47 protein-coding genes (2 of these 47 running past the window's edge) are annotated in these 57,671 nt (G+C 72.8%); 31 read left to right on the top strand and 16 right to left on the bottom strand.

The window, feature by feature from the left end; translation table 11 throughout:
• From HCK04_RS08985 to coaA, 4 genes are all read right to left on the bottom strand, one after another.
• Positions 1–162, bottom strand: partial view of an ABC transporter ATP-binding protein gene (locus tag HCK04_RS08985; protein WP_260617170.1) — the 5' end (the start) only. 792 nt of this gene lie to the left of the window's left edge; only the first 162 of its 954 coding nucleotides appear in the window; the start codon lies at positions 160–162; its stop codon lies off the left edge, out of view.
• Complete coding sequence (locus tag HCK04_RS08980) at positions 159–1,025, bottom strand: ABC transporter permease (RefSeq protein ID WP_142646703.1); 867 nt, start codon at positions 1,023–1,025, stop codon at positions 159–161. Before HCK04_RS08980 ends, HCK04_RS08985 begins: the two co-directional genes overlap by 4 nt.
• Positions 1,022–1,948, bottom strand: coding sequence for an ABC transporter ATP-binding protein (locus HCK04_RS08975; RefSeq protein WP_142646702.1), 927 nt, complete (start codon positions 1,946–1,948; stop codon positions 1,022–1,024). The genes HCK04_RS08980 and HCK04_RS08975 overlap by 4 nt, the downstream gene beginning before the upstream one ends.
• A 120-nt stretch (positions 1,949–2,068) precedes the next feature.
• On the bottom strand, positions 2,069–3,010 hold the full coding sequence (gene coaA / locus HCK04_RS08970) for a type I pantothenate kinase (protein WP_142646701.1): 942 nt from the start codon (positions 3,008–3,010) through the stop codon (positions 2,069–2,071).
• 106 nt (positions 3,011–3,116) lie between these two features.
• On the opposite strand from coaA, the gene HCK04_RS08965 reads away from it, so the two are divergent.
• The 10 genes from HCK04_RS08965 (at position 3,117) to tsaD (ending at position 11,975) form a co-directional block, all read left to right on the top strand.
• Positions 3,117–3,467, top strand: coding sequence for a holo-ACP synthase (locus tag HCK04_RS08965; protein ID WP_142646700.1), 351 nt, complete (start codon positions 3,117–3,119; stop codon positions 3,465–3,467).
• 190 nt (positions 3,468–3,657) lie between these two features.
• A complete protein-coding gene (locus HCK04_RS08960) occupies positions 3,658–5,163 on the top strand; it encodes an NAD(P)H-hydrate dehydratase (protein ID WP_142646699.1) in 1,506 nt (501 codons plus the stop codon).
• Between the two features lie 54 nt (positions 5,164–5,217).
• Complete coding sequence (gene alr / locus HCK04_RS08955) at positions 5,218–6,363, top strand: alanine racemase (protein WP_142646698.1); 1,146 nt, start codon at positions 5,218–5,220, stop codon at positions 6,361–6,363.
• A gap of 24 nt (positions 6,364–6,387) precedes the next feature.
• The gene (locus HCK04_RS08950) at positions 6,388–7,440 is read left to right on the top strand and encodes an alpha/beta hydrolase (protein WP_142646697.1); all 1,053 of its coding nucleotides are present in this window, start codon (positions 6,388–6,390) and stop codon (positions 7,438–7,440) included.
• Complete coding sequence (gene tsaE, locus HCK04_RS08945) at positions 7,437–7,898, top strand: tRNA (adenosine(37)-N6)-threonylcarbamoyltransferase complex ATPase subunit type 1 TsaE (protein ID WP_142646696.1); 462 nt, start codon at positions 7,437–7,439, stop codon at positions 7,896–7,898. The genes HCK04_RS08950 and tsaE overlap by 4 nt, the downstream gene beginning before the upstream one ends.
• A 397-nt stretch (positions 7,899–8,295) precedes the next feature.
• Positions 8,296–8,946 (top strand): hypothetical protein, encoded by a 651-nt coding sequence (locus HCK04_RS08940; protein ID WP_142646695.1) that lies wholly within the window; start codon positions 8,296–8,298, stop codon positions 8,944–8,946.
• A 2-nt stretch (positions 8,947–8,948) separates the two neighbouring features.
• The gene (locus tag HCK04_RS08935) at positions 8,949–9,503 is read left to right on the top strand and encodes a class F sortase (protein WP_142646694.1); all 555 of its coding nucleotides are present in this window, start codon (positions 8,949–8,951) and stop codon (positions 9,501–9,503) included.
• Positions 9,504–9,624: 121 nt separating this feature from the next.
• Positions 9,625–10,347: a tRNA (adenosine(37)-N6)-threonylcarbamoyltransferase complex dimerization subunit type 1 TsaB gene (tsaB, locus tag HCK04_RS08930; RefSeq protein WP_142646693.1), complete on the top strand. Its 723-nt coding sequence runs from the start codon at positions 9,625–9,627 to the stop codon at positions 10,345–10,347.
• A gap of 19 nt (positions 10,348–10,366) precedes the next feature.
• On the top strand, positions 10,367–10,855 hold the full coding sequence (rimI, locus tag HCK04_RS08925) for a ribosomal protein S18-alanine N-acetyltransferase (RefSeq protein WP_261985829.1): 489 nt from the start codon (positions 10,367–10,369) through the stop codon (positions 10,853–10,855).
• 82 nt (positions 10,856–10,937) lie between these two features.
• On the top strand, positions 10,938–11,975 hold the full coding sequence (gene tsaD / locus HCK04_RS08920) for a tRNA (adenosine(37)-N6)-threonylcarbamoyltransferase complex transferase subunit TsaD (protein WP_142646692.1): 1,038 nt from the start codon (positions 10,938–10,940) through the stop codon (positions 11,973–11,975).
• A 212-nt stretch (positions 11,976–12,187) separates the two neighbouring features.
• Here tsaD and HCK04_RS08915 read toward each other — a convergent pair whose 3' ends face one another.
• From HCK04_RS08915 to HCK04_RS08905, 3 genes are all read right to left on the bottom strand, one after another.
• Positions 12,188–13,126, bottom strand: coding sequence for a hypothetical protein (locus HCK04_RS08915; RefSeq protein WP_142646691.1), 939 nt, complete (start codon positions 13,124–13,126; stop codon positions 12,188–12,190).
• 155 nt (positions 13,127–13,281) lie between these two features.
• The gene (locus tag HCK04_RS08910; protein ID WP_142646690.1) at positions 13,282–14,505 is read right to left on the bottom strand and encodes a class I SAM-dependent methyltransferase; all 1,224 of its coding nucleotides are present in this window, start codon (positions 14,503–14,505) and stop codon (positions 13,282–13,284) included.
• A 227-nt stretch (positions 14,506–14,732) separates the two neighbouring features.
• The gene (locus HCK04_RS08905; protein ID WP_142646689.1) at positions 14,733–15,299 is read right to left on the bottom strand and encodes a MarR family transcriptional regulator; all 567 of its coding nucleotides are present in this window, start codon (positions 15,297–15,299) and stop codon (positions 14,733–14,735) included.
• A gap of 139 nt (positions 15,300–15,438) precedes the next feature.
• Between HCK04_RS08905 and HCK04_RS08900 the strand changes: the two genes are divergently transcribed.
• From HCK04_RS08900 to HCK04_RS08880, 5 genes are all read left to right on the top strand, one after another.
• Positions 15,439–16,281, top strand: a complete 843-nt coding sequence (locus HCK04_RS08900; RefSeq protein WP_142646688.1) for an NAD-dependent epimerase/dehydratase family protein — start codon at positions 15,439–15,441, stop codon at positions 16,279–16,281.
• A 480-nt stretch (positions 16,282–16,761) separates the two neighbouring features.
• Entirely contained in the window at positions 16,762–17,076 is a 315-nt protein-coding gene (gene groES / locus HCK04_RS08895; RefSeq protein ID WP_111699864.1) for a co-chaperone GroES, read from the top strand.
• A gap of 67 nt (positions 17,077–17,143) precedes the next feature.
• Complete coding sequence (groL, locus tag HCK04_RS08890; RefSeq protein ID WP_142646687.1) at positions 17,144–18,769, top strand: chaperonin GroEL; 1,626 nt, start codon at positions 17,144–17,146, stop codon at positions 18,767–18,769.
• Between the two features lie 334 nt (positions 18,770–19,103).
• Positions 19,104–19,730 (top strand): sigma-70 family RNA polymerase sigma factor, encoded by a 627-nt coding sequence (locus HCK04_RS08885; protein ID WP_142563086.1) that lies wholly within the window; start codon positions 19,104–19,106, stop codon positions 19,728–19,730.
• Positions 19,727–19,942, top strand: coding sequence for a hypothetical protein (locus HCK04_RS08880; RefSeq protein WP_142646685.1), 216 nt, complete (start codon positions 19,727–19,729; stop codon positions 19,940–19,942). Before HCK04_RS08885 ends, HCK04_RS08880 begins: the two co-directional genes overlap by 4 nt.
• Here HCK04_RS08880 and HCK04_RS08875 read toward each other — a convergent pair.
• Together HCK04_RS08875 and HCK04_RS08870 are read right to left on the bottom strand one after the other, a co-directional pair.
• The gene (locus tag HCK04_RS08875; RefSeq protein WP_030508386.1) at positions 19,903–20,280 is read right to left on the bottom strand and encodes a DUF5319 domain-containing protein; all 378 of its coding nucleotides are present in this window, start codon (positions 20,278–20,280) and stop codon (positions 19,903–19,905) included. The genes HCK04_RS08880 and HCK04_RS08875 overlap by 40 nt on opposite strands.
• Positions 20,281–20,374: 94 nt before the next feature.
• The gene (locus HCK04_RS08870; RefSeq protein WP_142646684.1) at positions 20,375–21,379 is read right to left on the bottom strand and encodes a helix-turn-helix domain-containing protein; all 1,005 of its coding nucleotides are present in this window, start codon (positions 21,377–21,379) and stop codon (positions 20,375–20,377) included.
• 612 nt (positions 21,380–21,991) lie between these two features.
• Between HCK04_RS08870 and guaB the strand changes: the two genes are divergently transcribed.
• Positions 21,992–23,473: an IMP dehydrogenase gene (gene guaB / locus HCK04_RS08865; RefSeq protein WP_142646683.1), complete on the top strand. Its 1,482-nt coding sequence runs from the start codon at positions 21,992–21,994 to the stop codon at positions 23,471–23,473.
• Positions 23,474–23,506: 33 nt separating this feature from the next.
• A complete protein-coding gene (locus HCK04_RS08860) occupies positions 23,507–24,625 on the top strand; it encodes a GuaB3 family IMP dehydrogenase-related protein (RefSeq protein WP_185948944.1) in 1,119 nt (372 codons plus the stop codon).
• A 58-nt stretch (positions 24,626–24,683) separates the two neighbouring features.
• Here HCK04_RS08860 and nagA read toward each other — a convergent pair whose 3' ends face one another.
• The gene (nagA, locus tag HCK04_RS08855; RefSeq protein WP_142646682.1) at positions 24,684–25,829 is read right to left on the bottom strand and encodes an N-acetylglucosamine-6-phosphate deacetylase; all 1,146 of its coding nucleotides are present in this window, start codon (positions 25,827–25,829) and stop codon (positions 24,684–24,686) included.
• A 106-nt stretch (positions 25,830–25,935) separates the two neighbouring features.
• Here nagA and HCK04_RS08850 point away from each other — a divergent pair, with 106 nt between their 5' ends.
• Positions 25,936–26,664, top strand: coding sequence for a class I SAM-dependent methyltransferase (locus HCK04_RS08850; protein ID WP_221889888.1), 729 nt, complete (start codon positions 25,936–25,938; stop codon positions 26,662–26,664).
• A 120-nt stretch (positions 26,665–26,784) separates the two neighbouring features.
• Positions 26,785–28,545 carry a glycerol-3-phosphate dehydrogenase/oxidase gene (locus HCK04_RS08845; RefSeq protein WP_142646681.1) on the top strand — a complete coding sequence of 587 codons (1,761 nt, stop codon included), beginning with the start codon at positions 26,785–26,787 and terminating at the stop codon, positions 28,543–28,545.
• On the opposite strand, the gene HCK04_RS08840 is transcribed toward HCK04_RS08845, so the two are convergent.
• Positions 28,538–30,487: a beta-propeller domain-containing protein gene (locus HCK04_RS08840; protein WP_142646680.1), complete on the bottom strand. Its 1,950-nt coding sequence runs from the start codon at positions 30,485–30,487 to the stop codon at positions 28,538–28,540. The two genes, HCK04_RS08845 and HCK04_RS08840, sit on opposite strands and share 8 nt — an antisense overlap.
• Before the next feature lie 50 nt (positions 30,488–30,537).
• Here HCK04_RS08840 and mtnA point away from each other — a divergent pair, with 50 nt between their 5' ends.
• Positions 30,538–31,554 (top strand): S-methyl-5-thioribose-1-phosphate isomerase, encoded by a 1,017-nt coding sequence (gene mtnA, locus HCK04_RS08835; protein ID WP_142646679.1) that lies wholly within the window; start codon positions 30,538–30,540, stop codon positions 31,552–31,554.
• A 7-nt stretch (positions 31,555–31,561) separates the two neighbouring features.
• On the opposite strand, the gene HCK04_RS08830 is transcribed toward mtnA, so the two are convergent.
• Together HCK04_RS08830 and HCK04_RS08825 are read right to left on the bottom strand one after the other, a co-directional pair.
• Positions 31,562–32,122 (bottom strand): XRE family transcriptional regulator, encoded by a 561-nt coding sequence (locus tag HCK04_RS08830; RefSeq protein ID WP_142646678.1) that lies wholly within the window; start codon positions 32,120–32,122, stop codon positions 31,562–31,564.
• A 6-nt stretch (positions 32,123–32,128) separates the two neighbouring features.
• Entirely contained in the window at positions 32,129–32,647 is a 519-nt protein-coding gene (locus HCK04_RS08825; protein WP_240971185.1) for a YbaK/EbsC family protein, read from the bottom strand.
• Between the two features lie 112 nt (positions 32,648–32,759).
• On the opposite strand from HCK04_RS08825, the gene HCK04_RS08820 reads away from it, so the two are divergent.
• Together HCK04_RS08820 and HCK04_RS08815 are read left to right on the top strand one after the other, a co-directional pair.
• On the top strand, positions 32,760–34,316 hold the full coding sequence (locus HCK04_RS08820; RefSeq protein ID WP_142646677.1) for a succinic semialdehyde dehydrogenase: 1,557 nt from the start codon (positions 32,760–32,762) through the stop codon (positions 34,314–34,316).
• Between the two features lie 16 nt (positions 34,317–34,332).
• Positions 34,333–36,015: a GMC family oxidoreductase gene (locus HCK04_RS08815; protein WP_142646676.1), complete on the top strand. Its 1,683-nt coding sequence runs from the start codon at positions 34,333–34,335 to the stop codon at positions 36,013–36,015.
• A 10-nt stretch (positions 36,016–36,025) separates the two neighbouring features.
• On the opposite strand, the gene HCK04_RS08810 is transcribed toward HCK04_RS08815, so the two are convergent.
• Positions 36,026–38,053: an AAA family ATPase gene (locus tag HCK04_RS08810; RefSeq protein WP_142646675.1), complete on the bottom strand. Its 2,028-nt coding sequence runs from the start codon at positions 38,051–38,053 to the stop codon at positions 36,026–36,028.
• A gap of 103 nt (positions 38,054–38,156) precedes the next feature.
• Here HCK04_RS08810 and HCK04_RS08805 point away from each other — a divergent pair, with 103 nt between their 5' ends.
• From HCK04_RS08805 to HCK04_RS08790, 4 genes are all read left to right on the top strand, one after another.
• A complete protein-coding gene (locus tag HCK04_RS08805) occupies positions 38,157–38,954 on the top strand; it encodes a TetR family transcriptional regulator (protein WP_142646674.1) in 798 nt (265 codons plus the stop codon).
• 48 nt (positions 38,955–39,002) lie between these two features.
• Entirely contained in the window at positions 39,003–39,932 is a 930-nt protein-coding gene (locus tag HCK04_RS08800; protein WP_142646673.1) for an SAM-dependent methyltransferase, read from the top strand.
• Between the two features lie 326 nt (positions 39,933–40,258).
• Positions 40,259–41,806 carry a glutamine-hydrolyzing GMP synthase gene (gene guaA, locus HCK04_RS08795; protein WP_142646672.1) on the top strand — a complete coding sequence of 516 codons (1,548 nt, stop codon included), beginning with the start codon at positions 40,259–40,261 and terminating at the stop codon, positions 41,804–41,806.
• Between the two features lie 133 nt (positions 41,807–41,939).
• Positions 41,940–43,160 carry an acyltransferase gene (locus HCK04_RS08790; protein ID WP_260617169.1) on the top strand — a complete coding sequence of 407 codons (1,221 nt, stop codon included), beginning with the start codon at positions 41,940–41,942 and terminating at the stop codon, positions 43,158–43,160.
• Here HCK04_RS08790 and HCK04_RS08785 read toward each other — a convergent pair.
• Positions 43,099–43,839, bottom strand: coding sequence for a polysaccharide deacetylase family protein (locus HCK04_RS08785; protein ID WP_168065751.1), 741 nt, complete (start codon positions 43,837–43,839; stop codon positions 43,099–43,101). The two genes, HCK04_RS08790 and HCK04_RS08785, sit on opposite strands and share 62 nt — an antisense overlap.
• Before the next feature lie 218 nt (positions 43,840–44,057).
• On the opposite strand from HCK04_RS08785, the gene HCK04_RS08780 reads away from it, so the two are divergent.
• The 5 genes from HCK04_RS08780 (at position 44,058) to HCK04_RS08760 (ending at position 56,136) form a co-directional block, all read left to right on the top strand.
• On the top strand, positions 44,058–46,241 hold the full coding sequence (locus tag HCK04_RS08780) for a glycosyl transferase family 2 (protein WP_168065749.1): 2,184 nt from the start codon (positions 44,058–44,060) through the stop codon (positions 46,239–46,241).
• Entirely contained in the window at positions 46,238–47,839 is a 1,602-nt protein-coding gene (locus tag HCK04_RS08775) for a glycosyltransferase (RefSeq protein ID WP_168065747.1), read from the top strand. The genes HCK04_RS08780 and HCK04_RS08775 overlap by 4 nt, the downstream gene beginning before the upstream one ends.
• 40 nt (positions 47,840–47,879) lie before the next feature.
• Entirely contained in the window at positions 47,880–51,356 is a 3,477-nt protein-coding gene (locus HCK04_RS44110; RefSeq protein ID WP_142646670.1) for a glycosyltransferase, read from the top strand.
• Positions 51,357–51,520: 164 nt separating this feature from the next.
• A complete protein-coding gene (locus HCK04_RS08765; RefSeq protein ID WP_168065745.1) occupies positions 51,521–54,448 on the top strand; it encodes a bifunctional glycosyltransferase family 2 protein/CDP-glycerol:glycerophosphate glycerophosphotransferase in 2,928 nt (975 codons plus the stop codon).
• On the top strand, positions 54,445–56,136 hold the full coding sequence (locus HCK04_RS08760) for a hypothetical protein (protein ID WP_168065743.1): 1,692 nt from the start codon (positions 54,445–54,447) through the stop codon (positions 56,134–56,136). Before HCK04_RS08765 ends, HCK04_RS08760 begins: the two co-directional genes overlap by 4 nt.
• On the opposite strand, the gene HCK04_RS08755 is transcribed toward HCK04_RS08760, so the two are convergent.
• Positions 56,103–57,671, bottom strand: partial view of a stealth family protein gene (locus HCK04_RS08755; protein ID WP_142646668.1) — the 3' portion only. Its footprint extends 6 nt past the window's final position; the window shows 1,569 of its 1,575 coding nt (coding positions 7–1,575); its start codon lies off the right edge, out of view — the gene reads right to left on this strand; its stop codon occupies positions 56,103–56,105. The two genes, HCK04_RS08760 and HCK04_RS08755, sit on opposite strands and share 34 nt — an antisense overlap.

Here is a 57,671-nt window from a genome sequence, read left to right as displayed (position 1 = left end):
CGTCGACTTGCCCGCGCCGTTCGGCCCGAGCAGGCCGGTGACGCCGGGTCCGATGGTCATCGTGACGTCGTTGACCGCCACGACGTTGCCATACCAGCGGGACACCTGGGCGAGTTCGAGCACGCCCTGGCGGGTGGTCACGGGAGAGCTTGTGGTGGTCACGACGCCGCCTTCCGGTAGCGCAGGAGAACGCCCGTCACGGCCACGGCGATCACGGCCAGCAGGATCAGGCACGTCGCGATGCCGGGCGGAGCCGACTCCGTGTTGACGGGCGTGGTGCCGAACAGGGCCGACTGGGCGTAGTCGACGAGGAAGAACGGGTTGAGCAGCAGGGCCCACCCGGCGAGATCGTCGCGTCCCGACGAGATCAGCACGCCGGCGAAGATCCCGGAGACGGCCGCGGTGAACATGTAGAACGCGATCACCGACGCGACGCCGAGACCGCGGCGCGGGGTGAACGACGCCAGGGCGATGCCCACGGACGACAGCAGAACCGCGTGGAGGACCGCGCCGCCCAGCGCGCCGAGATAGTCGGCGGTGTGCGGCGGGCCGGGCATGTCGACCAGGAGCTCGCCGACGAACTCGATCGTCAGCGGCACGGCCAGCAGCCCGAACAGCGCGACCGCCAGCGCGGCCAGCTTCGCCAGCACGTAGTCGGTCACGGTCAGCGGGCGGGACAGATACAGCGGCAGCACGCGGAAGCGCAGGTCCGGCGCGACCAGGTACGGCGACTGCGCGGCCAGGAAGACCGCGATCACCGCCTGCATGAAGACGGCGTAGTTCGGATAGGGCATGACGAACTGCTTGGCGAGCGCCATCACGCCGATCGACACCACGGTCGGCATCAGCATGATCGCGGTCAGCAGCAGCGGCATGATCTTGGCGCGGACCGTGCGGCCGAGCCCGAACACGCCGCGCAGGCTCTGCACGCCGAGGGCGAGCGTCGCCCTGCCACGCCCCAGCCGTACGCCGTCGTAGTGGCGGTATCCGATGTCGTGGATGACCGCGGTCGGCTCTGTCGTCATGCCACCGGCTCCTTGAACACGTCCTCGATGCGGCCCCGGCGCTGCTCCAGCCGCAGGAGGCTGAGGCCGAGGTCGCAGACGGCGTCGCGTACGGCGTCGTAGGTGCGGCCGGGGTCGTCCGCGGAGACCTGGACCGTGATCAGCCTGCCCTGCGTGACGACCGTCTCGCCGCCGGCGGTCAGGCGCTCGGCCAGCCGCTGCTGCCCCTCCTCGACCTCCACCGCGATGGTCTGCTCGGCCCGGGTGAACTCCCGGATCGCCGAGGAGCGCAGCAGCCGCCCGCCGTCGATCACGATGACGTGGTCGCACACCCGCTCAAGCTCGCCGAGCAGATGGGAGGTGACCAGCACGCTGATGCCGAACTCGGTGCCGATGCGCCGGATCAGCGTGAGCATGTCGTCGCGGCCCTGCGGGTCGAGCCCGTTGGTGGGCTCGTCGAGGAAGACCAGCTTCGGGTCGTGGACGAGGGCCTGGGCGAGCTTGACCCGCTGCCGCATGCCTGTGGAGTAGCCGCCCATCGGGCGGTAGCGCTCCTCGTCCAGCCCCACGTGGCGCAGGGTGTCGGCGGCGCGCTCGCGGGCGGCCGTACGCGGCAGCCCGGACATCTGGGCCATGTGCACCACGAACTCGGTCGCGGACATGTCCGGCGGCAGGCAGTCGTGCTCGGGCATGTAGCCGACGGCGCGCCGGATCTCCAGGCCCTGGGTGGCCGTGTCGAAGCCGAGCACCGAGGCACGCCCGGAGGTCGGAGGAAGCAGGCCGAGCAGGATCTTGATCAGCGTCGACTTGCCCGCGCCGTTGGCGCCCACCAGGCCGGTCACGCCGGTGCCGGCGGCGACCGTGAGGTCGTCGAGCGCCGTGACGCGGGGGAAACGCTTGGTCAGCCCCTCGGTCGCGAAGCATGGAGTCGCGCTCGCTGTCATGATCCGACCCTACTGGGCTGGGCGTTCGCCGGGCCTCCGCCTGATGGAGGAACCCGCCTACGTCTCAGGTATGCCTCTCACGCCCTTCCGAAGACCGCCGCCGTACCGGGGGCATCCGGCTCAGGTTCTGCGCAGCCGCACCCGTGTGACGGAGTGGTCGGGGCCCTTGTGCAGGATCAGGCCGGCCCGGCGGCGGGTGGGGGCGATGTTCTCCACCAGGTTGCGTTCGTTGATGTCACGCCACACGTTCTCGGCGAACGTGGTCGCCTCCTCGTACGACAGCGCCGCGATGTGCCGGAAGTAGGACTTCGGGTCGGAGAAGGCCGTGCGGCGCAGCTTGTGGAAGCGCTCCACATACCAGGTGCGGATGTCCTCTATCCGGGCGTCCACGTAGATGGAGAAGTCGAAGTAGTCGTAGACCGCCAGGGCGTCCGGCGGCGCGGGCTGCAGGACGTTGAGGCCCTCGACGATGAGGATGTCCGGCCGGTCCACCGTATGTGCCGCGCCGGGCACGATGTCGTACTCCAGATGGCTGTAGACGGGTGCCTCCACCGCGTGGCGGCCCGCCTTCACGTCGGCCACGAAGCTCACCAGCGCCCGCCGGTCGTAGCTCTCCGGGAAGCCCTTGCGGTGCATGATCCCGCGCTCTTCCAGGACCTTGTTGGGGTAGAGGAAGCTGTCGGTGGTGATCAGGTCGACCCGGGGGTGCTCGGGCCAGCGGGCGAGCAGCGCGTGCAGCAGGCGCGCCGTGGTCGACTTGCCGACCGCGACGCTGCCCGCGATGCCCAGCACGTACGGCGGGGGCGCGTCCTGCTCGCCGAGGAACGCGCCGACGGCCGCGCCGCGCTGCCGCGAACCGGTGAAGTGCAGGTTCAGCAGCCGGGTCAGCGGCAGGTAGATGTCGGTGACCTCGGACAGGTCGATCGGGTCGTGGACGCCGCGCAGTTCTTCCAGCTCCGCCTCTGTGAGCGTGAGCGGTGTGTTCTTACGCAGGTCACGCCACTGCTCCCGGCTCAGCTCGACGTACGCGTCCCCATCTGCCACGACGGCAAGCGTAGCCATGGCCTTCGCCCGCGCCCATCCGGGGTCGTGCACAGCCTGTGGACAGAAATCGATGGATTACTCCGGCGCGCGACGGGGAACAACAACTGGCCCGTACGCTGGCGGTGTGATCGTGGGCATCGGGGTGGACGTGGTCGAGGTGGCGCGCCTGGGCGCGGCCCTGGAGCGCACGCCCGCGCTGCGAAAGCGCCTGTTCACCGATGCCGAGGGCGCGCTGCCGCTGGAGTCGCTGGCCGCGCGGTTCGCCGCGAAGGAGGCCGTGGCCAAGGCCCTCGGGGCGCCGCCGGGCCTGCGGCACCTCGACGCGGAGATCGTGCGCGGCGCGCAGGGCAGGCCGGAGCTGCGGATCACGGGCCGGGCCGCCGAGGTGGCCCGCGACCTCGGCGTAGGCAGATGGCACGTCTCGCTGTCGCACGACGGCGGCATGGCGGTCGCCTACGTCGTCGCCGAGTCCTGAGCGCACGCCTTTCACAGAGTGGCACGCCCGGCCGCCGCGCGTGGCGGCGTCCTGCCGCCTGAGGCACGCCCGGCCACGCCGGGAGGACCCACGCCGGGAGGACCGCTGCCCGCGCCGTGCCGGCGTCCTCCCGCCGACGCCGTACGCCGGGTGATCGCCATCGCGGACCCGGCAGGCTACCGTCGGACGCATGCGGACCGCCTACACCTCCGACCAGATCCGCTCCGCCGAGCGCGCGCTGATGGCGAGGCTCCCCGAGGGAACGCTGATGGGCAGGGCCGCCGCCGGGCTCGCCGCCGTCTGCGCACACTTGCTCGCCGGCTCCTGCGGCCGGGTGTACGGCTCCCGCGTGGCGCTGCTGATCGGCAGCGGCGACAACGGCGGGGACGCCCTGTACGCCGGGGCCAGGCTGGCCCGCCGGGGAGCACGGGTGGAGGCGGTCCTCGCCGGCTCGCGCACCCACGAGGGCGGCCTGGCCGCGTTGCGGCAGGCGGGCGGCCGGGCGCACCCCTACGACGCCGAGCGGGCCCGTGAGCTGCTGGCCCGCGCCGACCTCGTGATGGACGGCCTCGTCGGCATCGGAGGCAGCGGGGCGCTGCGGGAGCCGTACGCCACGCTCGCGGAGCTGACCGGCCGGACCGACGGCCTGGTCGTCGCGGTCGACGTGCCGAGCGGGGTGGACGCGAGCAGCGGGCGGGTCGAGGGACCGGCGGTGCGCGCGCACCTCACGGTCACGTTCGGCGCGTACAAGGCCGGTCTGCTGATCGATCCCGGCGCCGCCCACGCGGGCGCGGTCGAGCTGGTGGACATCGGCCTCGGGCCCTACCTGCCGGATCCCGAGGTGACCGCGCTGACCAGCGACGACGTGGCCGACCTGCTGCCGCGCCCGGGCGCGGAGAGCGACAAATACCGGCGCGGCGTCGTCGGGGTCGCCGCAGGCAGCGACAGGTACACCGGGGCCGCCGTGCTCTCGGTCGGCGGCGCTGTGCGCGCCGGAGCGGGGATGGTCCGCTTCGCGAGCTCGGCCGAGCCGGTGCGGCTGGTGAGGACCCGCTGGCCGGAGGCCGTCACGACCGTGCTCGACCCGTCGCTGGTGCTGAGGAGCTCGCTCGACGAGGTCGGGCGGGTGCAGGCGTGGGTGCTCGGCCCCGGGCTGGGCACGGGCCCGGAGGCGCACGCGGTGGCCCGCGCGGTGCTGTCCACCGGGGTGCCCGTGCTGGTGGACGCCGACGGGCTGACGCTGGTCGCCAAGGACCGCTCGCTGCTGCGCCGGGCCGCCCCGACCGTGCTCACGCCGCACGCGGGAGAGCTGTCGCGGCTGCTCGGCGTGCCGCGCGAGGACATCGAGGCCGAGCGGCTCGAACACGTGCGCAGGGCCGCCACCGAGCTGGGGGCGACGGTGCTGCTCAAGGGCTCGACCACGCTCGTCGCCGAGGAGCACAGACCGGTGCGGGTCAACACCACCGGGACGCCCTGGCTCGCGACGGGCGGCACCGGCGACGTCCTGTCGGGCATCGCGGGCGCCCTGCTGGCCGCCGGGCTGACGGGCTACGACGCGGCCTCGTGCGCGGCGTACGTCCACGGGCTGGCGGCGCGGGTCGCCTCGGGCGGCGGCGTCGCGGCGGGGCCCGGGCAGGCGCCGATCGCCGCGCTCGACGTCGCCGAGGCGCTGCCCGAGGCCCTGCGCACGCTCTGACGTGCGGTGTCAGGGTGGGCGCATTCACCCGGGTCCACCTGACACACTGGAAAAATGAGCTTCTCAACGGTGCACTCCGCCACCCCGGCCGAGGCGCGCGTCGACCTGTCCGCCATCGCGCACAACGTGCGGCTGCTCGCGGAGTCGGCCGCCGGCGCCGAGATGATGGCCGTCGTCAAGGCCGACGCGTACGGTCACGGCGCGGCTCCGGTGGCCAAGGCGTGCCTGGAGGCGGGCGCGAGCCGGCTCGGCACGGCGCTCGTCCGCGAGGCGCTGGCGCTGCGCGAGGCGGGGATCACCGCGCCGATCCTGTCGTGGCTCATCACCCCCGGCGAGCCGCTGGACGCCGCGCTGCTCGCGGACGTCGAGCTGTCGGCCGGGGCGACATGGGTCGTGGACGAGATCGTCGAGGCCGCCCGGCGCACCGGGCGCACCGCCCGGGTGCACCTGAAGGCCGACACCGGCAACTCCCGCGGCGGCGCGACACCGGCGGACTGGTCGTCGCTGGTCGAGCACGCGCTCGCCGCGCGGGCGAGCGGGGCCATCGAGATCGCCGGGCTGTGGTCGCACTTCGCCTGCGCGGACATCCCCGGCCATCCCTCGATCGAGGACCAGCTCGCGACGTTCGAGGAGGCGCTCGCCGTCGCCGACAAGGCGGGGGTGCCGAGCGACGCGATCCGTCACTTCGCCAACTCGGCGGCGACAGTCACACTGCCGCAGGCCAGGTATGACATGGTCCGTACGGGCATCGCCGTCTATGGCCTGAGCCCGATCCCCGAGCTCGGCGACTTCGGGCTGCGCCCGGCCATGACGCTGACGGCCAGGCTCGCGCAGGTGAAGCGGGCCGCCCCGGGCGCGGGCGTGTCGTACGGGCACCTGTACGTCACGGAGCGTGAGACCACGCTTGGCCTCGTTCCTCTCGGGTATGCGGACGGCATCCTGAGAAACGGGACCAACCGGGCGGAGGTGCTGGCAGCGGGCCGGCGGCGGCGTATCGCCGGGCGGGTGTGCATGGACCAGTTCGTCATCGACCTGGGTGACGATCCTGCGGAATCGGGGGACGAGGTGATCCTTTTCGGTCCCGGGGACAATGGTGAGCCAACTTGTCAGGAATGGGCGGATTCCCTGGGCACGATTACCCATGAGATCGTGACGAGGATCGGATCCCGCGTGCCTCGTGTCCATACGGACGGACGCTGAGCCGCGGCTGCGAGGAGGGCAGGCATGAGCACACGTCGCAAGGTCGGGATCGCCGGAGCGGTCTTCGGTGCGGCGTCCGCGGGAGTGGCGGCGGCCACGCTCGCCAAAAGGTACGCCGTGGGCCGCATCCGCCTGCGGCCGGACCTGGAGGCGAGTGAGCCCTTCGGCGAGCTGCACGGACGTTCGGTGACGCTCGAGACCTCGGACGGCGTGCAGATCCATGCCGAGATCGACGGTGTGGAGGACGCGCCGCTGACCGTGGTGCTGTGCCACGGCTACTGCCTGTCGTCGGACTCCTGGCACTACCAGCGGCGCGATCTGCGCGACTTCTACCGGCTCGTGCTGTGGGACCAGCGCTGCCACGGCCACTCCGCGCGCGCGATGGCAAGCGACTGCACGATCGAGCGCCTCGGCGAGGATCTCGCGCTGGTGCTGGAGGAGCTCGTCCCGGGGCCGTGCGTGGTGGTGGGCCACTCCATGGGCGGCATGACGGTCATGGCGCTGGCGGAGCGGCGGCCCGAGCTGTTCGGCGACAAGATCCGCGGCGTCTCGCTGGTGGCGACCTCGGCGGGCAAGCTCGCCGAGATCACCCTGGGCCTGCCCGCCCTGGTCTCCAAGCTCGTCAACCTCGCGGTGCCGTCGGCCGTCTCGATCATGCGCAGGAGCGGCGCGCTGGTCGACCGGGGCCGTGAGGCCGGCACCGACCTGTCCTTCCTGGCGCTGCGCCACCTCGGGTTCGGCGATTCCAAGAACGTCAGCCCCACCGTCGTGGACTTCGTCGAGTCCATGATCAGGGCGACCCCCTCCGAGGTGATCGCCGACTTCTATCCGGCGCTGATGACGCACGACAAGCTCACCTCGCTCGACGTGCTCAACAAGGTGCCGACCGCGATCATCGTGGGCGACCGCGACTGGCTGACGCCGCTCGACCACAGCAAGGCGATCGCGGCGGCCGTGCCGACCGCGCAGCTCACCATCGTGCCGGAGACCTCGCACCTCGTTCAGCTCGAACGGCCCGACGCCGTGAACGAGGCGCTCCGCGAGCTGCTGAAGCGAGCCGAGAGGGGGAACACGTGACCACGGCCGAGTTCCGGGCCACGACCGCCGATGAGACGCGTGAGCTGGGCGCGCGGCTGGCCGGGCTGCTCGCCCCCGGAGACCTGGTCGTGCTGAGCGGCCCGCTGGGCGCGGGGAAGACCACACTGGTGCAGGGCCTCGCGGAGGGCCTGAAGGTGCGCGGGCCGATCACGTCCCCCACGTTCGTGATCGCCCGGGTCCACCCGTCCCTGTCCGACGGGCCCGCGCTCGTGCACGTGGACGCCTACCGGCTGGGCGGCACGCTGGAGGTGGACGACCTCGACCTCGACGCGTCGCTTGAGGAGTCGGTGACCGTGGTCGAGTGGGGCGAGGGCCTGGTCGAGGGCCTGTCCGAGGACCGCCTGGACGTCCAGATCGAGCGGGGCGCCGAGGACGAGGAGCGCCGCGTACGGGTGACCGGCGTGGGCCCGCGCTGGTCGGAGCTCTCCCTGGCCTGAGCATCCGCCGCCTGAGCACCTGCCGCCCTGATCACCGCGCCGTGTGATCTCACCACGCCCGACCATCCCACCGCCTGATCACCGCGTCACCGGATCACCCTGTCGCTTTGATCACACCGTCCCCTGATCGCGCCGCCTGACCGCCCTGGTTCCTCACCGCCTGAGCACCCGCCGCCCTGGGCCGGATAGCCGTATAAAGGCCGCAACTCGGACTCTGACGTGCGACAAGGACCTGCGGGGACAAGCCGGACGTCGTCCGTACGGGTTCCAGACCGGTCGGCCGCACAGTCCTTGACGCCTGTCCGCGTACCTGAGGATCATCGGGGCAAGGAAGATCCCCGGTCATGAGTCGGCAAGGATTTTCTGGGTAAGGGACCGGCGTGGAAGAGGTGTGCCGTTGAGCAGGATCACGCAGGTCGCCGTCGGGGGAGCCTTACTGTTCGCCGCGCTGGGCTGCACCGCGTCGGCCGAGACGGTCTCCACCGACCCCGCGGCGGCGCAGACCCCGGCCCAGTCGACGCCGCTCGTCTCCGTCCCCCGGCAGGACGTGCGGGTGGAGCTCGATCCGAAGCGGATCGTCGGCGGGTCGACCAAGAGCATCCACATCACCGCCAGGTGCCCGCTGCCCCAGGGCGGCACGGCATATCGGGCGACCGCCCGCTCCGACGCCTTCACCGGTCTCGTCACGCTCGTCGCCCCGGCGTCGTCGGAGGCCACTCCGTCCGCCGCCGTGCCGATGGTGCGCGGCAGCGCGACCATCAGGGCCGGAGCCAAGCCGGGCGGCTACCGCGTGCAGGTGCGCTGCGAGGCCACCAACGACATCGGCAGCGCGTCGTTCCGGATCGTCGCGCCGGAGCCGGACCACACCCAGGACCACACCCAGGATCACACGAGGATTCCCACCCGGGCGCCGCACGCGGGCGGCGGCGGCACGGCGGCCGGGGGCCCCAAAGACGAGTCCGGCCTGCCGATGGGCGTGACCGTCGTCGTGCTGCTGGCCGCGCTCGGCGTCGGCATCGGCGTGGTCCGCAGGCGCTCCGGGGCCTGACCTTGGCGCTGTCCACCCGGGGGGTGATCATCGCCGGGGTGGTCACCGGTCTCGCGTTCGCCGCCGTCGCGGGCGGCAGAGGGATGACGGACCAGCCCGCCGCCAGATCCTCCGTCGTACCCAAGCGGATCGACATCCCGGCGCTGCACCTCAAGGCACCCCTGATGAAACTCGGCCTGACCGGCGACGGCGACGTCGAGCTGCCGCCGTTCGACAAGCCGTCCACCGCGGGCTGGTACACGGGAAGCGCCGTGCCGGGTGACCCCGGCGCCTCCGTGATCATCGGTCACGTGGACACCAAGACCGCGCCCGCCGTCTTCTACCGGCTGCGCGACCTGCGCCGGGGAGAAGTCGTGAAGGTGGTGCGCAGCGATGGCAAGACCGCCTCCTATCGGGTCGACTCGGTGGAGCGCGTGCCGAAGGACGACTTCCCCGCCGAGCGCGTCTACACCGAAGACGGCCTGCGCCTGATCACCTGCGGCGGCACATTCGACTGGTCGCGGCACGAATACCGCGACAACGTCATCGTCTACGCCTCGCTGATCCGCGACGCCTGAAGCCCGCCTGAGCCACCCGACGCCCCGGCGCCCGGTCCGTACGGCCGGCGGCGGCCGTACGGGCCGGGACCGGTCCCCGGCGTGGCGGTCCGCCTCCGCACAGCGACTACGCTTGACCTTCGTGCTTGTTCTGGCCTTCGACACCGCCACTCCCGCCGTCACCGCAGCGCTGTACGACGGCGAGCGCGTGGTGGCGGAGTCGACGACGATCGACGCGCGGCGGCACGGGGAGCTCCTCGCACCCGCCGTCGAGCACGTCCTGCGCGAGTCCGGCGCGACGCTCAAGGACGTGACCGCCATCGTCGCCGGGACCGGCCCCGGGCCGTACACCGGCCTGCGGGTCGGCCTGATGACCGCGACGGCGCTGGCCATGACCGCCGGGGTGCCGGCGTTCGGGATGTGCACGCTCGACGCCCTCGCGTACGCCGCGCGGGAGAGCGGTCCGTTCCTCGTCGCGACCGACGCGCGCCGCAAGGAGGTCTTCTGGGCCCGGTACGGCGACTCGCGCACGCGGCTCGACGGGCCGCGCGTGGACCGGCCGCACGACCTGCCCGGGGAACTGCCCGTGATCGGCGCGGGCGGCGCCATGTACGCCGACGTGATCGGCCCCGACCGGGTGCGCGGCCCCGAACACCCCTCGGCGGGCGCGCTCGCGGCCCTGGCGGCCGAGCACCTCGCGACGCTGAGCGAGGAGGCGGCGGCGGAGCTCGCCCGGGTGCCCGAGGGCCGCGTGGACTCGGTCGAGAAGGCGCGGGAGCTGGCCGTGCTCGGCCCGCCCCGGCCCATCTACCTGAGGCGTCCCGACGCGCAGGTGCCCGGGGCGCCGAAGCGGGTGACGGCGTGACCCGCCCCGGAGGCACGTCGTGAGGCAGACCGAAATCGTGCTGCGCCGGATGACCCACGACGATCTGCCCGCCGTGATGGACATCGAACGGACCACGTTCCCCGCGGACGCCTGGAGCGAGGCCATGATGCGCGGCGAGCTCGCCGACCAGCCGCGCACCCGGCACTACGTCGTCGCCGAGCTGGGCGACCGCGTCGTGGGATACGCCGGTCTGGCGGCGGCGGGCGACCAGGCCGACGTCCAGACGATCGCGGTCCTCGCCGATCACCGGCGGGCCGGCGTCGGGACCGCGCTGATGAACGAGCTGCTCACCGAGGCCGCCCGGCGCGGCGCGGTCTCGGTGTTCCTGGAGGTCCGCGCCGACAACCCGCCCGCGCAGGCGATGTACGAGCGGTTCGGTTTCCGGCGGCTGGGCCTGCGACGGCGCTACTACGAAGACGGCACCGACGCGATCACCATGGTGAAGGACCTCGGGCCACGACACGGAGATCCGGGGGATGAGGCATGAGGCGGCGAACATGTGAAGATCGTGCGATTCCCCGCGGCCTCCGGCGCGACGAGACCCCGGGCCGTACAGGTGAGGAGGCGGCATGAGCAGGCATGACGAGCCGATCGTCCTGGGGATCGAGACGTCCTGCGACGAGACGGGCGTCGGCATCGTCCGCGGCCACACGCTGCTGGCCAACACCGTCGCCTCCAGCATGGACGAGCACGCCCGTTTCGGCGGCGTCGTGCCCGAGGTGGCCTCGCGGGCCCACCTGGAGGCCATGACGCCCACGGTCGAAGGCGCGCTGACCGCCGCCGGGCTGCGCTTCTCCGACATCGACGCCGTCGCCGTCACCGCGGGCCCCGGGCTCGCGGGCGCGCTGCTCGTCGGTGTGGCCGCCGCCAAGGCGTACGCGCTGGGGCTCGGCGTCCCGCTCTACGGGGTCAACCACCTCGCCGCGCACGTCGCCGTGGACCAGCTGGAGCACGGCCCGCTGCCCAAGCCTTCGGTCGCGCTGCTGGTCTCGGGAGGGCACTCCTCGCTGCTCCTGGTGCCCGACGTGGCCCAGGACGTGATCTCGCTCGGGTCGACCGTGGACGACGCGGCCGGGGAGGCGTTCGACAAGGTGGCCCGGGTGCTCGGGCTGCCGTTCCCCGGCGGACCGCACATCGACCGGGCCGCCCGCGAGGGCTCGGGCGCGGCGGTGGCGTTCCCGCGCGGCAAGTACGACGACGGCACCCTCGACTTCTCCTTCTCCGGCCTGAAGACGGCCGTGGCCCGGTGGGTCGAGGCCCGCGAGGCGGCGGGCGAGACGGTGCCCGTGGCCGACGTCGCCGCGTCGTTCCAGGAGGCGGTCGTGGACGTGCTCACCCGCAAGGCGCTGCAGGCGTGCGCCCGCTACGACGTGAAGGACCTGCTGATCGGGGGCGGCGTGGCCGCCAACTCCCGGCTGCGTGCCATGGCCCAGGAGCGCTGCGACGCGGCCGGAGTGCGCCTGCGGGTGCCACGGCCCGGCCTGTGCACCGACAACGGCGCGATGGTGGCGGCGCTCGGCGCGAACCTTGTGGCGGCGGGCGTCCGGCCCTCCACCCTGGACATCCCGGCGGACTCCTCGCTCCCGATCACCGTCGTCAACGTCTGACCGCCGCCCTCGCCTCCGCCGTCTGTACGGTCACAGGGCCGGTGGGAGCGATCCTCGGCAGGCGTGGCCGGTCGCCGATCGGGTGTGCTCGTGGGCGGTCATGACCGCAGGCGGGCCTAGGTTCGGCCTGGCCGAGGGGCGGTGGTCGGTTCAGCGTGGCCGTGGGCGGTGGTCGGTTCAGCGTGGCCGTGGGCGGTTCTCGGTCGGCGGGTTCAGTCGGTGTGGCCGCGGGCGGGGCGGAGGAGGACCTCGGCGAGCGCCAGCATGGTCTCCTCCAGCGCGGCGAGCCGCCGGGCGACGTCGCCCCGTGCCGGTTCCATCGCGCGGGTGACCGCGTCCGAGACGGTCTCGGCGATCTGTTCGCGGTCGGGCCTGCTGCGCACCGCGTCCGCGAGGGGCACGACGGCTCCCGCGGCCAGGGTGAGGTCGGCGTTCATGCCCGCGATGGTGGTGCTCATCTCGTCCACGCCGGCGGCGACGTCCCCGACGCCCGCGCCCAGCGCGGTCACCCTGGCGTCCATGCCCTCGACGGCGTGACCGAGACCGGCCACGGTGCCGCGCAGCTCCCCGATGCCGAGATCGGCGGGCAGGTTGCCGACGCGTTCACCGACCGCCTCGACTCCGCTCTCCACCGCGTCGATCCGGCCGCCGACCGAGTCGAGCCGTTCGACCACGACGGCTTCGAGCCGTTCGGTGCGCTCGGTGAGCGCGGCGAGGGTCTTGTCGATCCGGGTGAACCGCCCGGCGGCGGCCTCCATGCTGCCCTGGAACTTGCCGAGCCGCTGCGAGACGTCCGCCATCCGCTCGGCGAGGCTCTGGGTCCGGCCGCCGACCTCGTCCACGTGGTCGCGGAGCAGTTCCATGTGCTGCGCCAGCCCCTCCGCCCACGCGGGCGGCCGGACCGTCATGTCGTCAAGCCGCTGGGTGATCGCCTCAAGCGCGACGCCGAGACCGCCCAGCTCACGCTCGCGCACCTCGCGCAGGAGCCACTCCATGCCTTCCAGCCGCTGGCGGATCTCGTCGAGCACGGCGCCCTGCGTCCTCTGCTCGTAGACGTGGTCCTGGGCCGCCCGGGCGAGCAGCTCACGCATCCGGTCGGAGATGGCGGTCTGGCTGCCCGCCTGGAGGAGGTTGTGGCTGGAATGCTCCACCGAGAATGCTCCTTCACTCGCCGAAACGTCGGTTCGGCCCGTCTCGCGCAGATGAACGAACAGGCGGCACGCCCGACCGCCAACTTTAGGCCCTGACCCGCGGCCATCAGGCGTGGAATGAGAAAGGCGGTAATTGCCGGTGAATTGTCGCGGTATTACCCGTCCGTGCTGGTAGCGGGCTCGCAGAGCAGGGCGAACGGCCTTTCTTCGATGCGGGTTAGCACGATCACGCAGGAATTGTCGCCGGAAAGCCGAAGATCCTTGCGCAGCCGTTCGACATCGACGGCGGACCCGCGCTTCTTGATGGTGACCACGCCGACGCGCCGCTCGCGCAGCGCCGCTCTCAGCCGCTTGAGCGAGAACGGCATGACGTCGGTCACCTCGTAGCAGGGCGCCCATTCCGTCCGTACGAGCCGGTCGCTCGTGATGTAGGCGATCCGGGGATCGAGCAGACGGCCTGACACGAGGGCCGCGACCTCGGCGACCAGGTGGGCCCGCACCGCGGCGCCGTCGGGCTCGTAGAGATAGCGGCCCACCGGCCCGGTCTCCGCCTCGGCGCCGGACGCCGTGAGCGTGGCCCCGGACGGCAGCAGGGTGGCGCGGCGCCCGCCCGGCCCCATGCCGGTCCAGATCGCCGCCTCCTTCACCTCGCCGCGGTAGGACACCCACTCGGCCTCGGCGCCCTCCGGGATGAACTCGTACGGGATGCCGGGGGCCACCTTCAGACAGGCCGCCGGGGCGCGGGCCACCAGGTCGAGCACGACCGGCCACGTGGGGGAGTAGGCCATCGGGTCGAAGGTCCGTCCCCTGGCCCCCCTTCTGGCGGGATCGGCGAACAGCAGGTCGTATCCGCCGGGGTCGGCCAGCGCGGCGTCGCCCGTGCGGACGTCGACCAGGGCGGACAGGCCGAGCGCCGCCGCGTTGGCCCGGGCGATCTCCACGGTCAGCGGATCGAGGTCCACGGCGTGCACCGGGCAGCCCGCCCTCGCCAGCGCGAGCAGGTCGCCGCCGATCCCGGAGCAGACGTCCAGCACGGAGGGGCCGCCCTCCGGCCCTCCGCCGGCCCGGATGTCGCCGGCCCGGATTCCGGAGGCCCGGATCCTGGCAGCGCGGTGTGCGGCGACCTCGGGACGGGTGGCCTGCTCCAGCCCGTGAGGGGTGAAGTACATGACGGCGGCGTCGGGGCCGAACTTCGCCTCGGCCCGCCGCCGCAGCGACGCCTGGGTGAGCGCCGCCGCCGTCAGGTCGGCCGGGTGGCTCCGGCGCATCGCGCTCGCGGCGGCCACGGGATCGGCGCCGTCGGCGAGTATCTTCACGGCCTCGTCGAGGGCCCCGCGCCCGGCGGGTGTGAGCAGCGTGCGGAAGGCGTCCAGGTCCACGCTCGCGACGCTACCGTTTGCCGGACCCGCACGTCGGCCGGAGGCTCCGCCCTGTGGACAACCCGGAGCCGACGACGGCTCCGGGGCCGGTCGGCGGGAGCCGGTGTCGCCGAGCCGCGCACGTCGGCGGAGGCTTCGTCGTGTGGACGATCGCGGCGGCGGCTTCGTCGTGTGGACGATCGCGGCGGCGGCGACCGCGGAGGCGGTGACCGCAGGCTCGGGGCCGGTCAGCGGGAGCCGGTGTCGCCGAGCGAGGCGAGCAGCTTGCAGAGCAGCCCCGACAGCCGCTCCCGATCCTCGCCGGTGAGGCCGGACAGCATCCGCTCCTCGTTGGCCACGTGACCCTCCAGCAGGGTGTCGACCACCGTACGGCCCTCGCCGGTGAGGGTGATCAGGACCATGCGGCGGTTGGACGGCGCGACCTCGCGATGCACCAGGCCCCGGGCGACGAGGCGGTCCACCCGGTTGGTGAGCGCGGCGGAGCTGACCATGGCGGCCGTGGCGAGATCGCTCATGCAGAGCCGGTGATCGGGGTTGGCACGGCGGAGCGTCGCGAGCACGTCGAACTCCCATGGTTCGATGTCGTGCCCGGCGAAATACTCCTTGATGCCCTTCTCCAGCAGGCGGGACGCGCGGGAGATCCGCCCGGCCACTCCCATCGCCGAGCAGTCGACGTCAGGGCGCACCCGGGCCCACTGGCCGAGGATCTGGTCGACGGCGTCGTTGTGGGGAGCGGGGTCGCCGGCGGCGAGGGTGTCGTTCCCGGGGGTCTCGTTCGTGAGGGTGTCGTTCATAGCGCGCGCGGTCTGGGTTCTCCTCGCCGCTCCTCCTCCACCACCCATGGTAACGGACATTTCGACGTTGAAATATCGATGGGATCTACGCTACCTTTGGCATCGAACAGTCAAACATCAAAATGTTAGAGGTGGAAAAATGAAGGTCCTGGTGCTGGGCGCGACCGGCTACATCGGTTCGGTGCTGACGGAGCGGCTCGCCGAGCGCGGCCACGAGGCGGTCGCGCTCGTACGGCCGAAGGCCCGCGACACCGCCGTTCCTGGCGAGGTGCGCCATGGCGACCTGTACGAACCCGAGACCCTCAAGAGCGCGGTGACGCCGGACATCGACGTCGTCGTGCACTCCGCCAACCCCACCGGTGACGAGCAGGTGGACGTCGCGGCGATCGAGGCGCTGGCCGGAGGGGGCGCGCGGCTCGTCTACATCAGCGGCGTCTGGGTGCTCGGTGCCACCACCGAGGCGGCGGGCGAGGACGCGCCGGTGAACCCCATCACCCCCTCCCGCTATCGCCCGCGGGTGGAACGGCTCGTGCTCGACGCGGGCGGCGTCGTCGTGAGGCCCGGCATCGTGTACGGCCGGGGCGTCGGCATCCCCACCCTGCTCACCGCCCCCGGGCAGGAGGACGGCCGCTATGTCCACGCGGGCGGCCCGGCGCCCACCTGGGCGACCGTGCACGTCGACGACCTGGCGGACCTGCTCGTGCTCGCGATCGAGAAGGCGGCGCCGGGGAGCCTTTTCCACGCCGTCGCCGAGGAGGCGGTGAGCGTCGCCGACGTGGCGGCGGCCGCGGGCCGTACGGGGAAGGCCGTGCCGTGGCCGATCGACGAGGCGGGTGAGGTGCTCGGGCGTCCCTTCGCCGAGGGGCTGGCCCTGAGCCAGGTGGTGAGCGGCGACCTGGCCAGGAAGGTCCTCGGCTGGAGGCCGAGCCGCCCCGGCCTCCTGGACGACGTCCGCTCCGGGTCGTACGCCTCGCGCGCCTGACCGTCCCCGTGCCCCGCGACGTGGCCCCGCCGCCTGTCGCCGCGACTCCCCGCGCCCTGTCCCCGCGTCCCGCGCCCTGTCCCCGCGCCCCGCGCCCTGTCCCCGCGACCTGGCCCGCCGCCTGTCGCCGCGACTCCCCGCGACCTGTCCGCGCAACGTGGCCCCGCCGCCTGTGCCGGCAACCCGGCCCGCCGTCGCGCCTCCCGCGGCCTGTCCCTGCTGAGAGGCGCCGGTCCGCCGGAAGCGGGCGGCGGTGACGCCGGCGCGGCGGACGGGGCATAACCTCGGGAGCGTCGCCGCCGGATGCGTCTGACCTGCGATGCCGGTTCGTGTTGACTGTCACGCGCCACTTGCATACTGTTTCGTGTTGGCACTCTGCCATTGAGAGTGCCAACAGCGACGAGACAGGTCTGACACCCGCGACGGCAGGCCGCTGGTCGCCTCTTCAGCTCATTCATCGCAATCTGAAGGGGAGGTCCGATCGTGACGACCGCCACCAAGGTTCCCGTTAAGCCGCTTGGCGACCGCATCGTGGTCCAGCCGCTTGAGGCCGAGCAGACCACCGCCTCCGGCCTGGTCATCCCGGACACCGCCAAGGAGAAGCCGCAGGAGGGCCGTGTCCTCGCTGTGGGCCCGGGCAACTGGGACGAGGACGGCGAGAAGCGCATCCCGCTCGACGTCAAGGAGGGCGACGTCGTCCTCTACAGCAAGTACGGCGGCACCGAGGTCAAGTACGGCGGCGAGGAGTACCTGGTGCTCTCGGCCCGCGACGTGCTCGCCATCATCGAGAAGTAGGCCGCGCCGGCTTGTGGAGCCCCGGGACCTTGCGCCCGGGGCTCCGCGCGCTCACAAGGAGACCTGAATGCCGAAGATCCTGGAGTTCGAAGAGGACGCGCGGCGCGCTCTCGAGCGTGGTGTGAACGCTCTCGCCGACGCCGTCAAGGTGACGCTCGGCCCCCGCGGCCGCAATGTCGTCATCGACAAGAAGTTCGGTGCGCCGACGATCACGAACGACGGTGTGACCATCGCTCGCGAGGTCGAGCTGGACAAGCCGTACGAGAACCTGGGCGCCCAGCTCGCCAAGGAAGTCGCCACCAAGACCAACGACATCGCGGGCGACGGCACCACCACCGCGACCGTCCTGGCCCAGGCCATGGTCCGCGAGGGCCTGCGCAACGTGGCCGCCGGCGCGCAGCCGCTCGGGCTCAAGCGCGGCATCGACAAGGCCGCCCAGGCGGTCAGCGAGCGCCTGCTCAGCAGCGCCCGCCACGTCGAGGACAAGAAGGAGATCGCCAACGTCGCGACGATCTCCGCGCAGGACGCGAAGATCGGCGGCCTGATCGCCGAGGCGTTCGACAAGGTGGGCAAGGACGGTGTCATCACCGTCGAGGAGTCCAACGCGATGGGCCTGGAGCTGGAGTTCACCGAGGGCCTCCAGTTCGACAAGGGCTACCTGTCGCACTACATGGTGACCGACTCCGAGCGCATGGAGGCGGTCCTCGAGGACCCGTACATCCTCATCACCCAGGGCAAGATCTCCTCCATCGCGGACTTCCTGCCGCTGCTGGAGAAGGTCGCCCAGACCAAGCGCCAGCTGCTGGTCATCGCCGAGGACGTCGAGGGCGAGGCCCTGGCCGTCCTGGTGACCAACAAGATCCGCGGCACCTTCACGTCCGTCGCCGTCAAGGCCCCGGGCTTCGGCGACCGCCGCAAGGCCATGCTGCAGGACATCGCGATCCTCACCGGCGGCCAGGTCGTCAGCGAGGAGGTCGGCCTCAAGCTGGAGCACGTCGGCCTCGAGGTGCTCGGCACGGCCCGCCGCGTCGTGGTCAACAAGGACACCACGACGATCGTGGACGGCGCCGGCGACGCCCAGGCGATCGAGGACCGCATCCGCGAGATCAAGGTCGCGATCGAGCAGTCCGACTCCGACTGGGACCGCGAGAAGCTCCAGGAGCGTCTCGCGAAGCTGGCCGGCGGCGTGTGCGTGCTGCGCGTCGGCGCCGCCACCGAGGTGGAGCTGAAGGAGAAGAAGCACCGCCTCGAGGACGCGATCTCCGCGACCCGCGCCGCGATCGAGGAGGGCATCGTCTCCGGCGGTGGCTCCGCGCTCGTGCACGTGTCCAAGGAGCTCGACGACCTGGGCCTGACCGGCGACGAGGCCACCGGTGTCTCGATCGTCCGCAAGGCGCTGATCGAGCCCGCCCGCTGGATCGCCGAGAACGCGGGCCTGGAGGGTTACGTCGTCACCACCAAGATCGCCGAGTTGAACGCGGGTGAGGGCCTCAACGCCGCCACCGGCGAGTACGGCGACCTGGTGGGCCAGGGCGTCATCGACCCCGTCAAGGTGACCCGTTCGGCCGTGCAGAACGCCGCGTCCATCGCCGGCATGCTGCTCACGACCGAGGCCCTCGTCGTGGACAAGCCCGAGGAGGAGGCTCCGGCCGCCAACGGCGGCCACGGCCACGGCCACGGTCACGGCCACTGATCCCGCGCCTTCCGCGCCTCGCGCCCCGCGCCCGCCCGCAAGGGCGGACCGCGGGGCGCGCTGCTTTTCCGCCCCGTGCCCGCCCCGTGCCCGCCCCCTGCCCGCCGTGTCGCGGGACGGGCCGCCGGGGACGAAGCCGCCTCGCGGGCAATGCGAACGACGCACGCTTCTTTTTCCCTGTCAAGTCGTCCGGCGTATATCCCGCGTTTTGGGCTTTCTGGTTGGAATGTTCCAACGGACGAGTGATCACATGATTACGGCGTGTTATCGACGCGTCAATGTGACCAATCCGTAGCCATTAACCATGACGACATGAACGATCGCGGCGGGCATCATGCCTAACGTGACCGAGGGATGCGTCGCCGACGCCGTAACTGGGGTAAGGCTTGCGACGAGATCGGATGAGCCCGACCTCAGGGAACTGACCAGCCTTGCCGTACAGGGAGATCGCACCGCGATCGAATCACTGCTGGGACATTTACGCCCGATGGTGGTTCGCTACTGCAGAGCCCGACTGGGCAGGGTGTCCGGTCAATACCACATCGCCGACGACGTGGCCCAGGAGGTGTGCATCGCGGTGCTGTCGGCACTGCCGCGCTACCGCGACATGGGCCGCCCGTTCGCCTCGTTCGTCTTCGGCATCGCCTCCCACAAGGTGGCCGACGCGCTGCGCAGCTCGGTGCGCTCGGCCGTGCCGACGCAGGACCTGCCGGACGGGCCCGACGAGGGACCGGGACCGGAGGAGACGGTCGTGCGCTACATCGAGGCGCAGCACGCCCGCGATCTGCTCGCCCGGCTCCCGGACACGCAGCGCGAGCTCCTCATCCTGCGGGTGGTGTCGGGCCTGTCGGCCGAAGAGACGGGTAATGTACTCGGCATGTCACCAGGTGCCGTCCGGGTCGCGCAGCATCGTGCGCTCGCCAGGCTCCGGCAACTGGCCGAGCTGGAGTCGATTGCGTGACCACGAAACGTCGTCGTACGGCTCGCCACCTCGGGTCGTACGGCGATGCCGATGTGGAGGGCGAAGTACTGAGGACCGATGCCCTCCTCGACGCGCTGGCCCGCCGTGAGCTGGTGGGCGGCGCGGACGCCGCCATCCGCTTGCTCGGCGCGCTCGTCGTCGACGTGGACAGTCAGCGGCTCTCCTCCGTGTCGATCACACCGTCCACATAGCCCCGGGCGTACTCCCAGCTGACGTAGTCGGCCGGGTCGGGCTGGTAGGCCGGCTCGTGGACCTGCGGCCGGCCGTTGTCGATCATCTGGCGCAGGTTGCCGCGCAGCAGGTCCCAGTCGAAGTAGTGCTGTTCCCCGCACTCCGGGCAGTCGAGGACGAGACCGAGCACGCCCTGGGGTTCGAGCAGGGAACGGAAGACCTCCACGTCGGCGAGGTCGGTCAGCGCCTCGTCGCGTTCGGCGAGCGTCAGCGGCTCCACGTCATCGGGCGCTCCAAGCTCCGCCGCGGGGTCGTTGGGGTCATCCGCGAACGGGTCGCGGGGGACGTCTTCCAGCACGCATCCCACCTTATGACCACGGCCCCCTCCACGAGCGAAAGAGCGCCCCATCTGCTGGTCGGGCCGTGATCCGGCCGTGATCCTGGAGGTGGTCTCACAGCCAGCCGCGGCGGGCCGCCTCCACTCCGGCGTGGAAACGGGACTGGGCCCCCAGCTCCGACATCGCCTCGGCGAACCTGGCCCGCACCGTGCGTACGGAGACGCCGAGGTGGCGGGCGATGGCGTCGTCGGACAGGCCGCGCGCGGCCAGCCGCAGCACCTGCTGGGCGTTGTTGCGCGGGAAGATCGGCGCGGCCCGGGCCCACAGCTCCTCGAACAGCGCCCGCAGCGCCCCCACCGCCACCGGGGCGTGGACCAGGTAGCAGTTGTAGGAGTGCTCGGGCAGCGGGACGCCCCACTCGGCGGGCAGCCCGGCGGTGCCCTCGCCGAGCGCGAAGAACCAGCTCGGCACCGTGTCGAGGGCGCGCAGCCCCGCGCCCGCCGCCGAGAACCGCGCGCACACCTGCCGCATGGCGGGCTCGGACACGGCGTCGAGCGCGACGACCATCCGCGGGCGCAGGATGCCGTCCGCGGCGGCCTGGATCCACTGGCCGACGAATCCGTCGGCGAACCTGGCCATGGTGCGGCGGTCGGGCACGGCCATGACCAGCTCGGCGGGGGGCGCCTGCAAAGCGAGGCCGATCACGCTCTCCCAGAGCTCGTCGGCGCCGCTCAGCGGCTCGACCGAGAACCGCCCGCTGTGCCAGTCGTGGCCCGCGTCGTAGTGATGGGTCAGGCGGCCGGCCGCCGCGAGCACCTCGTCGATCTGGCGGGTCTCCCGGGCCATGCGGTCGAGCCGTTCGGCCACCAGCCGTCCGATCGTCGCGACCGGATGCCGGGCGAGGAACTCCTCGCGCCGCCGGTTGACCGCGCCGAGCCGTACGAGCCCGTCCAGGGCGTCGAGAACGTCCTCTGCGGGCCGGTCGACGGCCTCGGCCAGCTCGGTCAGCGTGGCGCGGTGCAGCCGCAGCATGGCCGTGTAGAGGGCCGCCTGGTCGGGGGAGAGCCCGAGGCTCTCGAACGGGTCGGCCTGGGAGGCGGGGTTGCGCGTCGTACTCATGCTCGCTCCGTCGGTGGTCACACTGGTCGCGCGGCGCCCGTGGCACCGCACTGGTCGCGCCGCACTGATGGTGCCGTGCCGGTCGCGGCGTGCCGATCGCGTCGTACGCGTTGATCCACACGCTGATTGGCCGGGCGAAAACGTTTTCCGGCCTCCGGTGCGCCGACTTCCGCCGCACCCCCTCGCTCTTGGATCGCGAGAATAGCTCGGATATCGCACGCTGTCCGCACTGTTCCCACATTTGGCACGGCCGACGGTGGCGGCTTTTGTATGGACGTGAGGGTTCGCATTTGTTTCCGGCACAGTTCCGGGAGACGGGAAATGCATCTTTGTGCAGTTGCACGTTACGCCCTTGCGCATAGACGCTGCGTGACGCATTCTTGACCCAGCGTTAGCCGGGAACGCCGCGTCTGCCGGGCGCGGAGGGGGGCTCGACGGGCGTGGCGGGCACGACGCGGGGAAGTGGGGGGACCGGAAGCCGGTCCCCCCACTTTTTGTGCCCTCCCTCTTGACAGGTCGGCCGGAAGCGGTTTGGGGCGCCCACTAGACTGACCTCGGGTCTGGCGAGGGACCTACGCGCGAGGGACCCACAGCGCAGGAGGGGTGCAGCAGATGGCCAAGTTCACCGAACCGGGACTCACGTTCGACGACGTGCTCCTCGTTCCCGCCTATTCGGACCTGCAGCCGGGGGACGCGGACACGACGACCCGGCTGTCCCGCACCATCACGCTGCGCATCCCGCTGGTGTCGGCCGCGATGGACACGGTCACCGAGGCGCGTATGGCGGTCGCCATGGCGCGGCAGGGCGGCATCGGCATCCTGCACCGCAACCTCTCGATCGAGGAGCAGGCGCAGCAGGTCGACCTGGTCAAGCGGTCGGAGGCGGGGATGGTGACCAACCCCGTCACCTGCTCTCCCGAGGACACCCTCGCCGACGTCGAGCGGCTGTGCGCGACCTACCGGATCTCCGGGGTCCCGGTGACCGACGCGGACGGCGTGCTCGTGGGCATCGTCACCAACCGCGACATGCGCTTCGAGAGCGACCAGAGCCGGGCCGTACGCGATGTCATGACCCCGATGCCGCTGGTGACGGCGCCGGTCGGGGTGGACCGCGACGAGGCGTTCCGGCTGCTGCGGCAGAACAAGGTCGAGAAGCTCCCCCTCGTGGACGAGGCCGGCCGCCTCCAGGGCCTCATCACGGTCAAGGACTTCACCAAGAGCGAGCAGTATCCGATCGCGACCAAGGACGCCGACGGCCGCCTGATGGTCGGCGCGGCGGTCGGCGTCGCCGGCGACGCCGAGGAGCGCGCCATGACGCTGATCGAGGCGGGCGCGGACGTCATCGTCGTCGACACCGCGCACGGGCACTCGCGCGGCGTGGCCGACATGGTCGCCAAGATCAAGGCCAACGGCCGGGTGGACGTCATCGGCGGCAACGTCGCCACCCGCGCGGGCGCGCAGGCGCTGGTCGACGCGGGCGCCGACGCGGTCAAGGTGGGCGTCGGGCCGGGCTCGATCTGCACCACCCGGGTCGTCGCGGGCGTGGGCGCCCCGCAGCTCACCGCCATCTACGAGGCCGCGCTGGCGTGCGGCCCGGCCGGCGTGCCGGTCATCGGCGACGGCGGCCTGCAATACTCGGGCGACATCGCCAAGGCGCTGGCCGCCGGGGCCGACACGGTCATGCTCGGCTCGCTGCTGGCCGGCTGCGAGGAGTCGCCCGGCGAGCTGATCTTCATCAACGGCAAGCAGTTCAAGTCCTACCGGGGCATGGGGTCGCTCGGCGCGGTGCGCAACCGCGAGCGCGGCGGCGCGTCGTTCAGCAAGGACAGGTACGCGCAGGCCGACGTGTCCGGGGAGGACAAGTACATCCCCGAGGGCATCGAGGGGCAGGTGCCCTACCGCGGCCCGGTCGCGGCGGTGGCCCACCAGCTCGTCGGCGGCCTGCGGCAGGGCATGTGGTACACCGGCTCCCGGACGATCGAGGAGCTGCACGAGAAGGCGCAGCTCATGCCGATCACGGCGGCCGGGCTCAAGGAGAGCCACCCGCATGACATCCAGATGACGGTCGAGGCTCCGAACTACCACGGTCGATAACTCGTACCGGAAGAAACGGAAAGAACAGGCGATATGACACAGGTGGAGATCGGGCGCGGCAAGAGCGGGCGGCGTGCCTACGCGCTGGACGAGATCGGCATCGTGCCCTCCCGGCGCACCCGTGACCCGGAGGAGGTGTCGATCTCCTGGCAGATCGACGCCTACCGGTTCGACTCTCCGCTCGTGGCGAGCCCGATGGACAGCGTCGTGTCGCCGCAGACCGCCATCGAGATCGGGCGCCTGGGCGGCCTCGGCGTGCTCGACCTCGAAGGGCTGTGGACCCGCTACGAGGACCCGGCGCCGCTCCTCGAGGAGGTCGCCGCCCTCGACCAGGAGGCCGCGACCCGGCGGCTGCAGGAGATCTACACCGCGCCGATCAAGGACGAGCTGATCGGCCGGCGCATCGAGGAGATCCGCGCGGCCGGTGTCACGACCGCCGTACGGCTGTCGCCGCAGCGCACCGTGCAGCACCACAAGGCCGTGATCGACGCGGGCGTGGACATCTTCGTGATCCGCGGCACGACGGTCTCCGCCGAGCACGTGTCGGGCCGGGCCGAGCCGCTCAACCTCAAGCAGTTCATCTACGAGCTCGACGTCCCGGTGATCGTGGGCGGCTGCGCGACCTACACGGCGGCGCTGCACCTCATGCGCACCGGCGCGGCGGGCGTGCTGGTCGGCTTCGGCGGCGGCGCCTCGCACACCACCCGCAACGTGCTGGGCGTGGTCGTGCCGATGGCCACCGCGATCTCCGACGTGGCCGCGGCCCGCCGCGACTACATGGACGAGTCGGGCGGCCGGTATGTCCACGTCATCGCCGACGGCGGCATGGGCGGCTCCGGCGACATCGCCAAGGCGATCGCCTGCGGCGCCGACGCCGTGATGGTGGGCTCGCCGCTCGCGCGGGCCTCCGAGGCCCCCGGCCGCGGGTTCCACTGGGGCTCCGAGGCCCACCACCCCGAGCTGCCGCGCGGCAAGCGGGTGGAGTTCGGCACGATCGGCACGCTGCGGGAGATCCTGCACGGCCCGTCGTCGCTGGCCGACGGCTCGATGAACCTGCTCGGCGCGCTGCGCCGCACGATGGCCACCGCCGGCTACTCCGACCTCAAGGAGTTCCAGCGCGTCGAGGTCGTCGTCGCCCCGCCGCAGCGCTGAACCATGACCTGGAGAGGGCCGGGCCCGGCGGGCCCGGCCTTCGGCTTCTCCCGGCCGGTCAGGGGTGGCGGATCCAGGCGCCGCGCTTCATCACGCCGCCGACGCCCAGGTCGTCGTCGAGCACCACGAGGTCGGCGTACTTGCCGACCGTGATCGAGCCGATCTCGCCGTCCAGCCCGAGGACGCGGGCGGGGGTGAGCGAGGCCATCAGCGCGGTGTCGACGAGCGAGCGCCCGACCTCCCGCACGGTGCGGCGGAAGGCCACGTCCATCGTGAGCGTGCTGCCGGCGATCGGGCCGCCTCCGGGAGCGTCGGAGGCGATCCTGGCCACCCCGTCCACGACGTCGACGGTCATCGGGCCGAGCGGGTAGCGCCCGTCGCCCATGCCGGTCGCCGCCATCGCGTCGGTGACCAGGGCCGTACGGTCCGCACCCGCGGCGTGCATGGCCAGGCGCAGCATCGCCGGATGTACGTGGACGCCGTCGTTGATCAGCTCGACGGTCACCCGCTCGTCCTGGAGCAGGGCGGCGATCGGCCCGGGCGCGCGGTGGCCGAGCGGCGGCAGCGCGTTGTAGAGGTGGGTGGCCACGGTGGCCCCGGCGTCGATCCCCTCGATCGTCTGCTCGTACGTCGCGTCGCTGTGGCCCAGCGCGGCGACGACGCCCTCGGCGGCGGCCTCCCTGATCACGTCGAGCGCGTTCGGCAGCTCGGGCGCGATCGTCAGCATCCGCACGTGGCCCCGCCCGGCCTTCACCAGCGCCCGGAACTCCGCCACGTCGGGCTCGCGCAGCAGCGTGGGCTCGTGCGCGCCGCAGCGCGATCTGGCGATGTAGGGCCCCTCGAAGTGGATGCCGGCGAGCAGGCCCTCCTCGCACAGGTCGGCGAGCGTCGCGGCGGTCCGCGCGAGCGTGTCGGGCGCGGCGGTGACGAGGCTCGCCATGAGGGTGGTCGAGCCGCGGCCGAGGTGGAAGGCCGCGACCGCGGCGGCGGTCTCCGGGTCGCCGTCCGGGAAGCTGCCGCCTGCACCGCCGTGGCTGTGGATGTCGACGAAGCCGGGGACGACGGTGCGCCCGCCCAGGCCGAGCCCGTCGCGCGGGGCCTGCCCGCGCCCGATGTGGGTGATCCTGCCGTCCTCGATGGTGAGCCAGCCGTCGTGGACGCCGTCGGGAGTGACGATGCGGGCATCGGAGAGAGTCACGCTCATGCCGCCATCCTCCCGCGTCCGGCCCGTGCACGCGGCTCCGGGTCCGGCGGCTCCCGCCGCGCACGGGCCCTGTACACGACGGGTGCGTCGGCGGTAAGAACCAACGGTGATCGATTCGCGTACGAACTATGGTGTGGACGCGCCCGGCGTGCTGGCCGGACTGATCCTCGGTGGCGTCGCCGAGCTGGCCTTCGCCGCCGTGCTCTTCGGGATCGGCTGGCCGATCCCGGCCGTCGTGCTCCTCGTGGGCGGGATCATGCTGGTGGCGGGGGGCGCGGTGTTCGCGCACACCACTCTTCGCGGCAAGTTCGCGGTCTGGGACGCCGAGCTCGACCGGCTCGGCCTGAAGGGGGACGAGCGGGTCCTCGACCTCGGATGCGGCCGCGGCCTGGTGCTGCTCAAGGCCGCGGCGCGGCTGTCGTCGGGCAAGGCCACCGGCATCGACCTGTGGTCGACGAAAGACCAGTCGGGCAACAGCCAGGACGCCACCTGGGCCAACGCGCGGGCGGAGGGGGTCGCCGACCGGGTCGACCTGGTCACCGGGGACATGCGCGACCTCCCGTTCGACGACGGCGCGTTCGACCTCGTCGTCTCCAGCCTCGCGATCCACAACATCCCCCAGGAGGAGGGCCGCGCGGAGGCGGTGCGCGAGGCGTTCCGCGTGCTCAGGCCCGGCGGCCTGCTGCGGATCGCCGACTTCCGCAACGCCCGGCAGTACGCCGAGGTGCTCACGGAGTGCGGCGCCGCCGACGTCGAGGTCTACGACCTCGGCTGGCGCTTCTGGTACGGCGGGCCGCACGCCCGTACGTCGATGGTCGCCTGCCGGCGTCCCTGAGACGTGTTCACCGACTATTAAGCAGATCCTTGGGAAAGGCGACGGAAAAGATGGATTCGCGGGCGACTACTCACGGGTAGATTTACCCGGACGAGGCGAAAGCGGTACAGAAGGAGCCATATGACGGCGAGGATGGGGACGGCGAGGCTCGGTCCGGCAGAACGTACCGCCGCCCTGGCGCGGATGCAGGCGCAGGAACTCGACGTGGTCGTGATCGGCGGCGGCGTGGTCGGCGCCGGCGTCGCGCTCGACGCCGCGACCCGCGGGCTCTCGGTGGGCCTGGTCGAGGCGCGCGATTTCGCCTCCGGCACGTCGTCCCGGTCGTCCAAGCTCATCCACGGTGGCCTGCGCTATCTGGAGCAGCTCAACTTCGACCTCGTCAGGGAGGCCCTGCGGGAACGGTCGCTGCTGCTCAAGCGGATCGCGCCGCACCTGGTCAGGCCGGTGCCGTTCCTGTATCCGCTCACGCACACGGGCTGGGAGCGGCCGTACATCGGGGCGGGCCTCGTGCTCTACGACACGCTCGGGCTGTCCCCCGGCCTCACCCGGGGCGTGCCGGGACACCGCCATCTGACCCGTCGCCAGGCGCTGCGGGTCGTCCCCTCGCTGCGCAGGTCGGCCTTCACCGGCGCCGTGCAGTATTGGGACGCCCAGGTCGACGACGCCCGCTTCGTGATGACCACGCTGCGTACCGCCGCCACGTACGGCGCGCACGTCGCCTCGCGGGTGCAGGCGATCGGCTTCCTGCGGGAGGGGGAGCGGGTCACCGGGGTGCGCGTGTGCGACCTGGAGAACGGCGCGGAGTTCGACGTGCGGGCCCGCCAGGTCGTCAACGCGACCGGCGTGTGGACCGACGACATCCAGCAGCTCGTCGGCGGGCGCGGGCAGATCCACGTGCGGGCGTCCAAGGGCATCCACCTCGTGGTGCCGCGCGACCGCATCCACTCGCTCAGCGGGCTCATCATGCGCACCGAGAAGTCGGTGCTGTTCGTCATCCCGTGGGGCAGGCACTGGATCATCGGGACGACCGACACCCGCTGGAACCTCGACAAGGCCCACCCCGCCGCCTCGCGGGCGGACATCGACTATCTGCTCGACCGGGTCAACTCGGTGCTCTCGGTGCCCCTGACCAGGGACGACGTCGAGGGCGTGTACGCCGGGCTGCGCCCGCTGCTGGCCGGGGAGTCCGAGGAGACCTCCAAGCTCTCGCGCGAGCACGTCGTCACCCACCCCGTGCCGGGCCTGGTCATGGTGGCCGGCGGCAAGTTCACGACATATCGGGTCATGGCCGCCGACGCCGTCGACGCGGTCGCGCACGGCCTCGACCAGCGCGTGCCGAAGTCCTGCACCGACCAGGTGCCGCTCGCCGGCGCGGAGGGCTACCAGGCCCTGTGGAACTCCCGCCACCGCATGGCGCGCGCCTCCGGGCTGCACGTGGCCAGGATCGAGCACCTGCTGGAGAGGTACGGCTCGCTGATCGACGAGGTGCTGGCGCTCATCGAGGCCGATCCCTCGCTCGGGCGTCCCCTCGACGGCGCGGACGACTACCTGCGCGCGGAGATCGTGTACGCGGCGACGCATGAGGGCGCCCGGCACCTCAACGACGCGCTGACGCGGCGCACCCGCATCTCGATCGAGACCTTCCACCGGGGGACCGCGGTCGCCCAGGAGGCCGCCGAGCTCATGGCGGGTCCGCTCGGCTGGGACGCCGACCACGTCAAGCGCGAGGTCGAGTACTACACGAAGCGGGTCGAGGCGGAGCGGGCCTCCCAGGAGCAGGACACCGACCAGGAGGCGGACGCGATCCGCCTCGGCGCGCCGGAGATCGTCCCCGTCGCGCCCCCGCGCGACCTCGCGGAGGCGCCGGGCAACGTCAGCTGAAGGGGATCCACGCGCGGTCGGCCAGCGTGGCGGCGTCGCTGACCTTGAGGCCGGCGTCGGACACGGTCCACAGGTCGTCGCCGATGACCAGGGAACGGCGGATGCCCGGGTCGGCGGGGGCGAAGCCGCCCGTGGAGCGGGACCGCGGGTGGCTCACGACGCCCAGCGTGGTGATCTCCCGGTCGCCGACGCGCAGCGCGAGCGCCGCGCTGCCCGAGATCCCGCCGCCGGACCAGTTCTGGAGCGGGAGCACGGCCAGCCCGGTGGCGGGCCAGAAGAGGAAGGCGTGCGGGTCCCACTCGGCCTCCGAGCCGGACTTCTTCTGGTGGAACCGCGACAGCACTGTGGGCGCGGCCGGGTCGGAGACGTCGAACAGCGAGATCTGCGTGCCGAGTGCGCGGCCCTCCGCGCTCGCCTCCTGGCCGACGCCGATGAGCCGTCCCTCGCCCGCCGGGTGGAGATAGGCGGAAAAGCCGGTGATCTTCAGCTCGCCGGTGACCTTCGGCGCGGCCGGGTCGCGCAGGTCGAGCGTGTAGAGGGGATCGGTCTGGCGGAACGTCACCACGTAGCCGAGGCCGTCCATGAACCGCACCGAGTAGATCCGCTCGCCCCTGCCGAGGCCGGTGACCGAGCCGGTCTGCGTGAGCGTGCCGGCGTCGAGCACGTGCACGCCGCTCTCGCTCGTGGCCGCGCCGGACACCTCGGCGCCGCTGGTCGTCGCCACCCGCAGGTGACCGTCGTACTCCGACAGGGAGTATTGGTTGAGCAGCCGTCCCGGCACCGATCCCGACGCGACGTAGCGCGGGGTGCCGGGGGCCGAGACGTCGAAGCGGTGCACCTCCGTGCGCTCGGGCGGCACGTTCGGCGTGGGCGCGGCGGCCGACGACCCGGGCGCCGGCAGCACGTCGATCGGGCGGGCGTCCCACCAGCGGGGATTGCTGGTGACGTAGAGGCTGCTCGCCGTGCCATAGACGGTGTCGCCGTCGGCCGCGACCGCGATCGGCGTGAGCGCGCCGAACGGCGTGGCGGCGGCCAGGTCGATCGTGTGGATGGTCAGCATCGAAGTGCCGGTGAACTCGTCGGGGTGGCTGACCCGGTCGCAGCCGACCCGCTCGGTGCGGTGCACGCCGCCCGACTCGACGTCGTACGACGGCAGCCAGGCGTCGCCGGGAGCGGACAGCACGGCCTTGCGGTTGCCGTCGAGCAGGTCCTTCTCAGACGCGTCGGGCTTCGCGGGCGGGAAGGCGATCTCCGGCTGGGACCGGACGACGAGCCGCACCACGGAGCCGGTCTGCCGGGCGTCGACGTGCTGCCCCTGCACGGTCATCGCGCCGAGGACGCGCGGCTCGCCGGACAGGTCGACGAGCACGTATCTCGGGCCACCGGGGCCGACCCGGGCCCGGTCCGACGCCCCGAACGGGATGATCCCGCCGCCCTCGAACAGCACGAGCGCACGGTCGCCGTGGACGAGCAGGTCGGCCTGGGCCCACAACTGGTCATCGGCGACGAGCCGCAGCGTCCCGGTGACCTTCCGGGTCGTCGCGTCCACGACGCGCAGCACACCCTGGTTGACCGTGATCACCCGGTCGCCGTCGGTCTTGACCAGGTCGGGCTCGTCCACACCCGCCTCGTGCGTGTTCGTGGTCGAGTGCGGCTGCTGCCCGTACTGCTGCTCGGGTATCGCTCGCTTCGCCGTGGCGACGTCGTCGGCCGCGTAGAGCATGTTCCCCGCGAAGCCCCATGAGGTGACGTTCCGTGCGGCCGCCTGCCGCAGCCCCTCCGTCATCTCGTCGCAGCCGGCGTACGCGACAAGCCGTACGCGTCCGGTGAGGTCCGCCGGAGCAGGAGGGAGATCCTGGGTCGTACGGCCCCCCGCGCAGCCCGTGGCTCCCATGCCCAGCAGCACGGCGAGGGCGACCGCCGTACGAATCGATGTCCTCATGCCCCCACGACGGATCGCCGCCGGGGGTGGTTCACGGGCAGGATGGTGGCATGTCGGAGAAAGACCCGTATGCCGAAAACCCGGTCATCGCCTGGCGGGAGGGCGGCATCGTCGCCATCGACCAGACGCTGCTGCCGGACGAGGTGCGGCTGCTGAGGATCGACACGGTCGACGACCTCGTGGACGCCGTCGTCCGCCTGGCCGTGCGCGGCGCCCCGACGCTCGGCGCCGCCGGGGCGCTGGGTGTGGCCCTGGCGGCCCACCAGGCGCGGCGGTCGGGATGGAGCGCCTCCCGGCTGAAGGCGGAGATCGGACGCATCAGGGACGCCCGCCCCACGGCGGTGAACCTCCGGGTCGGCGTGGAGGAGGTGGTCCCCGCCCTCGCGGACGGGCCCGAGGCGGCCGAGCGGGCCGCCGTCGCCGTGGTGGACCGCATCGCGGCGGCGAACCGGCGGATCGGCGAACGCGGCGCCGACTTCCTGGTGGAGGCGTGCGGACGTAGGCCCCTGCGCATCCACACGCACTGCAACACCGGCGCCCTGGCCTGCGTGGAGTGGGGCACCGGGCTCGGCGTCATCCGCTCGCTGCACGAGAGGGGCCTGCTCGACCAGGTCATCGTCGACGAGACCCGGCCGCTGCTGCAGGGATCACGCCTCACCTGCTGGGAGCTCGACCTGGTGGGCATCGACTATCGGGTCGTCTGCGACGGCGCAGGGCCGTTCGCGCTGCAGCAGGGGCTGGCCGACGCGGTGGTCGTCGGCGCCGACCGGGTGGTCGCGAACGGCGACGTCGCCAACAAGATCGGCACCTACGGCCTGGCCCTCGCGGCGGACCGGGCCGGCGTCCCGTTCGTCGTCGCCGCGCCCGAGTCGACCATCGACCCGGCGACGGAGACCGGCGCGTCCATCGTGGTGGAGCACCGCGCAGAGGAGGAGGTGACCCATTTCCGGGGGATTCGCGTCACCCCCGCCGGGGCCCGGGCGCTGAACTACGCCTTCGACGTCACTCCGGCCGACCTCGTCAGCGCGGTGGTGACGGAGGACCGCGTCTGGACGCCCCGCTCATGACCGGACTCTAGGGCGCCGCCGGATAGGTCATCACGACGACGGCGTCCACCTCGTCCTCGACGGCCTCGTAGAAGTGCGCCACGTCCGCGGCGAACGTCACGAAGTCGCCGCTGTGCAGGACCACGGGACGCTCGACCGGGCCCAGCCGTACGGCGCCGCGGAGCACGAGGATCCGCTCGATCGTGCCCTGGCTGTGCGGCGGGCTGTCGATCCGCCGTCCGATGCCGGTGAGGCGGAGCCGCCAGATCTCGCCGAGCCCACCGGCCCCCATCCGGTCGAGCAGCTCCTGCTTGCTGTCCTCCGGCCGGGGAGTGCCCCGGAGCAGCACCGGCGTCCGCGGCGCCGGGTCGGCCAGCAGGTCGCCCAGGGGCAGGCGGAGCGCGACGGCGATGGCCGAGATGGTCTCGACGGTTGGGTTGCCCCTCCCGGCCTCGATCCCCGACAGGGTCGCCCTGCTCACTCCCGACAACCGTGCCAGCTCGGCCACGGACAACCCCCGGAACTCCCGCAACCGGCGGACCTGGGCGCCGATGGCGGCCCCTACGCCGTTCGCGGCCTGTCCGTCCATCTCCGGTCAGCTCGCCGGTGCCGCGATCGGCGCCAGCCGCGGCGAGCAGATGGCCAGGTAGTCCTTCGTACGCAACGCGATGGACCGGTCGAGCCGTGCCGCGTTGAAGAAGATCTCCTCCTTGTCCTGGATCGAGGGGTCCACGATGAGCTCCAGGTCCGGGTGGAACGAGAAGGGAAGGATCGTGCCCGCCACGCTCCCCGCGAGGCGCTCGGCGATGTCGGTGGAGGCGAACGCGGCGTACGTGCCGCCCAGCAGCGCCTTGAGGCCGTTCAGGTCGACGCGCGTGTCGCCCGGCACGACGGCGAGGACGTGCTTGGTGACCTTCTTGCCGAGCTTCACCATGACGACGATGCACTTCGCGGCGTCGGAGACGGCGTTTCCGCGCATGGCGCTGACGATCTCGGTCCTTCCCTCCGGCGCGTGGTCGATCAGCCGGTAGGACGCCCCGTGCCGATCGAGAAGCTCGATGAGCTTGTCGTAAGTCTCTTCGGATGCCATGAACACCTCTCGGTCATCGCTCATGGTGTCAATCTACTGTACACATGTGTCGGTAAACTGACATGCCGTCGCGTCAGCGGTGACCGTCCATTACTTACCGGTAGCCACGGCTCAAGCTCCGGAATATTCTTCCGGCATGGGTGCCACGAATCGGACGCTCGACGCGGCCATGGTCGACCGGGTCCTCACGCACGTCTCCTCCGAGGGCAAGACACGGGAGATCGTCGCGCCGTTCACCGGCGAGGTGCTGGCCGAGGTCCCGATCTCCACTCCCGAGGACGTCCGCGCCGCGTACGCCAGGGCGAGGGCGGCGCAGGAGACCTGGGCGGCGCTGCCGGTGCGGGAGCGGATCGCGCCCTTCCTGCGGCTCCACGACGCGCTGCTCGACCGCCGTCAGGAGCTGCTCGACATCGTGCAGTGGGAGACCGGCAAGGCGCGGCGCCACGCGTACGAGGAAGTGGCCGACGTGGCGGGCTGCACGCTCTACTACGCGCGGCGGGCCCCCGGCCTGCTGGAGCCGCAGCGCAGGCAGGGCATCTTCCCGATCGCCACCCGCGCGGCCGAGCTGCGCCACCCCAAGGGCGTCGTCGCGGTGATCAGCCCGTGGAACTACCCGCTGGCCCTCGGCGTCACCGACGTGGTCCCCGCCCTGATCGCGGGCAACGCGGTCGTGCACAAGCCCGACGCCCAGACCCCGCTGTCCACGCTGTGGACGATCGACCTGCTGGCCGAGCTGGGCATGCCGCGCGACGTCTGGCAGGTCGTGCTCGGCGATCCCGAGGACGTCGGCGACCCGCTGATCGACGGCGCCGACTACGTCGCGTTCACCGGCTCGACGCGCGGCGGGCGCAGGATCGCCGAGGAGGCGGCCAAGCGGCTCATCGGCTGCTCGCTTGAGCTCGGCGGCAAGAACCCGATGATCGTGCTCGACGACGCCGATCTCGACGTGGCGGCCCAGGGCGCGATCCGGGCCTGCTTCACCAACGCGGGCCAGCTGTGCATCTCGATCGAACGCCTCTACGTGCACGAGGCGGTCGCCGACGCCTTCCGCGACCGGTTCGTCCGGGCGGTGAAGAACATGAAGATCGGTCCCGGCCTCGACTGGGACGTGCAGATGGGCTCGCTCACCTCGCAGCGGCAGCTCGACGGGGTGACGGCGCACGTCGAGGACGCCGTCGCCAAGGGCGCCACCGTGCTGACCGGCGGCAGGCCGCGCCCCGACCTCGGCCCGTTCTTCTACGAGCCGACCATCCTCGACGGCGTGAGCGAGGACATGGCCGTCTGCAGGGACGAGACGTTCGGGCCGGTCGTGTCGCTCTACCGCTTCAGGGACGAGGACGAGGCGGTCCACGCGGCCAACGACACCGCGTACGGGCTGAACGCCTCGATCTGGACCAGGGACGTCGCGCGGGGCCGCCGCCTCGCCGCCCGGATCAAGGCCGGCACCGTCAACATCAACGAGGGGTACGGCTCGGCGTACGCCTCCTACGACGCGCCGATGGGCGGGATGAAGTCGTCCGGGCTGGGCCGCCGGCACGGCACCGAGGGCCTGCTGAAATACACGGAGGTCCAGACGGTGGCCAGCCAGGCCACGTGGCTGGGCTTCGAGCCGATCCTCGGCATGACCTACGACAAGTACGCCGACACGCTCGCGGGGCTGCTCAAGACGATGAAGCGCCTGCACCTCAAGTGAGAAGGAAGGCGGGGCGTTGGACTACGACGTCGCGGTGATCGGGTCGGGGTTCGGCGGGAGCGTCGCCGCGCTGCGGCTCACCGAGAAGGGCTACGCGGTCGGCGTCCTCGAAGCCGGCCGCCGGTTCGACGAGAAGACCCTGCCGAAGACCTCATGGCGGGCCAGGGACTTCCTGTTCGCGCCCGCGCTCGGGCTGAAGGGCATCCAGCGCATCCACGTCCTGCGCGGCTCCAACGGCGTCATGGTGCTGGCCGGCGCGGGGGTGGGCGGCGGCTCGCTCGTCTACGCCAACACTCTTTACGAGCCGCTCGACCCGTTCTTCCGCGATCCCCAGTGGGCGCACATCACCGACTGGAAGGCCGAGCTCGCGCCCTACTACGACCAGGCCAGGCGGATGCTGGGCGTGGTGGGCAACCCGACGGTGACCGCGGCCGACGAGGTGATGAAGAAGGTCGCCGAGCGGATGGGCGTCGGCCACACCTTCCGTCTCGCCCCCGTCGGGGTGTTCTTCGGCGAGCCGGGCGTGGAGGTCGACGACCCCTACTTCGGCGGCCTCGGGCCGCGCCGCCGCGGCTGCACCGAGTGCGGCGAGTGCATGACCGGCTGCCGCCACGGCGCGAAGAACATGCTGATCAAGAACTACCTCTACCTCGCGGAGAGGGCCGGGGCGAAGGTCCACCCGGAGACCACCGTCACCGGCGTACGGCCCGTCGAGGGCGGCTACGAGATCACGGTGAGGCGCACGGGCCCCTTCGGCCCGGCCCGCACGCTGACCGCGGGCCAGGTCGTCTTCGCCGCGGGCACGTACGGCACGCAGCTCCTGCTCCACCGGCTCAGGGCGACCACGCTGCCCCGGATCTCGCCCCGGCTCGGCGCGCTGACCCGGACGAACTCCGAGGCCCTGCTCGGTTTCGAGCGCCTCACCGCCAAGGGCGTCAAACTCAACCGGGGCGTGGCGATCACCTCCTCGATCCACCCGGACGCCGAGACGCACATCGAGCCGGTCCGCTATGGCGACGGCTCCAACGCCATGGGACTGCTGCGCACGCTGCTCGTCGATGGGGGCGGGCGGGCGCCGCGCTGGCTGAAGTTCCTCGGCGCGGCCCTGCGGCGGCCCCACCTGCTGCCCCGGCTGTTCAACCACCGCAGGTGGTCGGAGCGCGCGGTCATCGCCCTTGTCATGCAGGCCAAGGACAACTCGATCACGCTCTCGCTCAAGGGCGGGAAGCTCCGGACCGGCCCGGGCCACGGCGAGCCGAACCCCACCTGGATCCCCGCCGGGCACGAGGCCGTCCGCATGGCGGCCGAGGAGATCGGCGGCCTGCCCGGCGGCTCCTGGCTCGATCTGTTCGACATCCCGGCGACCGCGCACTTCCTCGGCGGCTGCGCGATCGGCGACTCGCCGGAGACCGGGGTGATCGACCCCTACCACCGCGTCTACGGCTACGAGGGCCTGCACATCGTGGACGGCTCGGCCGTGTCGGCCAACCTCGGGGTGAACCCCTCGCTCACGATCACCGCCCAGGCCGAGCGCGCGATGGCGCTGTGGCCCAACAAGGGCGAGCCGGACCCGCGCCCCGCCCTCGGCTCGCCGTACGTGCGGCTCCGGCCGGTCGCGCCCGTGCGGCCGGTCGTCCCCGCGTCGGCGCCGGGCGCGCTGCGCCTGCCGATCGTGGAGATCACCCACGGGGACGCGTGAGGCGCGTCGGTTAGGCCGGTGACCCAGCGTCTTCGGCGAGGGTCTCCCCGGCGAGCGGGATGGGCAGCGGACGGGCGTGCACCACGTCGAGGCGGGACACCGCCCGGGTGAGCGCCACGTAGAGCCGGGCCGGCCCGCGCTGCTCGGCCGCGACGATCTCGGCGGGCTCGGCCAGCACGACGTGGTCATACTCCAGGCCCTTGCACAGGGTGGCGGGCACCACGGAGACGCGTACGGACGGGTCGGGTGTGAGCCCCTCGGCGACGGTCAGGCCCGCGCCCGTGAGCGCGGCGCGCAGCCGGGCGGCCGAGGCGTCGGCGGCGATGACGCCGATCGAGCCCTCGTGGCCGAGCGCCTCGGACACCGCCGTCACGACCGCGGTGTCGTCCCCGGGCAGCACGCGCAGCCGTCCGTCCCGCCGGAAGGACCGGGAGGGCGGCACGTCCACCGCGAGCTGCGCCAGCAGGCGGTTGGCGAGCTCCACGACGGCGGCCGGCGTGCGGAAGCCGACGGTGAGCGACATGATCGCGGCATCAGGCTTGCCCAGATGCGCCATCTGCACGCCCCAGTCGCGGGCGGCCCACGGGGTCGTGCCCTGCGCCAGGTCGCCGAGCACGGTGAGCGAGCCGTGCACGCTGCGCCGGGCGACGGCCCGGCACTGCATCGGCGAAAGGTCCTGCGCCTCGTCGACGATCACGTGGCCATATCCCCGCGGCCGCTCGATCAGGCCGGCGAGCTCGTCGAGCAGGACCAGGTCGGCGGCCGTCCAGGCGGCGCTCCGATAGGTGCGCGGCGGTCGCGCCCAGGTGATCGCCGCCTGCTCGGCCGTCGTGAGCACGCCGTCGGCGGCCTCCGTGCAGTCGCCGAGCACCTCGCACAGCACCTCCTCGGGGCGTACGGCCGGCCAGAAGCCGTCCACAGCGGCCGTGACGGCCCGGGTGGTGCGGCGCGTCCACGCCGTGTCGATCATCCGGCCGCGGGCCTCCGCCCGGGTCCGCACGAGTGACGCCACACGGGCGATGACGCGCTCGCGGCCCACGCCGTACGGCATCGCCTCGCGCCGGGTCTCCTCGACCACGTAGCGCAGTTCGTCCCGGGAGACCCGCCAGCGGGCGGAGCCGTCGGCCACGGCGAGCGGCTCCGAGGGCACGCCTATGTGGCGGTGGAGCGCCCTGCGCAGCACCTCGGCCATGCGCGCGTCGTGTTTGACCACGGCGGCCTCCGCGCTGTCGGTGGCCTTGACCGGGACCCGGGCGAGGAGCGCGTCGAGCGTGGTCTGCTCGACGTCGACCTCGCCCAGGGCCGGCAGCACCGCAGAGATGTAGCCGAGGAAGGCCCGGTTGGGGCCGAGCACGAGCACACCGCCGCGCGCCGTCCGCTTGCGGTGGGCGTAGAGCAGGTAGGCCGCGCGGTGCAGGCCGACGGCGGTCTTACCGGTGCCCGGCCCGCCCTGGACGCACAGGGACTCCTCCAGGTCGGCGCGGACCAGGTCGTCCTGCTCCGGCTGGATGGTGGCGACGATGTCGCGCATCGGCCCGACCCGGGGGCGTTCGATCTCGGCCGTCAGGATCCGGCTCGCGCCGCCGGGGTCGTGCCCGCGCCGGCGATCGAGGTGTTCGTCCTCGAAGCCGGTCAGCTCGCCCCCGGCCCAGCCGAAGCGCCGCCGTACGGCCACGCCCCGGGGATCCCGGGCCGACGCCTGGTAGAACGTCCGCGAGACCGGCGCCCGCCAGTCGATCACCAGAGGCCGGCCGCCATCGGTGGCGGAGACGTGGCGGCGGCCGATGTAGTAGCGCTGCCCGGCGTGCTCGCCCACGTCAGGGCCGAAGTCGAGGCGCCCGAAGAACGGCGGCCCTCCGTCGTCCTCACCGAGATCCTTCGCCAGGCTCTTCAGGTGGCGGCCCAGCCGCTCGGCGCTGTAGCGGTCGCCCGCCACGGTCTCCCCGATGACCACGTTGTGCCGGGCACCGTCCAGCATCCGGCGCAGGCCCTCCCTGCAGCGTTCGACGTACGCCTGCTCCTCCTTCAGCGAGGTCATCCGCCGTCTCCTTCCCCCGGTCGCCGTACGGGCATGGAACAGCAACTCGGTTAAAAATGCAACCGGGTTAAGTTTTGCCGGGAGGGCTGCTAGCCTGTGCGGCATGGTCGAGGGGCTGCGGACGCGGAAGAAGGAACGGACCCGCCGGGCCATCTCCGAGGTCGCGATCGCGATGTTCCTGGAGCACGGCTTCGACCAGGTGGGGGTGGCCGAGATCGCGGCCGCGGCGGAGGTCTCCAAGCCCACGCTGTTCCGCTATTTCCCCACCAAGGAGGATCTGGTCCTGGACCGGATCGCCGACCACAGGGGAGAGGCGGCGGCGGTGGTGCGCGCCCGCCCGGCCGGGCGGACCCCGCTCGACGCGCTGCACGACGCCTTCATGGCCGGGCTCGACGCCCGCGAGCCGACCACCGGCCTGTGCGACCATCCGGCGGTGATGGCCTACCACCGCCTCGTCTTCGACACCCCCAGCCTGGCGTCCCGCGTGGCCGATTACGCCGCGGCGGACACGGAGGCACTGGCCGAGGCGATGAGCGAGGCACTCGGCGAGACGACGAGCGGGGCGGCGCGCGAGACGGCGGGCGAGGTGTTCGGCGGGGCGGCGGGTGAGGTGTTCGGCGGGGCGGCGGGTGAGGTGCTGGATGGGGCTTTGAGCCAGGCGGCGGGCGAGACGGCGCACGAGGTGGCGCCCCGCGATTCCGGCTCGCCGCGTCCCGTGCCGCTCCTGACCTCGCGCCTGGTGGCCGCGCAGTACGTCGCCGTCCGGCAGATCCTCGCCAGGGACAACTACGCGGCGCTGGCGTCCGGCCGTACGGCCGACGAGCGGTACGGCGAGGCCGTCACCGCGGCGAGCACCGCCTTCGAACTGCTGCGGCACGGCGCGCGGGCCCACGGCCTGTGACCCGTCTCACCCATCGCCAAGATCGCTGAGGCGGTCTACGCTCGACGCGTGCAGACCGAGGGGCCGAGCAGGACCGCGCTCCACACGGCGGCGGCGCGCGCCGCCCACCTGATCGTCGACGGGGAGCCGGTGGTCTTCCGCGACCCGTTCGCGTACCCCCTGCTCGGGGAGTGCGCCGAGCACTACGTGCGCCTGCACCGTGAGGCGGCGGACCACCCCGTCGTCGCCGCGCTCCGCGCGGCCGTCGTCACCCGGAGCCGCTACACCGAGGACCGCCTGGCCGCCGCCGTACGGCGGGGCGTTCGCCAGTACGTGATCCTCGGCGCGGGGCTGGACACCTACGCCTGCAGATCGGCCGCGAGCGGCCAGAGCGGTTCAGTGGAGGTCTTCGAGGTCGATCACCCGGACACCCAGCGCTGGAAGCGGGAGGCGCTGGCGCGTGCGGGCATTCCGGAGCCGCCCCTCCTGACGTACGTCCCCGCGGACATGGAAGCCGGGGAGTCCCTGGCCGACCGGCTCGTCGCGCACGGGTTCGACCTCGCTCGCCCGGCGTTCGCGAGCTGGCTCGGCGTGACCGTCTATCTCACCCGCGAGGCCGTCGCGCGCACGCTGGCCGGGCTCGGCCGTCTCGCCCCCGGCAGCGAGATCGTCATGGACCACCTGCTGCCCGAGGACCTGCGTGGTCCGCGCGCCCGGGCGTACGCCGAGACCCTGATGCCGCTGGTGGCGCAGGGCGGGGAGCCCTGGCTGACGTTCCTGAGTCCCCGGGAGGCGGCCGATCTGCTGGAGGAGCACGGCTTCGAGGTGGTCGAGCAGGTGGTCGAGCAGGTGGTCGAGCAGGTGGCGGGGCAGGTGGCGGGGCAGGTGGCGGGGCAGGTGGCGGGGCGCGACGCCGCCGATGCCGCTTTTCGGGAGCGGGCGGATGCCCTGGCCGGCAGCGGGATCTCGGTGATCACCCACGCCCGCCGAAAAGCCTGACAGGATCGCATCGCACGGTTCACCCAGCCCGCCGCGTTCAGCCGCCGAGGGGCCTGACGGGATTGGTTAGCGGTGCACGGCTCACGAGGCCGCCGCACGCAGCCTCCGAAAGGCCCGGCGGGGTCGCGCCGGTTCGCGAGGCCGCCGCACGCAGCGGCCGAAGGCCCGGCGGGGTCGCGCCGGAGGGCCCGGCGGGGCGGGCCCTGGGCGGCTGCGTCGCAGGCCAGGGGCCGGGCGCCAGGGAGGGCGGCAGGTCCGGGCGGGCAGCGTCACCGCGCCGATAGACTGGCGTCACCGCCTCGCTGCCTTCATGGGGGTCCTTTCCAGTGTCTGAGTTCGACACGGTTCTCGTCGTGGACTTCGGCGCGCAATACGCGCAGCTGATCGCACGACGGGTGCGTGAGTGTCACGTCTACTCCGAGATCGTTCCGTCGTCGATGCCGGTGTCGGAGATGCTGGCCAGGAAGCCCAAGGCGATCATCCTGTCCGGCGGCCCCTCCTCGGTGTACGCCGAGGGCGCCCCGCCGGTCCCCGAGGGCCTGTTCGAGACCGGGGTGCCGACCTTCGGCATCTGCTACGGCTTCCAGGCCATGGCCCGGGCGCTCGGGGGCGAGGTCGCCAGGACCGACTCCGCCGAGTTCGGTGGCACCGAGCTCAAGGTCCTCCAGGAGGGCCTGCTGTTCGCCGGCCTGCCCGCCGCGCAGACCGTCTGGATGTCGCACGGCGACTCCGTGGTCGGCGCCCCCGCCGGGTTCGCCGTCACCGCCGCCACCGACGCGACCCCGGTCGCCGCGATGGAGGACCCCTCGCGCGGCCTGTACGGCGTGCAGTTCCACCCCGAGGTGCTCCACTCCGAGCACGGGCAGCAGGTGCTCAAGCACTTCCTTGAGGCGGCCGGCTGCCGTCCCTCGTGGACCATGCTCAACATCGTCGAGGACGCCGTCGAGGCCGTGCGCGCCCAGGTGGGCGACGGCCGGGCGATCTGCGCCCTGTCGGGCGGCGTCGACTCCGCCGTCGCCGCCGCGATCGTGCAGCGGGCCATCGGCGATCGGCTGACCTGCGTCTTCGTCGACCACGGGCTGCTGCGCAAGGGCGAGGCCGAGCAGGTCGAGCGCGACTTCGTCGAGGTGACCGGCGTCAAGCTGCGCGTCGTGGACGCCTCCGAGCGCTTCCTCAAGGCGCTGTCGGGCGTCACCGACCCAGAGGAGAAGCGGAAGATCATCGGCAGGGAGTTCATCCGCGTCTTCGAGGACGAGCAGCGCGCGATCCTCGCCGACGGCCCGGTGGACTTCCTCGTGCAGGGCACGCTCTACCCGGACGTGGTCGAGTCGGGCGGCGGCACCGGCACCGCGAACATCAAGTCGCACCACAACGTGGGCGGGCTGCCCGAGGACCTCAAGTTCGAACTGGTCGAGCCGCTGCGCACGCTGTTCAAGGACGAGGTGCGGCGGGCCGGCGAGGAGCTGGGCCTGCCCCCGGCGATGGTCTGGCGCCAGCCGTTCCCCGGGCCCGGCCTCGGCATCCGGATCATCGGCGAGGTCACCCGCGAGCGTCTCGACCTGCTGCGCGAGGCCGACGCCATCGCCCGCGAGGAGCTGACCCGCGCCGGTCTCGACCGCGACATCTGGCAGTGCCCGGTCGTGCTGCTCGCCGACGTCCGCTCGGTGGGCGTGCAGGGCGACGGCCGCACCTACGGTCACCCGGTCGTCCTGCGGCCGGTGACCTCCGAGGACGCGATGACCGCCGACTGGGCGCGGGTGCCGTACGACGTGCTGTCGCGCATCTCCACCCGGATCACCAACGAGGTCCGCGAGGTCAACCGGGTCGTGCTCGACGTGACGAGCAAGCCGCCGGGCACCATCGAGTGGGAGTGACCCGGAAGTCACCGACCCCGACTCACCGACCCCGACTCACCGACCGCGGACCACTGAGCAGGGATCGTTGAGCCGGGATCGTTAAGCCGGGATCAACCGGATTGATCCCGGCCAGGCTGGATAGGGTAACGCGGTGATTGCCGCTCAGCCCGTCACCGCTCGCCCCGGCGCGAAGGCCTCCAGGCTCGCCTGGCTCGACGCCCTGCGGGGGATCGGCGCGATGGCCGTGGTCGCCGAACACGCGCTGCCCTGGTTCATGCCGTCGTTGCGCCCCTACTGGTTCAACCTCGGCATGTACGGCGTGCTGGTCTTCTTCCTGGTCAGCGGATACATCATCCCCGCGTCCCTGGAGAAGCGGGGTGATGTCGGGGCGTTCTGGGTCAGCCGGGTGTTCCGGCTGTATCCGCTCTATCTGCTGGTGATCGCCCTCGTGCTCGTCATGGCGTACTGGGTCCCGGTGCGTCAGGTGGTGCCCCGGCATCCGTCGGCCGTGGCCGCGCACGTGAGCATGCTGCTCGACGTCGTCCACACCGGCGCCCTCGCCGACCCGATGTGGACGCTGTCGTACGAGATGGTGTTCTACCTGCTGGTGACCGCGCTGTTCGTGGGCGGGGTGCATCGGCGCAGCGGGACGCTGGCGATCGTCTTCGGCGCCGTGGCGGTCGCCGCCGGGCTGGTGCTGTCGGCGCCGCTGCTGCCGGGGCCCTGGCCCGCCATCGCCACCTGCGTGCTGTTCCTCGCGGGGCTGGCCTGCCTGATCACCGGCCGGTTCCGCACGGTCGCGGCGTACGCGCTGGGCCTGATGGCGCTCGTGCTGCTCGTCTTCGGCAGCTTCGTGCCGTGGTTCGGCGCGGCCATCCTCGCGGTGATGTTCACGGGGACGGCCCTGTATCGCTGGGAGAAGGGCACGGCCGGGCTCGGCCCGGTCGTGGTCGCGGCGACCCTGGTGGCCGCCGCGCCCGTGTGGGCGATCCAGGCGGGCTGGTGGTGGGTGCAGCCCGATGTGTGGATCACCACGATGGTCCTCGCCGGAGGGACGTTCGCGCTGGGCATGATGCTGCGCGGGCGGCGCGTTCCCGGTGCGCTGACCTGGCTCGGCCTGATCAGCTACTCGGTCTATCTGGTGCACCACCCGCTGCTCAAGTATCTGAACGCGCTCGCGGGCGACCTGCGGTCGCTCACGCCGATCGCCCAGGCGGCCGTCGCGCTCGGCTATCTCGTCGCGCTGCTCACGCTGAGCTGGCTCACCTATCGCTTCGTGGAGGCGCCGGCCCAGGCGCTGGGCCGCCGGATCAGTGGACGTCTGTCGTCTCCACGCCCGACGACTGCTCGGGATATACCTGTCCCGGGGTGAGCTTCTGGCCTTCGAGCAGGGTGGACACCGTGACGAAGCTGTAGCCCTCCGCGGTCAGCAGTTCGAGCACTTCGGGCATCGACTGCACGGTCTGCTTGACCGTCTCGTGCATCAGCACGACCTCGCCCTCTCCGGCCACGTCCAGGGCCCGGTTCGTGAGGAAGTCCACGTGCCGGTAGTCCTTGATGTAGTCCTTCGTGGCGGTCGTGCCGGGCACCTGGATGAGCCCGAGCTTGGCGGTGACCTGCTCCACGCCGCCGTTGCGCAGCCCGCCGGGCGCGCGGAAGAGCTTCGGCGCCTTGCCCGTCGTCTTCTTGATCAGCCGCTGGGTGTCGCCGATCTTCTTGTTGATGTCGGCGTACTTGAGCGTGGTCAGATAGGTGCCGTCCCACGAGTGGTTGCCGATCTCGTGGCCCGACTTGGCGATCAACTGGGTGAGCTTGGGATGCTTTTTCACCTCCGAGCCGATAAGGAAGAAGGTCGCCTTCGCCTTGTATTCGGAGAGGGTCTTCAGCAGGGTCGTCAGGTAGGGCCCCGGACCGTCGTCAAAGGTCAGGGCGATGCATTTGTGGGTCGCGCAGAACGGCTCATCGGTCGTACGAGCCTGCGTAGGAGTGGCGGTGGCGGCCACGGCGAGAGCGCACGCTACGGCCAGAGGGATCAGACGACGTACAGCCATGGGGTACTCCTCGGGGGATCTATAACGCGGCATCGTAACGCGCTCCGGGTTGCTTCCTCCTCTTCAGTCCGATTTCGTACGGGCCGGAAACCTTCGTCCACCTGGGACGGGAGCGATTAAACCTTCGGCCAAGGAAGGGACTAAGCCTGCCCCCTCACAGGCGGGTTTCGCGATGCTGGGCCGGTCGGAAGAGGAACCGGGCAGTGTGAGGAGGGCGGGTGACACGAACCGCCACCACCCGGTCGGCGTGGGGGACGTGGATCGGGTTCGAGTCCTGTCCCACGCTGCTCGGCCGCCTCGTGGAGGGCTTCGCCGGTCCCTGGATCCCGCTTGAGGACGTCCCCGTCCCTGTCCCCGTCGCGTCCGTCGCGTCCGCCGTTCCGGCGAGCGACGCGGACACGGCACGGGACGGCACACTGGACGCGGCGCCGGACGCGGCGCCGGACGGGGCACTGGACGCGGCGCCGGACACGACACGGGATGCCGCGCGAGATGCCGCACGGAATGTGACCCGCGACGCGGCGCCGGGCGGAACCGGCGCGATCGGATGCGTCCTGCTCGCCGCGCGCTCCCCGGCCGACCTGCGCAGGGCGGTGCCGCTGCGCGGCCTGCTGCCCACCGCGACCCGGGTGCGGATCGCCGTCGCCGACGTGCCGTCCTGGGCGGCGCAGCCACTGCCGGTCGCCGCGCCGGGCGCCTGCTGGCGGCACCTGACCGAGATGCGGGTGACCCGCCGGGGCCGTGGCTGGCACCTCGACGCCGCCTTCAGCGAGCCGGTGCCGGCCGGTGACGTCGTGGCCCACGTCGCGAACGGCCTGTTCGGCGGATGCGCGGCGACCACTCCCGTGGCGGGGCTGGAGGGCGGCGTCACGGCCGACTGGCGGCCCGGCGATCCCAACGTCACGCTGTCGCCGCCCGGCGGGCCGGTGCCGGACCGTCGCGACGCCCCCGGCTGCGACCTGCCGCTGCGTCAGGCGAACGGCTCCGTCGTCGCCGGCCCTGCGGTCACGGGCGCTGCGGCTACCAGCCCTGGGGTCACGGGCGCTGCGGTTATGAGCTCTGGGGTCACGAGCTCTGCGGCTACCAGCCCCGGGGTCACGAGCTCTGCGCCTGCCGCGACTGGGCTTACCGGATCCGTGCTCGCCGGGTCCGTGCTCGCCGGGTCCGTGCCCGCCGGGTCCGGGAGCACCGGTTCGGTGGCCGACGGCCTGCTGCCGCCGCTGGACGAGGCCGTGATCAACCCCATCGGATTCCGCCGCAATCCCGCGCAGGGCATCGCGGTGCTCGCCGTACGCCGGGAGGGGTTCGTCGTCGCCCTCGGCACCGACAAGCTCGTACGCCTCCCGGCCAGTGGGCGGGTCACGGACGTGGACATCGCCCGCCTGCGGGACGTACGCGGCGTCGAGGTGCCCGGCCCACAGGCGGCGGATGGGCGGACCGGCGAGATCGCCCGCATCGTGGCCGCCCTCTCGGCCGCCGGGATCCCGGTGCTCGCCGCGCCCGATCCCGCCCGCGACCGGGCGCTGGGCACCGCCCTCGCCACCGCGCTCGTGGCCGTGACCGGCGAGGCGCTCGCGTCCGACCTGCGCCGCGAGGAGCTGAGCATCCGGCTGCGCCGGGCCGCGCTGCGCGAGCACGGGGCCGCCGCCCGATGGAGGGGGCTGGCTCTGGCCGCCGGTCTGCCGGTGCCGCCGGACCCGAAGGTCTCGATCCTGCTGTGCACGCGACGTCCGGAGATGGTGCCGTTCGCGGTCGAGCAGATGGAGCGCCAGCGCGGCGTGAGCGCCGAGCTGATCGTGGGGCTGCACGGCTTCACGGCACGGGAGGCGGCGATCCCCCGCACGCGGCTGCCGCTCACCGTGATCGAGGCCCCCGCCACGACGCCGTTCGGGGAGGTGCTGAACCGGATGGCGGCGGTCGCCTCCGGGTCCTGCCTCGCCAAGGTGGACGACGACGACTGGTATGGCCCCGATCACCTCGCCGATCTCCTGCTCGCCCGCCGCTACAGCGGCGCCGACCTCGTCGGCTCGGCCGCGGAGTTCGTCTACCTGGAGCCGCTCGACGTGACGATCAGGCGGTGCATCGGCACCGAGCGGTTCGTGCCGCTGGTGGCCGGGGGCACGATGCTGGTCACCCGGGCGGCGTTCGAGGCGGCCGGCGGCTTCCGGCCCCTGGCGAGGACGGTGGACGGCCAGTTGCTCCAGGCGGTCGAGGCCGTCGGCGGCCGGATCTACCGCACCCACGGCCTCGGTTATGTGCTGCGCCGCCGCAGCGCGTACGGCCACACCTGGCGCCAGCCCGTGCAGTCGTTCCTCGCCTCCTTCCAGGAGCAGTGGCGTGGGCTGGTCTTCAACGAACTGATGGAGGACGGTGCCCGATGGCGGGCGGAGGTGACGAGGTGACGGGGGCTGCGCGCATCCCGCTCAACGACTACGGGGTGCTCGGAGAGCCACCCGCGCTGGGGAGCTGGACTCCCACGCTCACGGTGAGCGTGGTGATCCCCGCCTACCGCGCGGAGCGCACGCTGCCGCTGACGCTGGCCGGTCTGGCCCGGCAGACCTACCCGGCCCACCTCATGGAGGTCGTGGTGGTGGACGACGGCGAGCGGCCCATGGAGCCGACGTCCGAGTCGTCGGCCGGGCCGCTGCCGGAGCGGCTGCGGGTGGTCCGCCCGCGCGGCGGGGCGTGGGGCAGGGCGAGCGCCTGCGCGGCGGGGGCCGAGGCGGCCGAGGGCGAGGTGATCCTCTACCTGGACGCCGACCTCGTGCTGTTCCCCGAGCACGTCGAGGCCCAGATGCGCTGGCACCACCTGGCCGGCTATCTGGTCGTGCTCGGGCACCTGCGGTTCGTGCCCGGCCTCGACGAGGTCCCGGCGAGCGAGGTGCTCGCGGCCATCGAGGCGGGTGCGGTGCCCAAGCTCTTCTCCGAGGAGGACGCCACGCCGCAGTGGACCGAGCGGCGCTGGGACCAGACCGACGACCTGCGGGCGGCCGGGTTCGGCGCGTTCTCCGTCATGGTGGGGGCCACCGCGTCGCTGCCCGCCCGCCTGCTGCGCGCCGCCGGAGGGCTCGACGCCTCGCTCGTCCTCGGCGAGGACACCGAGCTCGGCTATCGGCTGGCCCAGGCGGGGGCCGTGTTCGTGCCCGACCGCGCCAGCCGGTGCTGGCACCTCGGCCGGTCCACCGTGATGCGCCGCGAGCCCGAGGTGAAGCGGCACAACTGGCCTCACCTCGCCGAGCGCGTCCCCACCTTCCGCTGGCTGCGCAGGCATCCCCACCGCACCTACCTCGTGCCGTACGTCGACGTCGTGGTCGAGGTGGGGGACGCGTCGTTCGAGGAGGTCAGGGCGACCGTCGACGCCGTGCTCGCCGGGCGGCTGCCCGACGTGCGGGTGACGGTCGTCGGGCCGTGGGGACGGCTCGGCGGAGGGCGGCGCGACCCGCTCGGCGACCCCTCGCTCGACCTGCGCCTGGTGCTCGCCTGCTATCAGGGCGAGCCGCGCGTGCGGTTCCGCGAGGCCGTGCCGGACGACTGCTTCCCCGTGCCGTTCCGCTTCCACTGCCCGCCCGGCTGGGTGCCGTCGCGCGGCACCATCGGGTCGGTGGTCAAGCACGCCGACCGGCAGCGGCTCGGGATCGTCTCGCTCGCGCTGGACGAGCGCGAGGACGGCCGTGTCGTGCACGCCCGGCTGGAGCGCACCGCCGCGATGAGCCGGGCCCGCCACTGCGCCGGGCCGGGGGACGACCTCGGCGACCTGGTCCACGAGATGTACGGCACGGTGTGGGACGCGGGCGACAAGTGGGGGTTCCTGCCCGCCGGGCTCGCCGCGACCACCGCCTCGCGGGTTCCCGGCACCGCCCCGGTGGACGTCACCGGCGACGCCGGCGCCGTGAGGGCGCCCCGGCGTTCCCGCCCCGGGGGCCGGTCCGGCGCCCGGCCGCTCCGCCGCACCGCCCGGCTGCTCCGCAGGCGCCTGCGCGCGCTCGTGAGCACCGCCTGAGCCGCTGTGTCTCCCGCTTCTCCGACCCTAAGGAGCGCCCGTGCCCCGCCTCAGCGTGATCATCCCGATCTACGACGTGGAACCGTACCTCGCCGGTTGCCTGGCCTCGGTCGCGGCGCAGACCTGGCAGGACATCGAGGTCGTCATGGTCGACGACGGCTCGCCCGACGGCAGCGCCGAGATCGCCGCCGGCTTCGCGGCGCGCGACGACAGGTTCCGGCTGATCCGCCAGGCCAACGCGGGGCTCGGGGCGGCGCGCAACACGGGCGTGCGGCACGCGACCGGGGAGCACCTGATGTTCCTCGACAGCGACGATCTGCTGCCGGCGCACGCCCTCGAATGCCTCCTGGCGTCCCTGGAGCGGACGGGATCGGACCTCGCCACGGGCAACGTGCTGCGCCTCGACGGGCGCGGCCCCCGCCAGTCGGCCCTGCACCGCGCCGTCTTCGCCGACGCCGCCGCGGCCACCCACATCACCCGGACGCACGCGCTGCTGCGCGACCGCCTGGTCACCAACAAGTTGTGGCGCCGCTCGTTCTGGGACGCCCACGGGTTCGCCTTCCCCGAAGGCGTGCTGTACGAGGACATCGCGGTGGCCCTGCGCGCCCACTTCCTGGCACGGGCCGTCGACGTGCTGCCCACGCCCGTCTACCTGTGGCGGCGGCGCGAGGACGGCGGCCGTTCCATCACCCAGGACAAGACGCGGGTGCCGCACCTGGAGGACCGGTTCGCGGCCGTCACCGAGGTCCGCCGCTTCCTGAGCGAGCACAACTTCACCGCGCACATCCACGCCTGGGACCACGCCGTGCTCGACGGCGACCTCACGAACTTCCTCGACGTGCTCGACCAGGCCACCCCGGCGTTCAGGGAGCGCTTCCTCGACCTCGCCTGCCTCTATCTGGAGGACGTGGCACCCCCCGTGCTCGACGGGCTGCCCGCGCTGCGGCGCGTGCAGTGGCACCTGGTGCGCCTGCGCCGCATGGACGACCTGCTGGACGTCCTGGCCTGGGACCGGGAGGTGCCGCCCGACCACAGGCTCGTCCGAAGGATGGGCGGCCACCACCTGAACGTGCCCCTCACCCGCTCCGCCGACCGGGAGATGCCCGCCGCCGTGACCAGGGCCAGGGACGAGCTCGTCCCGCGGCACCGCATCGACGCGGTCCGCTGGGAGGACGGCGCGCTCGTGGTGGAGGGACGCGCGGCCCCGTCCCACCTGCGCCCCACCCGGCGGGTCCACCAGCAGGTCTTCGCCACCCTCGTCCACGAGCGCACCGGGCGGCGCGTCCGGGTGCCCGCCTCGGTCACCAGGGCCCGGGTGTCCACGAAGTCGAAGGCACGCGACTGGGGTGGCTTCCGGCTCGTCATCGACCCCGCGGCGCTGGCCAGGCCGGGCCGGCTCGGACGGTGGCACGTCGAGCTGCGCGTGCTCCACCGGGGCGTCCTGCGACGTGGACGGCTGACCGATCCGGGCGCCGCCGCCTCGACCGTCGAGCAGGCGGGTTATCGCACCGTGGGGTCCGATCACTACGTCGCCCCGCTGCTCGGGGAGACCGGCGTCCTCGTGCTGCGGGCCGAGCGGGAGACCGCCCGGGTCGTCACGCGGGACGTGCGCGACGGCCGCCTGCGCCTGGTGGGCCACGTCGTCAACGACCTCGGCCCGAGCCCGGTGCTCCAGGTCACCCGGCGTCCCGGCGGCGTTCCCCGCACCTATCCCGTGCACGTCGACCGGCGTACGTTCGAGACCGCCGTCGACCTGCGGGACCTGCTGCCCGCGTGCCCGGCCCCGCGGATCGCCGTACCGGACGAGGTCGCCGCGCCCGAGGCGTGGTGGGAGATCGAGGTGCGGGCCGCCGACGGCACCGTGACGCCCGTGACCCTCGCCGAGGACGTGCCCACCGGCCGGTACGGCCTGGCCGGCCGGGAGATCGTCGTGACCCGCGACCGCACCGGCGGCCTGGTCTTGCGGGACCAGCCCGCCGCGGCCTACGCCGACCTCGCCGAATGGCTGCCCGCGCGTTGCGGGGGCGGCGGCGAGCTGCTCATCGAGGGCGGCCTCACCGTGCCCCACGAGATGTCGGCGCTGGTGGTGACCGCCCTCGACCACGGTGCACATTCCACTCCCCGGCGCGGGGAGTGGCTGCTGCCGATCGAGGGAGCGGGCACCCGCTTCCGGGCGCGGCTGACGCCCGAGCAGGTCGCCTCGCCCGCCGGGCGGCTGCCGCTGCCGCGCGGCCGGTATGCCCTGGCGATCCGGGCGCGCACCGCCGGGGGAGAGTGGACGGACCTGCCGCTGGAGTTCGACACCGACCTGCCGGCGGCGCACCAGACGGCCCGCCGTACGTTCGGGGTCGTCACGTCGGGCCCGGGGCGGGCCGTGCTGACCGTGAGCGGCGACCTGACCGCCGACGAGCGTGGCCGGAAGGCCCAGCGGGCGCTGCGCACGAGGACCTATCCCCAGATGCGGGAAAGGCCGCTGCGGGACGCCGTCCTGTTCGACGGCGGCGCGGGCACCCGCTTCGGCGGCAGCCCGAGGGCGGTCTGCGAGGAGCTGCGCCGCCGGGGCGCCGACCTGCCGCTGCTGTGGAACGTGCGGGACGGCCAGGTCGCCCTGCCCGGTGACGTCGAATCGGTGCGCACGCTCGGACGGGAGCACTACGAGGCCCTCGCCCGGTGCCGCTACGTCGTCACCGACGCGCCGCTGCCGCCGTGGTTCGAGCGCAGGCCCGGCCAGGTGGTCGTACAGACCTGGCAGCAGCCCGCGTGCACGCCGAAGGAGCCCTCCGGCCGTTCCGGGGCGGGTCAGTGGACCCATCTCGTCTCCGCGGGGCCGTGGTGGACGCCGCTGCTGCGGCGGACGTTCGACTATGAGGGTGAGGTGCTGGAGACCGGCGTGCCCGGCGACGACCTGCTGACCGGCCCCGGCGCGTGGGAGCGCGCCGCCGACGTGCGCCGCCGCCTCGGCCTGCCGGCGCACGTCCGTGTCCTGCTGTACGTCGCGGGGGAGCACGACACGCTCGACGCCGGGCGTCTTGCGGCCCGGCTCCCGGAGGGCCACGTCCTGCTGGTCCGCCAGTCCCCTTCCGGAAGCACCCGCCCGGCGGCCGTCGGCTTCGCGTCGGCATCCACGGGCCTCGCGAGGCACGGCGGCGCGGTGCCGGGGTGCGGCGGACCGGGAACGGACGGCGCCCGCCTGTGGGACGTCGGCGGCCACCCGGACCCGCACGAGCTGTATCTCGCCGCCGACGTCCTGATCGCCGGGGACGCGGCGGCGGTGGTCGACTTCGCCGTGACCCGACGCCCGGTGCTCCTGCACGCCGGCCGACCGCGGGACCTGTGGTTCCTCCCCGAGGCGCCGGGGCCGGTGCTGCGGCACGAGGGGGCGGTGCTCGACGCGCTCGCGCACCTGGACGAGGTCACGGACAAACACCGGGACGCGTACACCGCGTTCCTGGCCCGCTATCGCCCGATGGCCGACGGGCAGGCCGCCCGCCGGGTCGTGGACGCGCTGTTCGGCTGAACGCCCCACCGCCTTCGAACCGGAATGCGTCGGCCGTCCCGGCTCGTCCTCGCCCACGCGCCGTAAAGCGATCAGGGCTCGCTCGGGTCAAGAGCTGACCAAGCGAGCGTAAGGCCATGGGGATGGGCCGGTGGCGCGAGGCCGCCCATCGGCATCCTGACGGCGTGACGGTGCCTGTCAGGCTCTCGGTGGTCGTCCCCCTGCACGGCGGGGAGGAACACGCCGAGGAGTGCCTCGAATCCCTGCGCGACCAGACCCTGGACGACCTGGAGGTGATCCTCGTCGGCCGCCCGCGGGGGCTTCGCCCGCCCGACCACAGGTTCACGCTCCTCACGCTCGGCGACGGCGGCGACGACCCCGGCACGGCGCGCAACGCGGGCGCGAGCTGTGCCACCGGGCGCTACCTCGCCTTCGCCGACCCCGGCTCGGTCGTCCCCGCCGACGCCTACCGCGCGCTGGTCGGCGCACTCGACCACACCGGCTCCGACCTCGCCTGCGGCCGGATCCGCACCTGGACGCCGAAAGACCCGGGCCGGTCGTCGGGCCCTGCGCCGAAGCCCAGGCTGCGCACGCACATCACCCGGCACCAGAAGCTGCTGGACGATCCGCGGGCGGGGGGCACGGTGTTCCGCCGGGAGTTCTGGAACCGGCACGAGTTCGCCTTCCCCGTGGGTCTGGGCGAGGACTTCCCCGTGACGATTCCCGCGCACGTGCTGTCCACCTCGGCCGACGTGCTCGGCGACGTGGTCTGCCTCACGCGCGGGTCCCGGCCGCCGGCCGACCCGCTGCGCCGTCTGGAGGCGATGCTGGAGGTGTCGGACCTGCTCGCACGGCACGCGCCGCAGCTCCGCGCGGCCTACGACATGCGCCTGGCGGAGGGGCCCGACCTCGACGCCGTGCTGGAGGCCGTACGCGACCACGTGCCTGACGGCCTCGCCGAGGTGCTGGGCCGCCTGGGCCGCCTGGACCCCGGCGCGGTGGAACGGCTGCCGGTCCTGAGAAGGCTCCAGATCCACTTCGCCGCGCACGGCATGACCGGCGAGCTGGCGGAGCTGCGGACGTTCGCCGCGTCGGAGATCAGGCACCGGGGCGTGCTCCGGCGGGGGCTGCGGCCCCGCCGCTGGTATCTCGACTACCCCTTCCGCCGTGACCCCCGGCTCCCGCGCTCGCTGTTCGACGCCACCCGCGACCTGCGGCTCGTCGCCTGCGTCGACGACGTACGCCACGCGGACGGCAGGCTCGCCCTGACCGGCCACGCGTACATCGCCCACCTGGACAGCCGGCGCAGCCGGATCGAGCTGTGGCTCCAGCGCGGGGAGGAACGGATCACCCTGCCGGTGCACCGGACCCGCAGGCCCGACGTGACCGCGGACTCCCGCCAGTCGGTCGCCTGCCACGACGACGCCGGCTTCGAGACCGTGGTCGCCCTCGACACCCTGCCCGCCGGACGGTGGGCGCTGCACGCGCGGGTCCACGCGCGGGGTGTGACCCGGACGGGCCGGGCGATCGGGGCACCGAGTGAGCGGGTCTTCGACGCCGGGAACGTGCGCGTCTCCCTCACCCGCGACCGCGGGCTCATGCTCGGCCCCCGCACCACCGGCGACCCGGCTCCCGACCCGGGCGGCCTCGTGAGCGCGGTCCGGTGGACGGAGGCAGGCGAGCTGCTCCTGGAGTGGACGGGCCGGTGCCCGGCGGACCGGATCGTGCTGGAGTGCGGCGCCGAACGGCACTCCTGGCCGGTACGCCGAGACGAGGCGACGTGGACGGCCGTCATCGGCAGGACGGCCGAGGGACTTCCGCTCCGCAGCGGCACCTGGCGGGTGGTCGCCCTGTCGCCGGCGGGCGGGGAGGAGCGCGTGCGCCTCAGCCCGGCGCTGATCGCCGACCCGCCGAGACCGCGTGTCACCGGGTTCCACGAGATCGCGGTCCGCACCTCGCGCGACGGCGACCTCAGCCTCGCCGTACGCCCGGCGCTCGGCCCGCACGAGCGCGGGCCGTACGCGACGCGCAGGCGGCGGGCGGCAGCGCCGCGACGCACGGCCCTGCGGAACGCGGCGGTGTTCGACAGCTATGGCGGCGGGCAGTATTCGTGCAATCCCCGGGCCGTCTCCGAGGAGCTGGCGCGCCGCCACCCGGACGTGGAGATCGTCTGGGTCACCAGGGACGGACAGTTCGCGGTCCCCCCGGGCGTGCGGCTGGTCCTGTACGGCTCGCGCGAGCACGAGGAGGCGCTGCGCACCAGCCGCTTCGTCGTGGCCAACCGGCGCACCCAGCCGGGGTGGTATCGCAAGCCGCGCGGGCAGACGGTCGTGCAGACCTGGCACGGCACGCCGCTCAAGCGCCTGGGCCTCGATCTCGACGGCATGCCGTACGCGCAGCGGGTGCCGCGTGACGAGCTGGCGCGGCAGGTGGCGACCTGGGACCTGCTGCTGTCGCCGAGCCCGTTCGCCACCGGCGCGCTGCGCGGCGCGTTCGGCTACGCGGGGGAGATCCTGGAGTCCGGCTACCCGCGCAACGACGCGCTCTTCGATCCCGCACGCGCCCGCGCGGCGCGGCGGCGGCTGGGCCTGCCGGACGGCCGGCGGGTCATCCTCTACGCGCCGACGTGGCGGGACGACGACACCACCGGCCGGCTCGCGCTCGACCCGGTCAGGGCGGCCGGGGCGCTGGGCGACGACGACGTGCTGCTCGTGCGGGCCCACTATCTGATGGCGCGGGACATGACGATCCCGGACGGCGACCGCGTCCGCGATGTCTCCAGATTTCCGGACATGGCGGATCTCTTGGCCGCAGCGGACGTCCTGGTCACCGACTACTCGTCGGCGATGTTCGACTTCGCGTGCACCGGCAGGCCCATGGTGTTCTTCGCCCACGACCTGGAGCGCTACCGCGACGAGGTGCGCGGCTTCTACTTCGACTTCGAGGCAGAGGCCCCCGGGCCGGTGCTCAGAACCGGCGACGACGTGCTCGACGTGCTGCGGCACGGCGATCTGGGGCGGTTCGCGGCGCGCTACGAGCGGTTCGCCCGCACCTACTGCCCCTGGGACGACGGGCACGCCTCGGCGCGCGTGGTCGCGCGCCTGCGGCCATGATCCGCGCCACCCGGCAGGCCGCCGCACAGGCCGCCGCCGGTCGCACGTCCCGGCAGGCCGCCCCCCGTCCGCCTCGCCGTACGGCCGGCGCGTCACGCCGCGCCGTGCCCGCCGCTCCCGTGAGGCGCCCCGCCGGGGAACCCGAACGGCCTGCCCGGTCCGCCGCCGTGATCGTCGTCCCCGCCGTGCTCGCGCTCGTCGTCGGGCTCTGGGACCTCGGCGGGCCGCCGCTGTGGCGGGACGAGGCGGCCACCGTCAGCGCGGCCGGCCGCACCCTTCCCCAGCTCGTGCACATGCTGCAGTCGGTCGACGTGGTGCACGGCCTCTACTACGCGCTGATGCACGTCGTCGCGGGGCTGTCCGGCACGGCCGGGGTGGCGCTGCGGTTGCCGTCCGTCGTCGCGGGCGCGCTGGCCGCCGCCGGGACCGGCGCGATCGGCCGCGCGCTCGGCGTCCCCCGGGCGGGCCTGTACGGCGGCGCGCTGCTGGCCCTCATGCCCATCTTCTCCAGGTATGTCCAGGAGGCTCGTCCGTACGCGCTGACGGCGGCGGCGGCCGTCGGCGCGACCCTGCTGTTGCTGCGCCTGATGCGGTCGCCCACGTCGGCGGTCCTGGCGGCGTACGCGACGGCGCTGACCGTGCTGGCCTACCTCAACCTGTTCGCGTTCCTCCTGGCCGGGGCGCACGGCCTCGCCGTGGTCCTGTCGAGGGGACCGGTGCTCCGGTGGGCGTGCGCGGCGGCCCCGGCGCTGGCGGCCGTGGCGCCGCTGGCCTGGCTCGGCTCACGGCAGAGCGCGCAGGTGGGGTGGATTCCCCGGCCGGAGGCGGCCGACGTCGCTACGCTCGCCGTCCGGCTGTCGGGCGACCTCGGCGGGGCGACCGGACCCGGAGTGGCCCCCCTGACCTGGGCGCTGGTGCTCTTCGGCCTCGTGTACGCCGCGGTCGCGGGCGTCCGCCGGGCGCGCAGCGCGCGGGAACTCCCGGAGACCGCCGTGGGACGGTTGGAAGAGCCGCGGGCCGCTGCGGCCTGCTCCGGTCAGGCGGCGCTCGTGCGGCTGACGCTGCCGTGGCTGCTCGTGCCCGCGCTGGTGCTGCTCGCGGCCTCGTGGGCGATCCATCCCGTGTACGTGTTCCGCTACGTCTTCCACTGCGTCCCGGCGGCGGCGCTGCTCGCCGGGGCGGGCCTCGCCGCGCTGCCTCCCGGTCTCGGCGCGGCCATGCTGACCGCCTGGCTCGGCCTGTCGGTTCCCGGGCATTTCGCCACGCGAGGGCCCGACGGCAGGCAGGACGATCCGCGGCCGGTCATGGCGATGCTCGCGGCCGAGGCGAAGCCGGGTGACGGGGTGCTGTTCGTCCCCGCCAAGGTCAGGAAGTACGAAGCGGTCTATCCGTCGGTCTTCGGCAGGTTGCGTGACGTGGCGCTGGCCCGGTCACCCGAGCGGGACGGCAGCTTCTCCGGCCGCAATGTGGGCCCCCGGGTGCTCGCCGCCCGGCTCGACGGGCTGCGTACGCTCTGGGTCGTCGGCCAGACGGGCAAGCACGCGATGCCCGCCCGCAGGCGCGCCCTGGTCGAGCGTTCGTTCGCCCCGGCCGGCCGCTGGACCTTCCGGGGCATGTTCGTGGACAGGTACGACAGGTATGACCCGCGGCCCGCTCACCGCTCGAACGGCGCCGGGGTGGGGAAGTAGGCCTCAAGGAACCGGCCCAGCAGCGCGTCCTGCTCGGCCGTCGTGGGGGCGGTGTCGTTGAGGCAGAACACGTCGTGCCTGCGCCGGGCCAGCATGCGGCGCAGCTTGGCCGGCGTCTTCGGCAGCGACAGGTCCACGTAGGTGTAGTCGACCGTGCCGGGCACCGCCCGCCCGCTCAGGTAGCCGTAGTAGTGCGCCAGCGAGGACACCACCGAGATGTCACGCGACGTGCGGAACCTGCTGCGCGCGGTCGCCGTGAACTCCGCCGCGAACCGCCCCTCCAGCTCGTACATGACCGACCTGCGCAGCGCGTAGGGCACGTGCTTGAGCTTCTGCGTGATCGTGCGGCCGGTCAGGTTCTCCAGGATGCGCCGGTTGTTCATGCCGGCGGCGTGCACCGGCGACTCCTCGGTCTCCGGCACGCCGAACGGCACGTGAACGGTGCTGGGGAAGAAACGAGTGATCCCGTTGCCCTCGAAGAACGTGCGGGGCGGCAGCGGCCGGCCCAGGAAGAAGTCGTCGTTGAAATAGAGGAAGTGCTCGCTGAGCCCGTCGATGTGATGCAGCTGCGTCTCGATGGCGTGCGAGTTGAACACCGGCAGCACCGACGGGTCGGTGAAGATCTCCTTGTGGTCGACCACCGCGATCATCGGGTGGGTGGTGTCGAGCCACGGCGGCGTCTGCCCGTCGGTGACGATCCAGATCCGGTTGATCCAGGGGGCGTACATCAGCAGGGAGCGCAGCGAATAACGCAGCTCGTCCCTGCTGGTGAACCTGGCCTCCGTGGTCGCCATCTCGCTCGGCGGGGCGCCGGTGCGCAGCGCCTCGGCGCGCTCGGCCTGGTGGCGGCGCGCCCGCCAGGCCGGATCGGCGCCGTCCACCCACGTGTAGACGGCGTCGATCGGGAAGTCGATGTCGTCGAGCAGCCGCCGGACGAACTCGGGCCGGGTGCGGTAGGCGCGGGCCCTGCGGGCGGCGCACGCCAGCGGGGTGAACAGCTCCTCGCCGCCGTCCACGGCGGGGCCGTCGACGGGGACGCGGTCGCAGGCGGGGTTCGGCCTCGGTGCGACCAGCTCGTCGCCCTCCCGGGCCCAGAACTCCAGGTCGCACCCGTGCTCCGGACCGAGCGTCAGTGTGCGCGAGGGGCTGGCGAAATACATGGCCAGCCGCACGACCTTGGCGTCGCCGAGCAGCGCCGCCGCGCGCCGCACCGGGCGCATCCGGCCCGCGTCCGCCTGGCGCGCCCGCTGCCTGCCGTACGGCTGCCGCGACGCGAACAGCGGATGACTGCCGGCCGCGAGCGCGGCGAGGGCGCGGGTGCGGTCGTCCTCGGGCACGGCGATCACCGGAGGCCGGTTGGGCTGCGGGCGCACACAGAAGTACGGCACGGCAGCCTCGCCCAGCAGGGCGCACACCACGTCCAGCGTCTCGCGCTGGGCCTGGAGCGGACCCGCGTCCGCCCGGATGAGAGCGGCGCGCGGCGCGGGCTCCCACGACGGCAGCCGCCCCTGCAGCCGCCGGTACAACGTGACAAC

It is taken from the genome of Microbispora sp. CL1-1, assembly GCF_012034195.1.
GTDB lineage: Bacteria > Actinomycetota > Actinomycetes > Streptosporangiales > Streptosporangiaceae > Microbispora.
This window is presented reverse-complemented; position numbering and strand designations above follow the sequence as displayed.

Coding starts and splice junctions, on each gene's coding strand:
- HCK04_RS08980 (WP_142646703.1), bottom strand. CDS start 1,025: ATGACGACAGAGCCGACCGCGGTCATCCACGACATCGGATACCGCCAC.
- HCK04_RS08975 (WP_142646702.1), bottom strand. CDS start 1,948: ATGACAGCGAGCGCGACTCCATGCTTCGCGACCGAGGGGCTGACCAAG.
- coaA (WP_142646701.1), bottom strand. CDS start 3,010: ATGGCTACGCTTGCCGTCGTGGCAGATGGGGACGCGTACGTCGAGCTG.
- HCK04_RS08960 (WP_142646699.1), top strand. CDS start 3,658: ATGCGGACCGCCTACACCTCCGACCAGATCCGCTCCGCCGAGCGCGCG.
- alr (WP_142646698.1), top strand. CDS start 5,218: ATGAGCTTCTCAACGGTGCACTCCGCCACCCCGGCCGAGGCGCGCGTC.
- HCK04_RS08950 (WP_142646697.1), top strand. CDS start 6,388: ATGAGCACACGTCGCAAGGTCGGGATCGCCGGAGCGGTCTTCGGTGCG.
- tsaD (WP_142646692.1), top strand. CDS start 10,938: ATGAGCAGGCATGACGAGCCGATCGTCCTGGGGATCGAGACGTCCTGC.
- HCK04_RS08905 (WP_142646689.1), bottom strand. CDS start 15,299: ATGAACGACACCCTCACGAACGAGACCCCCGGGAACGACACCCTCGCC.
- HCK04_RS08900 (WP_142646688.1), top strand. CDS start 15,439: ATGAAGGTCCTGGTGCTGGGCGCGACCGGCTACATCGGTTCGGTGCTG.
- groL (WP_142646687.1), top strand. CDS start 17,144: ATGCCGAAGATCCTGGAGTTCGAAGAGGACGCGCGGCGCGCTCTCGAG.
- HCK04_RS08885 (WP_142563086.1), top strand. CDS start 19,104: ATGCCTAACGTGACCGAGGGATGCGTCGCCGACGCCGTAACTGGGGTA.
- HCK04_RS08870 (WP_142646684.1), bottom strand. CDS start 21,379: ATGAGTACGACGCGCAACCCCGCCTCCCAGGCCGACCCGTTCGAGAGC.
- guaB (WP_142646683.1), top strand. CDS start 21,992: ATGGCCAAGTTCACCGAACCGGGACTCACGTTCGACGACGTGCTCCTC.
- HCK04_RS08860 (WP_185948944.1), top strand. CDS start 23,507: ATGACACAGGTGGAGATCGGGCGCGGCAAGAGCGGGCGGCGTGCCTAC.
- nagA (WP_142646682.1), bottom strand. CDS start 25,829: ATGAGCGTGACTCTCTCCGATGCCCGCATCGTCACTCCCGACGGCGTC.
- HCK04_RS08845 (WP_142646681.1), top strand. CDS start 26,785: ATGACGGCGAGGATGGGGACGGCGAGGCTCGGTCCGGCAGAACGTACC.
- HCK04_RS08840 (WP_142646680.1), bottom strand. CDS start 30,487: ATGAGGACATCGATTCGTACGGCGGTCGCCCTCGCCGTGCTGCTGGGC.
- mtnA (WP_142646679.1), top strand. CDS start 30,538: ATGTCGGAGAAAGACCCGTATGCCGAAAACCCGGTCATCGCCTGGCGG.
- HCK04_RS08830 (WP_142646678.1), bottom strand. CDS start 32,122: ATGGACGGACAGGCCGCGAACGGCGTAGGGGCCGCCATCGGCGCCCAG.
- HCK04_RS08825 (WP_240971185.1), bottom strand. CDS start 32,647: ATGAGCGATGACCGAGAGGTGTTCATGGCATCCGAAGAGACTTACGAC.
- HCK04_RS08820 (WP_142646677.1), top strand. CDS start 32,760: ATGGGTGCCACGAATCGGACGCTCGACGCGGCCATGGTCGACCGGGTC.
- HCK04_RS08810 (WP_142646675.1), bottom strand. CDS start 38,053: ATGACCTCGCTGAAGGAGGAGCAGGCGTACGTCGAACGCTGCAGGGAG.
- HCK04_RS08805 (WP_142646674.1), top strand. CDS start 38,157: ATGGTCGAGGGGCTGCGGACGCGGAAGAAGGAACGGACCCGCCGGGCC.
- HCK04_RS08785 (WP_168065751.1), bottom strand. CDS start 43,839: ATGGCTGTACGTCGTCTGATCCCTCTGGCCGTAGCGTGCGCTCTCGCC.
- HCK04_RS08760 (WP_168065743.1), top strand. CDS start 54,445: ATGATCCGCGCCACCCGGCAGGCCGCCGCACAGGCCGCCGCCGGTCGC.